Below are 56137 nucleotides of genomic sequence, written 5' to 3'. Positions count from 1 at the left end.
ATAATATTTATGGGTAACGGGGCTTGTTCAAAAGGTTCTAATACAAACTTTAATTTATTGTTTTGTAACTCATTAGCTACTTGATATGAAACGATACGGGTGATGCCAAATCCTGCAACTGCGGCGTTAATGGCAGCTTGATTCGTGGTTACCTTAAGTCGCGATTTAATGTGCTGATTAATTATCTTACCATTTTCAACAAACTTCCAATCTTGATTGAGATTGCCTACCTGTACCTCAATTAATGAATGAGTGTTTAATTCAGAATAATGTTGAGGGATGCCATACTTTTTTAAATACTCGGGTGAAGCCACTAATGCTAAGCGAACTGAGCCTACTTTTTTTGCACGCATTGAAGAGTCTGGTAATTCGCCAATGCGTACGCCAACATCGTACCCTTCTTCTAACATGTTAACGATACGGTCTAAAAATACAGTATTTACTTTGGTTTTAGGGTGAGTATTTAAATACTCTATTACGGAAGGTAAAACATATTGTTGGCCAAATAATACCGGCGCGGTCACACTGATAGTCCCTTGTGGCGTTGCATTTACTCCTTGTGCAGCTTCGTTGGCTAATGCAATGTCATCTAATATCCGCTTAACGTCATCTAAATAACGAATGCCGGCATCGGTAACTCTGACATGCCTTGTAGTTCGATTAAATAATTTAACCGATAAACGCTCTTCTAGTGTAGCAATGGCACGTGTAACGGTTGGTGGCGACATATTTAGCCGACGACTCGCTGCAGCAAACCCTTGCTCTTCAGCAACCGCGACAAATACCGACATTAATTGTATTTGATCTAACATGACTATTTTTCGATTGTTTCAATTTTTGAAATAATCAATTGTATATCTTGGTTATTCTTAAAGGAAGCGCTTTGTAGCACACTAGCTTCAACCCCGAATAAGGGAGTAAGACTTAACTTTAATAATGAATAAGAGGAATGGATCATGAGTAGAATTAATTTAGTGACTGCAGAGCAAGCTAACGAGCAACAATTAGCGCTATTTGCTGCGATTGAAAAGCAATTAGGTGTTGTGCCTAATTTCTTAAAAGTATTTGCTAACTCACCCGCCGCATTAACGGCATTTTTAGGTTTACATGGCATTGCTAATGATGGCGAGCTAGACGGTAAAACCAAAGAACGCATTGCATTAGGGTTAGCAGAGCAAAATGCTTGTCAATATTGTGTATCAGCGCATACCGCTATTGGTAAAAACGCAGGGCTGTCAGGTGATGAAATGCTGGCTAATCGTGCTGGCGGTAGTCAAGACGCTAAAGCGGCTGTCGCGGTGAAATTTTCACGTTCGTTAGCTGAACATAATGGTGATGTTACTACTGCTGAGTTATTAGAAATACGTAATGCCGGTTATTCTGATGCTGAAATTGTTGAAATAATTACCCATGTGGGGATGAATTTTTTAACTAATATATTAGGGAAAGCAAGCCGTGTAGAAATTGATTTTCCTAAAATTGATTTACAAAAAGCATCTTAAGTCACTGCATCAAAATATAAAGAGTCGGAAATGTCTCTTTATATTTTATTTACTTTATAGAGGGCAAGCCGATGGCACATCAATACGCAAAAATTGCTTTTACTGAATCAGTCAGACAAGTACAAGTAGAGCAAAATAGCCGCAGCGGTTACGCGAGTATGGACAGCGGAGAAGATTACAATCATCTTATTTCTCAAGAAGAAAGTGATTTTATTCAAAACCGTGACAGCTTTTATATGGCAAGTGTGGGTGAAACTGACTGCCCCTATGTACAACATCGCGGCGGCCCTAAAGGCTTTCTTAAAGTGATTGATGCACAAACTTTGGGCTTTGCAGATTATAAAGGTAATCGCCAATACATTAGCACGGGGAATTTTAGAAAAAATGATAAGGTTTCGCTAATTTTAATGGACTACGCTAATCGTCGTCGATTGAAAATTATTGGCACAATTTCATTAGTTGATGAAAGCGATTGGGAGAAATTAGCGTCATTAGAAGATGAACATTATAGAGCGCGTGTCGAACGGGGATTTATCATTAAGATCGCCGCTTTTGATTGGAACTGCCCGCAACATATCACCCCAAGGTACAGTGAGTTAGAACTTTCAGCCTTGATTGAGCCATTAGAAGCTGAAATTCAGCAGCTTAAAGCCGATGCAGCGAATAACCGTTTATCTCGTACTCATGCATTAAGCAAAGTCTTAGGTGATGGCGAATTACCTGTGGTGATCTCAGGCGTAAGGCAATTAACACCTGAGGTTCGTGCCTATGAATTACGAGGATTAACCGATGCCGCACTACCAAAAATTTCAGCCGGCGCTCACATTCAAGTACCTATTGAATTAGATAATGGAGAGATCGCATGGCGCAGCTATTCGATTAGTAGTAATCCTAATCGAACCGACTGTTATGAAATAGCGGTAAAGCGTGAAGACAAAGGTAAAGGAGGGTCTATCGCGGTTCATCAACAATATCAGTTAGGTCTGACCTTACATTGTAAAAAACCACATAATCATTTTCCTTTAGAAAATAACTTATCACATACGGTTTTAATTGCGGGCGGCATTGGTATTACCCCAATAAAATCAATGGCATTAGCACTACTTAAACAAAATGAATCATTTGAATTACATTATGCTGGCCGAACCGAAAAATTGATGCCTTATGCTGGCAGGTTAAAGCGTCAGCTAGCAGAAAAGCTGCATTTATATTCTTCGCAAGCGGGTGAAAAACTATCACTAAGAAAGCTCTTTGCAAATTTGTCAGTACAAAAAAAGCAAACAACACACTTTTATTTTTGTGGCCCGTCATCAATGTTGGCTGAGCTGAAAAGCATTGCTCAGGAGTTTGGAGTCGCTAAAGCAAGGCTGCATTACGAACAATTTAACGCTGAAATCGATAAATCAGCCACAGCGTGCTCACTTACCTTAACCAAATCAGCACAAGAAATTGACGTAGCAAGTGACCAATCGCTTTTAGATGCCGTGCTGGAGGCGGGCGTTTCAGTACCATTTAGCTGCCAAACAGGGGAGTGCAAAAGTTGCATTGTACAAGTAGATCCAATGGTCAGTATTGACCATCGAGATACTTGCTTAACCGATAACGAACGCGCTTCTGGAAAAATGTGTTTGTGCGTATCTAGACCGAACTCTGACCATTTAAAGATTAACGTTTAAGAGAAAAATAATGAATATAGATTTATCAATTGAAGAAGTAAGACATCCATTACCCAACTTCACTCATAAGCAAGCTATTGAAAAAGTGCGTAAGGCTGAAAATGCGTGGAACGCCCAGCAACCTGAATTAGTCGCTACAGCTTATAGTCTTAATTCACAGTGGCGTAACCGTGATTCATTTATTAGTGGTCGTACCGAAATAGTGGCCTTTTTAACGGCCAAATGGCAGCGAGAAAAACACTATAAATTGGTGAAAGAATTGTGGTCAGTTACTGGTAATAGAATTGCGGTAAGATTTGCTTATGAATGGCAAAATGATAAAGGGCAATGGTTTCGTTCACACGGCAATGAAAACTGGCAATTTAATGAAAAAGGCTTGATGGAGCAACGCTATGCAAGTATCAACGATGTAAAAATAGAGGAGGGTAACCGAAAATTTTTGTGGCGAGGGCTACAAAGGCCTGATGATTTTCCAGAGCTATCTGAACTTGGTTTATAAAGGGTAGACTTTAGGATTAACAATTATTTGGTCAGCACATTATTTGTCTAAAGGATTAAAATGAGTAGTGCTAACGATTATATGATTAAAAAATTATGGAACACGATCATTTTAGATGGCTCAATTCCGCAAGGTGAAATTGAGCGCATGATCGATAATTCTTATTTGTTGGTGGTTAGCAAGATGACTAAGAAAGATCAAGCATCTCTCTTGGTGTATTTATCAATTTAATAATAGCATTTCATAAAACGCTAACGCGGCACTTCCTGTTTTGCTTCCTTTAGGCAATGTAATATGTAAAGGTACTTGATATTTCTCATTTTGTTCAATTTTGATTACTTTTAATTTTTCGTTGTTTTGCTGTTGTAAAATATGTTCAGGTAAGCGACAAAACCCAAGTCCATGCTCAATCGCTCTTAAAGCATGATCAAAGTTATCTACGGTGATTCTTTGGTTTGCCTTTAGCCATCCTACATCTTTAGTATTGTTATTTGATTGATCTCCACCTAAATCTCGTATCACTATTTGACAATGATTAGCTAAATCTGAAATGCAAATTGATTCCAATTTGGCAAGAGGATGATTAGTAGATACTACTGGAATCATAGTGGTTAAAGAAAACACCTGCGCTGGATAGTTTGTTATTGGTAGCGTTATGATTGAAACATCAGCTTTCTTACTTGTGACCATGTTAGTGGTTTTAGATAGAGATGTTTCACGAACATGTATAGATGTGGTGGAGTTAATTTTTAAGAATTCTTTCATTGGACGATATAGTAAAGAAGGCTCGCAAAGGTGATCCATTGAAACAATAATTTCAGATTCCACACCTTTGGAGAGTTGGTGACTTATTTCTTCTAAGTCCCTAGCTTGCTCAATCATACTTGTAGCTCTTCTGAGTAAAGATTTAGCATGATTAGTTAATACGGAACGCCGCCCATGTATTTCAAGCAGTTTCACACCTAATTGTGTTTCCAATTTTTTAATTGAATAGATTAACGTAGTGTGACTTTTATTGAGTAACAAAGCTGCGGCTTGGATACTTCCTGCTTTATCAACTTCTTGTAATGTAACCCATTGTTCAAGAGTGCTCTTTAATCTCATATACAACCTGTCAGTTTTTTGAACATAAAATGGCAAAATTATGAACTTTAATGTGCATTAATTGTAGTTAATAATTTCAACAATAGAAAACAAAACGCACAAAGTGTCATTACTGGAGACTACACAATGAAACTATTACAAGTTGATTTTGATTATCAAGGAGCAATGGGTGAAGAAATGTCAAAAGCCCTTGTTGAACTGGCAAAGTCTATTAATAAAGAGGAAGGCTTAATTTGGAAAATTTGGACAGAAAATGCGTCTAGAAAGCTTGGTGGTGGAATTTATCTATTTCAAAATGAAAAAAACGCCCAAGATTATTTAGAAATGCATTCAAGTCGATTGAAGGAAATGGGCGTAAAAGAAGTCAGAGGAATAATTTTTGATGTAAATTTACCATTAACTAAAATTAACCAAGGTCCTGTATTTCACGAAGGTAACTAAAAGATGAGTAATCAAACATTTTTCACAGTTCATGGGACTATCTACTTAGTTTTTGCTTTAGCATTATTTTTTCTACCTACACAAATTTGGCCTATATATGGATTGGAAATCAATGATAAGTACGCAAATTTTTTATCACAACATACTAGTATATTTTTAGGTGGATTAGCTGCTGTTAGTTTATTTCTCAGGAAGATTAGTGATGAAGAGGCGGTTGAACAGCTTTTAAAAGCTCTGATAGTTACAAACTTACTTGGTGTAGTAATAACAGCCTATGCAGGAATAGTTGGTATTTTTGTTGGATTTGGCTGGAGTGACCCCGCTTTCTTCTTAATATTGACAATCGTAAGTTCTTGGCAGTTAAAAAGGCATAATATTTAAGAAAGCTAAATAGGGTGAATGTAAAAATCTCACCCTATAAATTTTCATTTGCACTGGGTAGGTTATTGCTTCTAGCTGAACCAATGCCACGAGCGAAATAAGTTATCGCCTCAACCTGAGGAAATTTTTCCCAACTGATGTAACTAGGGTGGCTCGTTTTAAGTTGGCTGGCTTGCAACCAATTTTGTTGTTCAAGCGTCATTCTCGCCGGCATTGCTGCAAGTGCATATGCCGCAGGAAATGTATTTTGTATTGGGTGATGTGATGCGATTTCACCTAGTGTTTCGTGTGCTTTTTGCGCTTCGCCCAACTGCAATAAGCCGTATATCTTGTAATCTAGCGCATGTACATAATGCATGGAGGTTGATGCTTTAGTGGGATATTTAAGCGCAGCGGCTGCCGAGCGAGCATTCCAATGAATCGTGTCTTGCCATTCTCCAAGCCTAACAAAAATATGCGTGGGCATATGTAAGGCATGGGGAACATCTGGCGCAATTTTATCGTAGGCTCGAGCGGGCGTTAATCCCAATGTTGCCAGCACTGGATTATCGTAGGCGTGAATACTGTAATGAATAGCGCTCGGATGTAATGGCTGTTTATCTAAAACTGTTGTCAGAATTTTTCCTACCTTTTTATTGGTAGAAAAGCTTTTGTCTGTTGCCGATGCGATCACAAGCTGAGATAACGCGTAAAAAGCCGTTGCATCTATATCGTTAGGGTAGTCTTGATAAAGTTTTTCATGCGCATTTGCCCATGATGCAATGCGCGCTTTTTCAGGAATGCTTTGCCAGTTATCGTAGTATTTGTTTGCGCTAGAAATATAGGCTTTTTCACGTGGTGACGGTTGAAGTTTCTGCGCTTTGGTTAGTGCTTGTTGACCATTAGCCAACGCTTCTTTGGTGATTTTATCCGGCCACAGTGGATGAAATAATGACATTGAATAGCCCCAATATAACATTGCACATTCTGGCTTTTGTGTTAGCCACTTTTGAAAAAGCTGCTCGGCTTGCGCGTACATCATATGGTGTAAAAGCCCTAAGCCAGTATTAAAGGCTTTTTGTGACTGTGCATCGCATGAAATATCAAAGTTAACTTCGCCCAAATTACCCAAATCATTTAATACAATATCTTCATTTTTATGACCATCATGGCTAATAGCAAGGTTGCTTATAAAGAACAAGAGGAAAATTGCCCTCGTCCAGTGGGCTTTGCTATGTTGCATTATATTTAGTCCTTTAAGCTATGTGTGCACTAAAACCTAGGTTAACAATGCATTTAAATCAAGATAGGTAAGCTCTTTTCACTGACTGATTTTGAAAAAAGTAGCGTTAATGTTTATATATTTAAAAAATTATGGAACACGATCATTTTAGATGGCTCAATTTCGCAAGGTGACTCTTTTCTTAAGAGAAGGAGCGCATGATTGATAATTCGTTTAAATTAGTCGTTAGTAAAATGACCAAGAAAGATCAGCAATCGATCTTGTTACACATGTAAACTACCAAGCAATTGTCTTTCCCTGCCAATCAACATAACTTACTTGACCGTCGTGCTCTGATTTTTTGACAATAACCAGTAGTTGCTGAGCGACAAATTCAGGGGTGAAGAGCTTTTTAGCGGGCACGTTTTTTTGAAAAGGTTTCGACAACGGGGTGTCGGTTGTGCCCGGATGAAAAGAGATTAATTTAATATGTTTAGCACGCCTTGCTAATTCTACCGCCGCTGTTTTTAACAGCATATTCATGGCTGCTTTTGATGTTCTGTAACTATACCAACCACCTAATTGGTTATCATTAATACTACCTACTCGCGCGGTGAACACCACTATAGTACACGGCTTTTTGTGCGTTAATTTCGGCACTAAGTGTTTTAACCACAGCATTGGTGTAATGGTATTTGCTTGAATTATTTCGCTAAAAGCATCCGCCGAAAAATCTTCTAAACGTTTCTCGGGTTGGCAGCGCTTGTTGTGCAATACGCCATGACAAATAAATATTTGAGAAATATTGATGCGTTTATCAAAGTCAATCGCTGCAATAGCATTGATGATCTCATGTTCACTGTAATTCTCCACCCAAATGAGTTGAGTGTCGTTAAATGGTTGCCGCTGATAGAAGTCAATGTGGCGGCTGATAATAACTAACGAAATATCATCACAGATGGCTTGCTTGGCTAGTGCTTTTGCAATACTGCTATTGGCGCCGATGATCAATGTTGTTGGTTTCTTTAGCGGACTTTTCATAACACACTCCTAGCTCACAGGTGTTGGTGCCAATGCCTAAACGTCGATAGATAAATTGAGATAGTGGGTGACGATACTTGGCGACTAATAAGTAAAAGCAGTGAGCCAGCTGTTTAACAATCGGCAACTGCAACGGTGCAACAAAGGCTCCTTTGCCCACTATGGTCCATGCTCGGTGAGTGACATTTAAACCGAGTAATAATTTTTTTTGGTACACGCCATGTAAAATAGTCATGGCTTTATTAAAATTAATGTCGGGATAAAGTGTATTAAAATTTGCTTGATGCAAGTTAACCAATTCGATTTGGTTGTTGGCGTCATGCTGTTTTAACTTTTGCATTTCTAAACTGCATAACGGGCAATTGCCATCATAAAAAATGACTAATTTATCGCATGTATATTTTCTCGTGGTCATTGTTAACCCTATTGAACCTAAGATTTAAAACCAAAGTAGCAGCGCAATACAATGCAAAGAAGTTACCAATACAGTTAATGTAAATCTCATCAAAAAATAAGACTTAGTGAATGTTTGGTCATTGCCGCGGTAAAGCACATATTCTGCCAACAGTAAGGTTAAGTAACCTAATGGCAGGATCAGTAATCCGTAAAAAATAGGAAGTAACAAGCAACCGAAGGCCAATAAACAAAAAACGTTGCTGACAATTTGTTTTGATGGCAATGCACAGCGATGCTGTTCTAATTGATTAAGTACTTGGTGCTCCGATTTTTTATTCTCCTTGCAAATCGTATGGTCCTTTTGCCATAAGGTACCTGCAATAAAACTCAAAATAATGGCGCTATAAAAAACAAAACCTTGCTGCGGATCAACGGCGACGTTGTCCAAAGGAAACGTTGTTAACCATAAACACGCGATAAAAGGAATTAGTCCCAAATAACCTAGCCATTGCCATGTTTTCATTGAATGATATGTCCTTAATGTAGAGTACATCGTTTAGCCAAGGTGTGGTGAGCCAACTAAATTGAGTTCAACTAAAGAAGTGTCAGGTTTTGCATAACTTAGGCGCGACAATCGATGAGTTGAATGATAACTGTCTAAACCAGAAACAGTGACCGCACCTAACGACTCAATATCAATATAGCCATCGGGCTGAATAGCTTGCTCCGTACAGATAATGTCTGTTATCTCGCCGATAACCAATAGCGTGTTATTAAGCGTTATTGGTAGTATTTCTTTCAGTGCCACGGCGTACTTCAATTGACTTTCTTTCACAAACGGAGCTGATATATTGTCGATAAATTGCATGCTTAAAGCGACTTCTTCAAACTCACTCTGGTGTCTTTCATAACGAGCTGAAGTTTGGTGAGCCCCTTGCCAAAAATCTGTGTTGACTTGATTAATGGTATATTGACCCGTTTGTTGAATATTTTCTAAGGTATGTCGTTCGACACTGCTTGGACGCATAATAAATGCAACGAGGGCAGGCGAAGCTCCCAGATGAATGACCGAGCTAAATATTGCTAAATTAGTTTGGTCTTTATCGTTTATTGAGCCAATAAGATTAACGCTTTTAAAACCAGACAAACTATTAATTAACTTTGCCCTGTAGCGTGAATCCATATTGAGCAGCGCTTCGCGGGTGATGTAGGTCATAACAGCATTCCTGATAATTATTAACAGCTAATAATAAGTTACGTGTGCTTTGCAATTTAAGATCATTAATGGCGCTGTATAGGCAACAAGTTTCGCTGTTTAACTATTTGATGATTGTTGAAGTTCGATTATCTGCTTTTTAATCTGTTCAGCTTCGTTTGTTATCATCGCATAAGATTTAATATCACCATTTCTCTGTGCCAACATGGCTTGTTCAAGCTTAATTTCGTAAGCGTTATCCAGTTTTTTAATCGGATCTTTTTTAAAGATTGAAAACATTGTTGAGAGCATAATAATGCCTGATGTGTTAGTGGTATTAACGTATACGGTGTGAAATAGAAATTGGTTTTCTTTTGGCAGATTTAAGTTTGAATAGGCTAAGGAAAAACGATGAGGCTGGTATTATTTTTAGTGAACAGTAAAAACAAAAAGAGTAGGCGGTAATTACTGTTCATCTTTTATTATTGATGGTTTAGACAATAGTGATATTAGTTGACGGGATAAATAATCATCTTACCTATGCCCAATTTTCGTGGCGTATCGCCGAGCGCTGTTAGTTTTTCATGCAAATGCTTAAGATCTGTTACTGACAGCACTAATGACATTTCATTAGCATGATAAGTGCTTTCAACTGGGTAATCGACGTTGGCTTTGGTCGACATTTCGATGTGTGCTCCGAGAACGGCTAAAACCTGATGCTCCTGAGAAAAGCTTACTAGCCGTTGAATACTGTTTTTGTACACTTGCCAGTTACGTACATATAAACGCCCTGGATAAACGGAGTCGCCAGTTAACAACCAGGCATTTTGCTGATCGTAAAAGCTTATCGCTTGTGCTTGGTGTCCGGGAGTGGGAATAATGGTGACCGGTCTGTCTCCAAGGTCAAACTTTACGTTTTCTAAAGGCCAATTCGACAATGAAAATGCATCAACCAGTGCTTTAGTATCATGCGTATTAATCACCTCAGCATGTTTTAGTGCGCTAAATTGGTGGTCGGCGGCGATGTGATCGCTATGGCTATGTGAATGGGCGACCAGCAAAGGTAAACTCGAACTTGCTAGTTTTAGTTGTTTTGCTCGCTTTGCCATTATTAATTTTACTTGCTCGGCTAACGGGAATTTGTCTGGGTCAGCGGTCGCGCCAGTATCAATAAGTAAGGCACGTTCTTTACCAAATAAGAGATAAATAAAAGGGGCTTCATAATGCAAGCACTTATTTTGACGCAAGATATAACTGTCTAAATTATATTGATAAACCTCAATAGCAGGCTGTTGCGTTAAATGGCAGTTTTCTGCGCCGCTAAACCACGATTTATGTTTGAGCTTTTTGATATCTGAAAGTGCAGGATCTGCATGAGCGGAATAGCTGATGCTAGACATTGCTAATAACACTGCCAAGCATAGTATTTTGAAGTTCTTCATTAGTTAAAGTCCTGTGTTTCGATGTAATCAAAGCTAGCATCTAAACATTGAGCAAAGTGCTTTTTAATGATATTAGCCTCGCGTGCTATTGGCTGGTCGCAGCTCAGTGGCGTCGAATTTTCTTTTTGGGTGATATTAATAAAGCCAATGGCATCAAATGATGGTGCACTTTGAATTTTATGGGCAACAACTGCGGTGTTATCGCTAATGGCAATACGATAGAAAAGTGCGTTATTCGCGCTAAAGCTAGGCTCAACTTGTTCGCTAAGTATTTGTAGCTCAAAGTGTAATTGGGCTGAAAAAATAGCTTTACCACCACGTTCAAAATGACCTTCAAAAAAGGTGGTACTTAGTGAGAAACGCTCGCCGTTAATTAATCTGGCTAAATCAAAATTTTCCGGCAATACAGTTACTAGACCTTTTTCAAATAAAGGCGTTAATCGCTGCGGATTATCAAGTGTTACTTTATAGATAATTTGATAATTATGCGGATGAGCATACAAGGGTAAATGGCTGGCAAATAACCCCTCGTTGGCATTAAATAATAAAACCATGCCGTGTGATCCCATTAAGTTATGATGTTGATGAGGCTTGGGCTGATTGAATGCTGCGCTACTAGATGAAAAAAATACACTACAGATTAGGCTGAAGCACAATAAGATTGAGGTAATAACGTTAATAGGCATAGACGACATCGTTTGTTTGGTGAATCAAATAATGCGCTATAGTAGAATATTGATTGTTTATATATAATCGAATAATAAGTAGTTTTTGTTTCCATATGGGAAATGGTTATGCAGATTGAAGAGTTGCAACGTATTGTTCATTTGGCGCATTCACAAAATATTCAAGTAAGCGCTAATGCGTTAAATATTACAGCTGGTGCCCTGTCGAAAACGTTAAAAAAAATTGAACATAAGCTACATACAAAGCTGTTTGACCGTATTGGTCGCACGATAAAGCTCAATAGTCATGGCAAAAAATTTATTGGCTATGCCTTAAATCTCATCCATGAATACGAGCAAATGTGTAGTGAATTTACCGATAATCATGTTAAGTATCAATTGCACTTGTCGGGACCGACGGTGTTGTTAGAGGCAAGCTTACAACGCATTATTCCACACATACCTCAAGATAAAATAGCCATGACTGTCGATCCCATTTATGAAGGAGATGCGTTAGATAAACTCGAAAACGGTCAAGCTCATATCGCCATTGTCACCGATGCTGCGATCGCTGGCGAGAGCAAACCTGAATTAACGACCATTTCGCTAGGCAGTACTTGCAGTAAGCTTATTGCTTCACCTGAACATGCTATTTTTAACGCTTTTCCTGAAGGAAAGGTAACGATGAATGCGCTATTAACTCATGGTTTTGTCTGTCCTAACACTTCGCCATTTTGTGGCATAGCACGCGGGGTAGGTTCTGATGGCTGGCCCGATCATCAATTTTCGAGAAAAATTCCGTTTCGAACTGATGATATTAGTTCCTTATTGTCTGTGGTCAAGCAAGGCGCCGCGCTTGCTTATGTACCAGACGTGATAATCGATGAAGCTCAATTTCGCATTATTGAGCTTACCGATGTTGCCATTAACAATGTTGAAGCTTATTCATTAGTCTACCGCACAAGCACTGCCGATGGCTGGCTGAATCAACTGGTGACCGCGATTAAAAAACATTAACCGCGTTGAGCGCCTCAACTGAAAAACCTTGATCGTAAAAATAGACAATTTCACCTGCTTTGTTCAGTAGTATGACTCTGGCATTGTTTGGGTTTACATTGCCGGTAAAGGCTTGAACTTTATCACCATCTTTATACACAGAAACAACGCCTTGCCATAATGACTTTGGAATGCCAGCGCGCATACCGTTATCGATCATGGTGCTAAACATGCGTGGAAACATGCCTTGAATTGTCGGCACTTCATAAACAGGTAATTGGGTTTGTATCATATCTAAACCAATTAACCAGCGGTCAATATCAAACTGTGCATCTTGTTTGTAGCCGACTAATAGCAGCGTGAGTTCTTGGTCAAAATCGTTAGGAATATTAACGGTTTCTTTTGCTAGGCTTTGACCTGAAATCGCAGGAAAAATTTTTCCTTGCACGTTTTGGTTTTGATAGGTGGTACTGCAGCCGGTGATAACTAACAAGATAATACTAAGTAAGAAAAAACGCATAAATAGCGACTCGCTTTTTTTGATTGTGTTTAGATGATATTGATAAAGGTATTACGTTGCGAGTTAGTGTTTGGTTCACCAAAGATTATAATTTCTCGTAAAAATGAACTTTTATTGCTGCTTAACCGTACAGTTTGTATCAATAGCTCGCTAAACACCCTGAAAGAGCTTTTACAAATAATGATTATTTAAGGTGTAAAATGAATCAAGTTAACCCGAAAGCGTTATTGCATAGTAAGTGGACTAAGGTTGATGTGCGTAATAAAGAAAAACATTTTGCCGTGATTGACGTTACTTTTGACGAAAATCAACGGGTAACTGAGTGCATTATTGAAGCGGTTATTTCAGGTAATGAGTACTCAATAAATTGGCGCGATTTAAAAAGCCCGTCAAATTGGAAGATTGGCTGGCAGTAATAGCAACAGTGTGGAAATTGGCGCAATAACAACGAGTAAGTAAACCAGCTTACTCATTGTTAGCGGGTGGATAATTTTTTAATTGTACTGCTGAACTGAAACTGCTTAACTGCGCCAGTCTAGCCGCGAATAATTTTACTGCTTTAGGTAGGTATATCCGTCTAAACAGTCTTCATAAAAATCAATTAAATTAACACCTTCTCTTGGTTTTATTTTACCGCGCGCTATTTGCACGTCGATATCTTTTTTGATCACCTGAGCCATAATAGCTGGCGTATATTGCATGGTTGAAAGCACGTTATCAACTGAAGAACCTTTAACAACTTCTTCGATATAAAAGTCTTTAGGGTCATCGTCATAACTGACAATGTGCACTTCATTTAAACGCCCAAAGAGGTTGTGCATATCGCCCATCACATCTTGGTATGCGCCGGTTAAAAATAAGCCAATAAAGTAGTCCTCATCTGCTTTTAGCGCATGCATTGGAATGTTATCGGCGATAGATTCTTGGCCGATAAACTTGTCAATTTTACCGTCACTATCGCAAGTAATATCAACAATGCTGCATAGTTTGCTTGGTTTTTCATTAAGGCGAGAAATTGGAATAATAGGTAGCACTTGATCTATTGCCCACGAATCTGCGGCTGATTGGAAGACAGAGAAATTGGCTAAATACTGCGACGATAGCATTTGTGAGATATCGTTGAGATCTTCAGGGATAAAGTCGACTTCTTGCATTTGTTGCTGGATTAAATTAAGAATGCGCCAATACATGGTTTCCACTTTTGCCAATTCATCTAAAGTGAAAATGCCGAGTTTGAAAGCCTGCATGGCTTGCGATTTTAATTGCACAACATCGTTATAAATTTCTTGGTGATTATCGTTTTGTTCGCTATCGAGCAAATCTTGCTCTAACTCTCGAATATTACTGACGATAATATGTTCACCCGTGGATTTACGTGTTGAATATTGCGTGCCACTTGGGTGAATTTCGCCAATAACGTTAGTGATAACACATGAATGATGCGCGGTTATTGCTCGTCCACTTTCACTCACTAAATGCGGGTGTGGTACAGACTCTAAGTCGCAGTTTTGCTTAAATCCGTAAACAATATCGGAAACGTATTCACTTAAACTGTAATTACACGATGAATCGTTAGTTGATTGTGAGCCGTCATAATCAATGGCTAAGCCACCGCCAACGTCGACGTATTCAATTGGCACGCCTTGTTTTACTAACTTACTGTAGATCAGTGACGCTTCTTGTACTGCTTCTTTAATTGCCCGAATATCGGTAAGTTGGCTGCCAATGTGAAAGTGCAAAAGTTTAATGCATTCCGTTAAACCTTCCGCTTCTAGATAGGCAACGGCATTAAGGATTTCAGCGATACTTAAGCCAAATTTAGCGCGTTCACCGCTAGAATGCTCCCACTTGCCACGACCTTTGACCATCATTTTTACCCGTAAACCAATCACAGGCTTTACGTTTAATTTTTTGGATAGCTCGATAAGTTTAATCAGCTCGCTGTATTTCTCGATAACAATAATCATATTGCGATCGATTTTTAATCCTAATAAAGCCAAGCGTAAATATTCTTCGTCTTTATAACCATTTAATACGGTTAACGAATTTTTATTGGTATTGTAGGCAAGTGCTGCGATAAGTTCTGGCTTTGAACCGGCTTCCAAACCATAGTTATATCGACTGCCAGCATCAACAATTTCTTCAATAACTTCACGCATTTGGTTAACTTTTACTGGAAACACACCAAAATACTGACCTTCATAATTAGCGGCTCTTATGGTGTCTCGAAACGTTTCATTTAATAGCTCTACTTGCGAGCGTAAAATGTCATGAAAACGCACCACAACAGGTAGCTGAATACCTGAAGTATTAATTTCTTCGACAACTTCTCTAAGGTTTATTTTTAAGTCTGGCTGGTCATATCGAGGAATAACATGAATATCGCCAGAGGCGCCTATTTCAAAGTATCCGTTACCCCAACGTTTTACATGATAGGTGTTTTCAGCGTCATCAATTGACCAAGGTGTTAATGGAGTGTTCAATGTGCATTCTCTACTGATGATTTAAACAAATAATTAATTCGCGTACGACCTTGGCGGCAAAAACATCACTATTGCCAGTCGCGTCAATTTCGGGTGACAGTTCAACTACGTCACAACCGACAAGGTTTTTATTTTTTAATAGCTTGCAAAGACTAACAAAAGAGTGAAAATCTTCGCCGCCTGGTTCTGGTGTTCCCGTACCTGGAAAAAAGCTCGGGTCGAAATAATCTAAATCGAGGGTGAGGTAGATAGGGCGATCATCGGCTATTTCAGCAACCGACTGTAAAAATTCTGCGCGACTATTTTTAAGGGTGTTATTGGTGCGCATCCATTGGTATTCCTCTTTAGTGCCCGAGCGAATACCGTATTGAATAAGTTGATGCTGCGCCGAAAAATTATCATGCACACGTTTTATAATGGCGGCATGTGAATAGTGAAACCCTAAATATCCGTCGCGCAAGTCTGCATGCGCATCCAAGTGCAATACCACTAAGTTTTCATAGGCCTTTAAATATTGTGTAATTGGCGCATAAGAAATAGAGTGTTCGCCGCCTAAGGTTAGCGTTTTTATTTTATGCTTAGCTAAAGTTTCAGCGTTAAATTGCGTGCAGTAATCATTGCTCGCCACTTGCCACTGCTGCTCAATATCTTGGTGTGAGTCGCCACAAGGAATAATCTTAGTTGATAAGTTTCCTAAGTCATAAAAGCAAATATCGGCAATGTCGGCGTCTAGGTATGGAGAATATGACTCAATACCGTCAGAGACATTTCTTAATGCATTTGGTCCGGCTTTGGTGCCTTTGCGAAAGCAGGCGGTACCGTCGAACTCAAAACCTAAAATATATAGGCCATTTTCATGCAAGCAATCTGTAGGTTGTGCGAAGTCAAAACGCGTTTCAGGTTGAGAAAGCGTGATGCTTAGCTCACAAATTTTGTGGTTAGTATTCATTGTAAAAACTCAAATAATATACCAGCAGAAATAAATGTCGCATTATGCTTAAAAACGCCATAAAGTATAGCTTTTTATGCGTATAAAATTCACTCAATTATTAAGCGATTATCTATTGAAATCTACCTTTTTTTTTGTAAAATACCGCCTCTTTTTTGTGCCTAATAGTGACTTTATATTAGGGTTTTGCTTGAAATGTTTGGTTGGTAATGGTGCCGCTGAAAAGTAACGTTAGGAAAGTCTGTGTTTTTTGAAGGTTCAGAAAAAAAAGTTGAAGTACTCGTTCATAACGATAATTTTTCACTACTTACTGATATTAATGATGAATTTTGGGCTGAATTGGTAAATTGCTGCCATGCTAAAATATTGTCGAGTATTTCAAACGAGCAGTGCAAAGCGTTCTTATTGTCAGAATCTAGCTTGTTTGTTTGGCACAGTAGTTTTCTCATTTTAACGTGCGGTGAAACTAACTTAGTTAACTCAGTCGAATATTTCATTCAACAACTGGGTGTCGACAAGATAAAACACTTAACCTATCAACGTAAAAATGAATATTTTTCTCACGCCCAGCCCAGTTGTTTTGGCGACGACATTAAACAGTTAAGCCAATATATTGATGGCACGGCAATGCGCTTTGGTGCGATGGACAGCCATCATAATTTTGTTTTTCACCAAAACAATGGCTTTCAAGCGTCAGCGGAAGATAAAACCTATGAGATATTTGCTTATCAAATTAGCGAGCAAGCGTCTAAGCACTTAACCCGAGAGGGAGTAAATTCAGCCGATATTCGTCAGTTTTTACGACTGGAAGAGTTAGTGCCGGGGTTTCAAATAGATGATTTTACCTTTGAACCTTATGGTTATTCAGTTAATGCGATTTTAGCGGGTAAGTATTTAACCATTCATGTAACGCCGCAAGCCGACAGTAGTTATGTCAGCTTTGCGTCTAATTTAAATTTAATCGAATTATTGCCGATAATATTGGCGGTACTAAAGCCGGCATCACTTGATGTATTAAGCAATAATGAGCTCGAATTTGAAGCGCTAACTAAAGCGAATATTCCTTCAAACTACATTAGCCAATCTCTTGTACAGCAATCATTGACAACCGGTAGCGTGATTAATTTTGCTAACTATATATTACCTAAACAGCATTTTTCCCAAGCAGTAATACTCGATGTTAATGCTAATAATCATGCACTATAACAGTTATTATTTTGGCTGCTTGAACGTGATTGATTTTAAAATTTCTTTACCTTGCTCTTCCGCTAACGCTTCTTTGTAGATGATCAGCATCGAGAATCGTACTGTGCCGTTAACTTCTGGGATAGCTAGGCCGATACGTTTATCTTGAACAAATAACGTTCCAGATAAATCGTCTATGGTAACTGATTCTGTTTTTGCTTGTCGCAAATCATCTAATTGACTGGCGTATATGCTTAGGTCAAATAACACCACCATGTTGTCATCTTCTAGTTTTCCAGCCGTCGAATCTATTATCTGAATTTCGGCAGATTTTAGGCTTTCAGGGTGGATAAAACAAAACTCATTATTCGGGCAGCTTTTGGTCCAGCCAGCTTTTACTACTTGAGTTTGCTCGTCACTGCATGCGGTAACGCAAAAAAATAAAGTGAAACATAGCACTAATTGAACGGTTTTATTAATAGACATTTGCTTTCCCAACCTTGAACACTGATAAACAGTCTAGAGCGTGTTGATCTTTGATGTATGTTTTTGCAGCAGTATATTGCGTATTTATACAAGGCAGTGCCTATGCAGTGTGGTTGTTCCACATAAATAGGCGATAACGTAGTAAAAATAGGCAACAAAGGCTGTCACTAAGATTCGATTAAACGTGATTTACTCTCGTTATAGCGCATTTATATAGAATAACGATACTTCAATCGCTACGCATTTTTATCCTTTGCATAAAATCAGAATCACGTTTAATGAGAACAAAATTTATACCGCAAAGGTCAACACGCTCTAATGAGTATAACACTAAGTTTATACAAAGATTATTACGACGCTGGATCTTTTATCCAGCTTTTTGCTAAAAATTGTTGCAATACGGATGGGGTGAACAAGAAAGGAAATCAGTACTATTATACGCTTTGAAAAATTGAAAAGCATATAAAAGTACTGAGTATAATCGCAAACTATCTATCTTAAATTTTAATTAATATCGATTATTTTGCGCGTTTTTTACCCATTGAAAATAACAGGCCGCCAGACAGTAAAAACAATACTAAGGTGCTAGGTTCTGGTACCGATTGAATCGCTTCACGAACGATAAGCACAGGGTTAATGTCGACCCAAAAAAATTGACCGTCTGTTTGTACCAACGGGCTGTTACGAATAATGTTGACTTCGTTGTCGGTGATTAAGGTTTGGCCATTAAGCGCAGGGTCCATTAAAAATGCACCGTTAATGTGAGGTAGCCCTAAATTATGCCCTAATTCATGGGCGAGTAGTTCACCACCAAACCCACTTGCAGCAAAGCTAGACTCTACAACAAAGTCGTTACCTGGAAACTCACCACAACCAACTATGGCTGGGTTGATACCGCCACAGGCGCTGATGGTGTCAACAAAATAGAAGTTTACCACGGTTGCTAAACCAACATGTTGTGCGAATAAAGTGGCAATTTCCGCGTTAGTGTCAATATCTAACAAGTCTGGAAAAACCAGTTCGGTTGCAGCGCCGATACGAATATCAATCGGCATATTGCCAAAGCTTGCTTGTGAAAAAATAGCATCTAAGCTGGCTTCATTGGTGGTAATAAATGCGGCTTGGCTAGTGGCAGTAATCAACAATGATACTGACAGTACAAGTGTTTTGAAAAATTTCATCGGCATTCCTTTGGTGAGCATAATAAAAGGGTTAATCGTTAGAAGCATAAAGTAGACCATAAGTTTTATGTGACATAAATCATATAGTTACATTGTGCGTTATGCTAAGTTACTGATAGTTTGTAAAAATAGCTGACATTTCTTTAGGCAATAAAAAAGCACTAGATCAAGGTCAAGTGCTTTTAGAGATTACTATTTATTTAATGCTATTTTGAAAACTTACGAGAGGCAAAACCTAGAATTGCTAAAGCAAAAATAGCTAACGTTGAAGGCTCTGGTACTTGTGCTGAATGCGTCGAAAATTGTAACGCCCAGCTATTCACAAAACCTGAATCTGCACTCAAAGTATCTGTAACCGTTAATGCCCAGTCGCCTTGAGCAGATAAACCGTTAAACGCTGATAAGCTTTGCGAGGGTAAAAAACCATAGTTTGTTGAAGTGTCAGCAACTTGCGGCCAAGTTGGCGCAGTTGCGTACAGATCAGAGAACCAATCGTTTACCGCATCTTGTGGGCCGCCTTGGTTGTCTAAAATCAACACGTTAACACCGTTATGGCTCAGCATGACTTCAAAATCACCAATCCAGCTTGAAGTTGCATCAAAATATACCCAAACATTATCAATAATATCAGTGCTTGTTTCAGTATAAGTATCAGTTACGGTCGCACGGTCTGGAATAGATTGGTTAATTGCAATATCACCCGTTGAAATTATGCCGGCATTCGCAACACTGCTAAGTGTAATGACTAAGCTCGCTGCAATTGCTTTTAGTATGTTTAAACGCATTTCGTTTCCCTTAAAATTGTTTCAGTTATTGTTTTTTACTTTAATAACTTATTATTAGCACTTAACGTGCCATTATTAAAAACTGTTTTATTTCAAGGTGTTGTCGGAAGTTCGTTGTGCGCTGTAAACTAAGTGTAAAAATATTAGACAATGTTAAGTGAAAGCTTAACATTGTCATCATAGCCTATGATTTTTTATTTGAAATCCAAACCGTTTGATAAGGCGCTAAGAGAATTTCTTCCGTTAACTCCGTGATCTCTTGATGACTTATCAGCTCAATCCAAGACTCAGTAATAATCAAGTTAAGTTCACTTAGCGGTAACGCCAGTGGTTGATCAGAGATATTGCTGACACAAAAAATACTTTGTTTTCGATCTAGGCTTTGTCGCCAAAAGCCAAACAACTGTAAACCTAAATGTAGGGTAAATTGCGTGGCATTGGGGTGAAATGCCGGCTGTTTTATGCGAATATCTAACAACGCCTTTAAATGCGATAACACTTTTGCATGGTGTTTATTGTCATCATTTAACGCAGCTTCTAATAATGGCTGTTGCCAGCGATGGCGGTTAATCGCGCGATTATGTCCTGTTTGCGCGAGTTTTTGTTCATCGTTTTGTGTGCCCAACATGCTGTGTATATAAATACCAGGTATGCCTTCAAGGGCAAACATGATCGCGTGTGCGCAAATAAAACGATCAAAATTCCATTCGTCTTTACCTGCAACAGTACCTTGCATTGCGTCATACAATGCAATATTCATTTCATAAGCTTTTTGCTCACCATTATCAGATGTGCGCCACGATATTTTACCGCCAAAGTTTTCAATGGTGGTGATCAAGCTTGTCAGTTCTTCATCGTTTAATAAGCCTTCAGCTGGGCGCAACCCTATGCCGTCGTGCGAGGCAATAAAGTTAAAGTAGGTAGTACCATTTTGTGCTGGTGGCATGCTCATTAACCAGCGCTTTAAATATAAGCAATTGCCGGTTAATAGGGTATTTAATAATAACGGAGGTAGTGAAAAGTTGTAGATGGCATGTGCTTCGTTGGCATTACCAAAGTAGGTTAAGTTTTGCGTATTAGGAATATTAGTTTCGGTAATAATAATCGCGTTTGGCTGTGCCCATTCAATTAAAGTTCGTAGCAATCTTACAATTTCATGAGTTTCGGGTAAGTTAATCGATTTAGTGCCAACCACCTTCCAAATAAAGGCAATGGCGTCAAAACGAAATATTTTCACACCGGCATCAAGATATTGTCGAATAATGGTGACAAAAGCTTTTAGTACCGCGGGATTGCGAAAGTCAAAATCGACTTGATCATGACTAAAAGTACACCAAACATGTTGTTGTCCATTTTCAGTTTCGGTAGCTCTTAATAACGGTGAGGTTCTAGGGCGAACAACGTCTGAAATATCATCACTTTCTTTGGCGGTGAAAAAGAAATCGTGCCCTTCGCCTTGCCCTTGAACAAAGTGTTGAAACCAAAGGTTTTCGCTCGAGCAGTGGTTAATCACCAGATCAGACATTAAATTGCGACTTTCGGCAATCGCGCTTATATCTTGCCAAGTGCCTAGTGTTGGGTTGACGGCGGCGTAGTCAATTACCGCAAAACCGTCGTCTGAGCTGTAGGGAAAAAACGGCAAAATATGCACACCGTTAATGCTATCGCCAATATGATTATCTAAAAATGTTTGCAAGGTTTTTAATGGCGAGGTATCGGCTGAAATAACACTGTCGCCATAAGTAATTAAGATGGCGTCTTGCTCTGACCAATGGTTTGCGTACGGTACTGGCGCTTGACTATCATCAGACAAGCGCATTAAGTTTGCCAGCTCTAATGCGAGTTCAGCTATGGGTTGTTCAATGGCAACTTCCCGATAAATGAATGAAAGTTGCTGATTAAGTTTATGTATCAGTTGTTCGAAAACTTTTTCCATCGTTGCCCTCGCTTATAACTGGTTTGCAAATTCTTGATGATCTAATTCTACCGCTTCTTTTAACTGTGTTAATACGTCTGGCATTGCACTTACAACACGGTTCCATGATGGAATAAACGGTGTTTCCATCGGTTGTTCTAAAAAGGTATTGCCGGCAGCAAGTATATTTTCGGCGAACATTTCAACCGCTTTTTCTTCGTTATGAATATCAAGCGATAAGCCATTCATGATCGCGTCATTGCGATAAGTTTCCACGTAATCGAGCGCAATACGGTAATAAGTCGCTTTTAGTGTTCTGAATTTTTCGGCAGTGAAGGTTTCACCTTGAGTCGCAAGTTTACGGATAAATGCTTTACTAATATCAATCGACATTTTTGATAAGCCACCGGCAGTGCTGTCTAATGACAAGTCTTGATGCTTATGATCATACACATCAGCAATATCGACTTGGCAAATACGGTTCGAAGAATAGTTACGGTACATTTCCGACAATACACCAATCTCTAGACCCCAATCACTTGGAATGCGAATATCACTTAATACGTCACGTCTAAATGAAAATTCACCGGCGAGCGGGTACAAAAAGCTGTCCATGTATTCCAAATAATCACAATGACCGACGGTTTTTTTCAATGCTTTAATTAATGGCGTAACCAGTAAACGAGACACGCGACCATTAATTTTTCCGTCGGCAACGCGGGCATAAAAACCTTTCGAAAATTCATAGTTAAATAAAGGGTTGGCAACCGGGTAAAGTAAACGAGCAAGCAAGTCGCGCTCGTAGGTTAAAATATCACAATCGTGCAGGGCGACTGATTCCGCCTTACCTGATGCTAAGATATAACCCATGCAATACCAAACATTACGACCTTTACCAAGCTCTTTAGGAGCTAAGCCTAATTTTTGCAATTTAGCGTCAAGTGCTTGCAACCTTGGCCCATCGTTCCAAAGTACGCGGTGGTGCTGTGGTAACTGACCAAAAAACTTTAATGCATGTTTGTATTGATCTAAATTGGCGCGATCTAAGCCAATGACGATTTGTGATAGATATTCAACATCTTTAATTTTATTGATGATATCTGGCAGTGCCTTGCCTTCTAATTCAGAAAATAATGACGGTAAAATAAGCCCTAGTGGTCGGGTTTTTGAAAATGTTAGCAGTTCAGCTTCCATATCAGCTGGATCGCGCTGAGCTAAATTGTGCAAGGTGGTAACAACACCGTTTTGATAAAAGTCGGCCATAATAATTTACCTCAAAGTTATGCGATTAATTTAAATTGTTGTGATAAGAGTTGCTCGAGTGCTTGCGCCCAGCCTACGGGTCCAAAGCCTTGAGTTTGAATAACCTGCTCTTGGCGATTAAGCTCAGGAAATTGATGAACAGGAGAGCGTATTTGCACTGCGACTGTGGCGGCTTCTAGCATGGTGCTGTCATTTTCACCATCACCTAAGGCGATTGTGGAAATTGTGCTCTTGGTATTGGCTTGTTGGTATTGCTGAGCTAGCCAAGTGAGTGCTTGTCCTTTGTCGCTATGACCACATAAATGCATGAAACGTCCGCCATGTACTATGCTTGCGCCATGTTGTTCAAGTAGCTTGATAAACGCTTTTTTGCTTTTTTCATCGCCGAGCCATTTTATTGGTTCGCCGTATTGGCGCTGCTTGGCAAGGGTTGCATTTTCTGCGCTTAAGTTGGTTAGTGTAGAGACTTCATCAACTGTCATGGTAGAAAAGCTGGTGAACATCTCACTAAAAGGTGCAGAGTGCTTATCGAGCAGGTTTAACCAATGCGTTCTGTCTAAAGCAAATTCTTTACGCCAATAGCCATCAACTAAGTTTGTATCAGTTGGCTGTACAGCAAATGCGCCTTCTGGGATATAAACCGCGGCGCCATTTTCAACGATAAATGGGCAGTTAAGTTGTAATTGCTTAGCAATAACTTCGACTTCGGCTTTGGTTTTACTGGTGTTTAAAATCACCGGTATATTGGCAAGCTTTAGCTTGGCTAATGTCGCTTGTGCGGCACTCGACTCGTAGGTGAAGTGATCGAGTAAAGTGCCGTCTAGATCACTGAAAATTATAAATTTATCAGTGCTCATCTAAGCTTCCTTGGTGGTCATTTTGGCAATCTTTCTGTCGTAATCTAAATAAAAAATTGTATCGGCCGACTGGGAAACACTGTTACTGGCTTGCACACTTAAGCGCTGAAAATATTGGGTGAAATTCAATATTTGCGCTGGCGTCATGATTTTTGAATTTTCAAGATCTGGGTTTCTTGCTTGCAGCTTTTCTTCTTGTTCTAAACGCCACTTATAAACACAGTCAAATGACGGCGCTTGCAAGGCAATCCAATAATCCATTGCTTGATATAAGGGTTGGTAGAACGCTTTAAGTTGCTCATTTACATAACTGCGCCACTGACCATTGCTGTCGTGTTGCATTTCCAGCTCATTCATTGGCGTTTGCAGTTGTTCGTCGGTTTGCGCATTCACGCCCCAGCACCAACCCTCTAATAAAATAATATCGATTGGCTTGGTAATTTGTTGCCATTTTTCTTGTTCAAAAGGCTCATCTGTTGCTTTGTTAAATTTGGGAATGGTAAAGCCGGTTTCTTGATTCTTGAGTTTAGCAATGGTTTCACTCAGTGCGCTAACATCATGAGTACCGGGTACGCCACGTGTTGCTAATAGCGGATGTACTGATTCAGCCAGTGCTTTGCGTTGCTGTGATGGTAAATAAAAGTCATCTAACGACATCACCACAATGTTAAGTTGATATTGGCTGCTGAGGTGTTGCGCGAGAAAATCAGTAAAGGTTGACTTTCCACTGCCTTGGCAGCCATTAATACCAACAAATAATGGCGACTGTCCTTGCTTAAATTTGCCATAAATTTGTTCGGCGACGGGTAAATAATGCGCTTTCACTGTTGTGGTAAAATCGCTTGGTAACTGGTGTTCTTCAATAAAACTGGCTAGCAAAATAATATACCTCAAATGAATCCTTTGTTAATAAGGTATCAAATCTTATGCCATGTTTATTTTTTTATTAAAAACTTCATGCAGGGCTAACTATTGCTGAAATTTACGGCAATTGTTGAGATTTCCCTGTGGGTGATGATCATCAGTAAAGGTGGCATTGGCACGGTTTTTTTGCACTATAGTGGTGCAGAAAAAGGTAAGTGAATAATAATGCACTAACGGGGCTGTATTGATTAACTTGCTTTGATCACATTAGTCTTCGGTGATCGGGCATATTTCTTTGAATTTCTCAGGTGAAATACGTTTGAAGTTTACCGATCCTGTAGTATTTGTTAAAAAGCCGCAATAACGACCAAATAAATTACTAATTGGCATTTCTGGGTTAGATCTATTCCATTCTAATTCGACTATGCCATTAAAGTTCCAATCTTTGCCACCAATAAAATTAGAGTATTTATAAACTAATGAGCCGGTATTTTTATAAAAATCACTATGAAGAATTTCTTTGGCTTCGAAATAACGTTCAGGCGCTTTAACTTTATTACAAATCCAACCTCGAATTCGCAATTTGTTATCTTCGAGAATATCTATTTTAACAGCACGCGGTAGTGCATAGTCGATATCTGTGCTTGCATTCGCTTTATTTACTACATCGAGATAAACCCAATGGCCAGCAATAAGATTTAGAGACTGTCTAGCTCTAAGTTTATTGAGAAAAGAGATCAATCCGATAGATAAACCTGCGGAAAATAATAAGGCTTGTTCCGCAGTCATTTCAAAACTTTTGGGCAAAAATAAATTATTTAACATCTGAATTTGAAATGTTGCCAATACAATGGCTGATACTGCGACTTTAACAACATTAGAAAAGAAACTGTCGTTAAATAACCAGATACGCAATTTTTTCGTTATGTCTGCAAACTTTGATGATTTTACCTGCTTACGTTCTACTAAAATAAATTCTGTTGAATTATCTTCCCTGTCTTGTACGCTTTGACCCACTAGATGTAAACCTAATGCTAACCCAGCCGCTTTTGAGCAAATTATGGCAGTATTTTCGCTTAACTTTCCATTAGCTAATGCCTCAGCTGAAAGTGCCGTGTCAGCCATTTCTTTTAGTTCAATGTTACCTATGTGTTCACGGATATAATTTTTACACTGCTTTAATGCTTGAATATGCGAGGCGACGGTTGAGATTTGTTCAAGGTTGATACTATTATTTTTAACAAATAAGCAATGCTCTATTTTTAAAATATATCGATGCTTTACGTCCCAATCTTCAGAGAAAAATGCTTCGTATGTTTCTTTAACAATACCGCCGATAGTATTTTGTATGGCGACTACCCCTAAATTAATGTCACCGCTTGTGAGATGGCGAGCTACGTCTTCTGATGAAATTAAAGGGCACAACTGGTAATCATCAATACCATATTGTTCTAATAACCGACTGGCGGCTAATTCACTATAACTATTTGTTAGTCCTTGAAAACCTACTTTCATCGAATGATTTTTCTCCAGTAAAAAGTACAACTAGTCTGCGTTATGTTGTTGATGCAAGCAACTATTTTTTAGTGGGTTAGTTCAGCGTTCTAAACACTATTTAGAAATGCTTTAATCGACCTTTCAATATATTTTACCCGCTGGCTCGCTTGGCCATTGCGGTTTTTACAGAGGTAAACGGGTTCTGAAATTGAATGTGTTAGTGAATGAATATTAATTTTTTGTTGTGACGAGAAAGCATTTGCGGCGTGTGCAGGCAGCACGGTAAAACCTAAACCTCGACTAACTGGTTCTAAAATAGCACCGATTTGATTTGAAAAACCGTGCTTGGTAATTTGGCTAATATGTTCAAACTCTGGGTAGTTTTTACTTAATAATAATTGCGCATGGTGCGCCCCGTCGGGGTGACCAATAAAGCCAAGCTCATTGAGTACTGGCCAAGAGACATGTTCAACATTAGCGGCGGTAACTAATACCAAAGCTTCATTAGCGATTTGATGACGGGTAATTTTTTCTTGTCGTGACTGTTCAGTCATTAGCCCTAAATCACAGTCATGGCTTAACAGCGAATTTTCAATATCGGCATTGGGCGCAATAGTGTAATGCATGGTGAGTTTTGGATGCTTGGCTTGAATGTCGAGTAAATAGGGATAAAGCTTTAGGCCAATACTGCCGGGAGATTTAATTCGTATTTCGCCACAAAACTGGTCGTCATTTTTAATCGACTGCTCTAGCGCTTGCATTGATTGCAATAATACTTTGCCTTGCTGATACAGCTGCTTTCCTGCATGGGTTAAGGTGAAAGACTTGCCTTCTCTGATCAGTAGTTCAGTTGCTAAATGTTGTTCAAGCTTTTTAACGTGTTGACTAACGCCAGACTGGGTCATAAAGAGTTTATCTGCTGTTTGAGTAAAGTGCCCAACTTCAGTAAGTGTGCAAAATGTATGTAGCCAAGTCTGATTTATCATAACGATATGTACTTAATTAATGGGTAAATGATAATTTTGGTACATTAACATGCGTTAAAAATTTTAGCTATTTAACCGCAATTTTAGAGGGGCAATGGAGAACGATAGGGTGATTGGGCTAAGTTAGTTGTGGTTTGTTAGGTGTGCGCTTATATAAATAAGCACTTAATATCGCCGCAACTAAAAATAGCGAAATGCTGATCAAGAGTTGCTGCTTGTCTGCGAGTTTTACGCCATTGCCCATCATAGAAAAAATAAACATTTGTGGTAAAAATCCGATGCCAGAGCCCAATAAATAGGGTGTTAACGGCACTTTAGCAACACCGGCTAAAATATTTGTCAGTAAGTTACTTCCTGCTGGTAAGAAGCGAATAATTAAGGTTTTGGTAAAGGTGTCGTGACTAAAAAACTGTGCCAAAGACGTTAGTGCTTTAGGGTACTTTTTAGTGACAATGCCGGTTAACAATGCGCGCGAGGTTAATAGCGTAAGTAAGCAACCACTTAATGCCGCTGCTGTTGCTAGTAAGGCACCTGTAGTAATTTCAAGCACAAAACCGCAAGCAAAAGCGGCCACCTGTCGTGGTAAGCCGACGCTGGTTGCAAACGCTAATATAATAAAAAGCGTCGCGATGCCTAAGCCACCTGAAGGCAGTAATGCTAAGGCGTCTTGATAAAAACTAGAGTGGTTAAGGGAGTTGTAACTTAACCATAAGCTTAATCCGATCAAGATGCCAAATAGGGTTGTGATCAGCGCTAATTTTTTTGTTGTTGAAATTTTCACTATGGGTAAAAGATTAATTTTCTACTAAATCTTGCAGTAATTTTGCTTTTGCTAACTCAAATTCACGCTCGTTGATAAAGCCTTGTTGTTTGAGATTTACCAGCTTATCTAATGCGTCGACAATAGCAGTATCGGTACCTGAATTACTGTGTATTTGCTGACTATTTTTGTCAGTGTTTGTAGGTGCCCCGACATTTTTTTTGATTGGTGCAGGTTTTGGAGCCGGCTTTGACGTGGCTTTAGTGGTTACTTTTTTCTGTACTTTTTTCACCGTTGCTTTTGCCACAATGCGTTTTGCGGTATTTTCAGTGTTTAGATGCTCTGCAATAAACCAGCACCAATCAATGCACTGCTCGAGTGCTTTTTCATATTTTATTTTTGTTAGGCGTTGGTTGCCTTTACGGTAATAGAGGCAAATCGAAAATGTTTTATTATTCACATCGGTAATACTGATATCAAAATGACGAATTTTTCCGTCAATCATTTTATCGCGATACTCTTTAGCAAAAGCATTGCGTATCTCTGTTTCTATGGTTTCGTTAAAACCATTTTCAGCATCAGCATTGATTAAATTAATGCTGCTTTCGTTTAACAGTACTTCACTGGCGCTAATATCGTTAACAGCTAAAGTGGTTTTTACGGTATCACTATGGCGATCATAAAAAGCTAGCGTTTGTTGTTCATTGTCTAATTCAAAACGTGCAAAGGTCTTATATAAATGCCCATGATCTTTTTTGTTATTAGGACGAAATTTGAACCAATATACGCCTACACCTGCAAGTACCAGCAATAGTAAAATAAGCATGTTGTTAGCATTACTATTGGCGCTTTCATTTTGTTTTTCATTGCGTGTTTGAACAGAACCGGCTTGCTTACTTTGTGTCGACGACAATTCAATAATGTTGTGATTGTCTTGATCGTGAATCGCCAGTCGGTCTTCACCGTTCAAAAAAAGCGCGACCTTTGACGAAGATGTTAAATGCGCCAATGGCACATCTGCAACTAGGTTGCCTGCTTGCTGGTTTTGCTGCAATTGCGTTAACGGTATTGAAGACAACTGCCACGCTAAATTAGTATTTTCGCGCACTAAAAACAGCAGCTGATCACGTAATTCAGGTATTGCTCTGCCTGAATATAATATAGGTAAGCCAAGCTGTTGTTGCTCGCTCGCTTGCCACAATACGTGAGTGTTGCTATTGGTTTTGGTTAAAAAATTATCACCGATATTGACCAATGAAAGCTGATCAAGCCCTGCTTGATTATGATGAATAATAAACTGATTGGTGTTGCGCTTTTGCCATAAAAACTTGTTTAGTTTATTCAAACCTAAGGTAATAATTTCATTGTTAATCGTGGCATTGCTATTAAATGGGTTTGACGCAGGAATGGTGTAGCTTTTAAGGCCAAATTTTTCCGGGTTGATGCGCAAAATTGCGCCCGAATATAACGGTGCTTGCTGAGCAGCATCTTCACTGGTAATGGCAATATGCAATAAGCCGTAGTTGTCGTCCCACGACTGAACATAAGGATTAAAACCTAACTGGTTAATCGTTATTTGCTCTGAAGGTACATTTAGGCGCAACACTTCACGTTTGCTATTAATATCAATACTTTCTTTATTCGCTGGGTTTAGTTGCCATTGCAATACCACAAGATCAAAGGCATGTTTTTCTTCATTAGCCGTTAAGCGTATGGCTTTTAGCGCCGCATTATAGTGCTCAATATGTGCGGTATAAATTACGGCAGTGCCATTTTGTTCGCGTAAAGCGAAGCTTGGGTGCATTGCCATCGCGGTAAGTTTTATAAACTTGCTGTTATTGGCAAGCTTGTTCATTTCTAAAATGACATTGGCTTCAGGATAAGCGCTGGAAAAAAAGCTTAACTGGCCATGAGAATTACCCAGCAATACTTTTTCACTGTAACTAGGCACGGCAATGGGCGTTAACCATTGAGCCTGGCTGTTAAATGATTTTAGCGTGGCAACTTCGTTTACCTGAAAAGGCTGTGCATAGACTTGAGTCACCAGTAACTGAGTACTTAGTAAAAGATAAGCTGAAAAAATAGAGCTAATGCGCTTTAACAGGTTCTTTACAGTGACTGGGCTGGTAGTACTCATTTTATAAACTTATGTCCTTGGGTGCTCTTGATCCGTTTGATAGACAAGCCGCAATGGGAGATTGTTGGTTGGCTAAATACGATTGAGCAAACTGTAGCTTATTTTTAGCTACTTTTTCAACAAATCGACTTGTTTTGCTTCAATAAATTGAGATTTGTTGGCATCTTTTAGATAGTTTAGTTTGCCATCAACAACAACACTGTCGTTTTCTTGCGCATTATTTTTAATGTAACTGGCTTGTTTTCCCCATAAATGCACCGGTCTTTTGATTAAAAAACTACGTAACTTTTGGGTAATTGGCGAATAAACTTGATGGTTGATCTCAATGAAAAATTCGGCCAACTCGATGTTTTTCTCAGTGGTGACTAATTTCACCGCTGAAACAATACGGCCACAGCACTGCACTTGGTTTAATGATTGCGCGTAGCCTTTGTTATAACTTTGCGCAAAGGTTGCGTGGATAATTTCTCGGTCTGATTTTTTACTGTTAAGTAAATAACCTTGAATCAGCAGTACATCGCCTTTGTCGGCATGAATTAGCGCTTGTTCAACGGCATCGCCAATGACTTTAATCGTATGGAAGCTAGTCCATTCTTTAAATTTTTGACTGCTTTTGTCATACCAACGGCTGTGCGTTGCTAACGTTAACTCGGCAATAGCAACCACAGGGTTGGCTTGGTATCGAATTTCTGGTTTAGCAACTAAGTTACCAAGTAAAGTGACCGTACATAAATCGACGCTGTTAAAGGAGTTGTTCATTCAAACGCTACTATTATTTTCATTAACGCCTAATTTACGAGATGTCGGTTAGGCAAGCAATAGCAAACGTGAAACTTTATAACGTATCAGCCATAACCTTAGTAACGGCTTATCTTTAATTACTTATCAGCGTCTAATGACACTTTCGCCAATTTTGACTAAAATAGCGGCAACTTCACTTTCAAATAGCCTAGTTTATTTTGACAATAGCAATCTTAAATTATAAAAAAAATGGTGCTGTGCTACTGACCTGTTTAACCTTCTCATGGTCAACTTGGGCAGCGTCTGATGATGAAAAAGCGTGCTTGTTAGCGGCATTAGAAAATGCAGCCGATCAGGTAACTGTTGGTGAATTAAAAGCGGGTTGTCAAACTAAAAGCATTGAAGTTAGTGCCAATAAAACGCCAATAGCTGAAAAAGAGCAAGTGCCGGAAATTCCTTTTATTCATAGCCGCCTTGAAGCCGAGCGCCAAGTGTCGTTCAACCCTTATGTGATCACGCCACATAAAATGAATTATATTTTGCCAGCGACTTATACCAGTGATATGCACCATCAAGCTTATAGCGAGGTAAGCGAGTGGGGCGATCAACTGCAAGAATTAGAAGCTAAATTTCAGCTCAGCATTAAAGTTCCGCTTTATGAAAATATGCTAGTAGCCGGAGACCAACTGGCCTTTGGTTTCACTTTGCAGTCTTGGTGGCAGGTTTATAATCAAGAGCTATCACGCCCATTTCGTGAAACCAATTATCAACCCGAAATCTTTTATTTTATGCCGCTGCCATATCATCCACTTGGTGGTGATTCCGGTATAATGTTTGGGCTTGAGCACCAGTCAAATGGCCGCTCTCAACTTTTATCACGTAGTTGGAATCGTGTTTACGCCAATTACTTTTTTACCAAGCGTAATTTTATTTTATCGTTTCGACCCTGGTGGCGCATTCCTGAAGGTGACGTAAAAACAACGCCAGAAGAGTCGGGTGATGATAATCCTGATATACTTGATTATATGGGCCATTTTGAATTGATCATGGCTTATCATTGGGACGAATATGAGTTTTCGTTTACCACACGTGAAAATTTTAGTACCCACAATGGCGGTTTAGAGCTTGGTTTTACTTTTCCACTGTCAGGTCGTATGAAAGGCTATGTTCAATATACCCAAGGTTATGGTGAGAGCTTAATTGACTACAACCATTCCCAGCAACGTTTAGGTATTGGCATTGCCATTACCGATATTTTTTAATGGTTTTTATTAAGGATGTACATGTTTTTGTTTGCTTATTCAAACAATAGATTAGTTATCACTTTGTGTGCTTTATTGGCAGTACAAGCAAATGCTTGGGCTTTTTCGAATCAAAATAATACGGCAGATGAAAAGAATGAGCAGTGGTTAAAAGAACGCTTTTATGAACAACATCAAAAGCTTATTCCTGTTGTGGCGGTAGCGGATATGTTTTATGCCTGCAATTTAGAGCGAAAGGTTGATGATAACAATCACCCGATTAGCTATCTGGTCAATAAAATGGATAAGCAGTTATTAGCTGAGCAGTTACAAAAGTGCTTAGCGGGTGATGATTTAAAGTCAGACGTCGCCATCAACTTTGGCTTAAAGGGCTGTTTTCATGAACAATTAGCTGAATTGCCAGAAGCTGAACGTCAACAAAAATTTAAACTAGTGAAACAAGCGATTGGCTCTTTATCTAAAGAACAGCGCCAACAAAGCTTAACGCAATGCGTAACTGATCAAGCGATTAGTTACCTTAAATAAGCTGAGCTCAGGTTAAATCAACTAAGTTATTTTTTGTCGTTATTAAATGAACTCGGTAAGATCTCAACGCCGACCATGCGGCCGAGTTTTATTACAAGCGGAATAGTGATCGGGGCAAAAGGTAATACCGCAAATACGCCTAAACCTAAGCCTTTTAGTAAGTCGACAAACTGCTTATTTGCTGCCTGCATTTCTTCTGCGCTTGCCTGCCTTTGAGTATATTTTTTATAGGTGGCAAGCATTTCTTTGGTTTCTTGCTTTTCTTGCGCTAAGGCAGATTTTATTTGCACCATGGCGCGTTTTAAACGTGTAGCACTGCGCCTTCGTGAAATACGAACAACTCTAATAGGCGCTTTAGCAAAATATATCCACACTCTCATACGACAATTTTCGCACATAGTTTCTCATATGTATGTAGTTGTCTGGATAATAATGCAACAACAGTTTGCTACTGAGTTGATTAGTATAAATAATGAGATAAATGATAAGCTGCTATTCACTGTTCATAGTTTGTAACAAATGCGTTGTTTTAAACTAGCGGTTATTTTTTAATTCTGCCTTATTATTCTTTATAGTGTATGCAAGGTAATAATGAGAGAAACATCATGGGACATGAAACACCAAAAATTTTAGTTATTGACGATGACATGCGACTAAGAGCTTTGTTAGAACGCTATTTAGTTGAGCAAGGTTTTGTGGTGCGAAGCGCAGCGAATTCTGAACAAATGGACAGGTTACTCGAGCGTGAAAACTTTCACTTATTAGTGCTCGATTTAATGCTGCCGGGTGAAGACGGCTTATCTATCTGCCGACGCTTACGTCAAGACGGTAACGACATTCCAATTGTGATGTTGACCGCTAAAGGTGATGAGGTTGACCGCATTATTGGTTTGGAAATTGGTGCCGACGATTACATGCCTAAGCCCTTTAACCCACGTGAGTTATTGGCACGTATTAAGGCGGTTTTGCGTCGTCGAGTACAAGAGGCTCCAGGCGCGCCATCACAAGAAGAAAACATTATTACCTTTGGTGAATATCAATTAAACCTAGCGACACGTGAAATGTTAAAAGGTGATGTTAGTATGCCATTAACCAGTGGCGAGTTTGCCGTGTTAAAGGCACTTATTACCCATCCGCGCGAGCCTTTATCGCGTGATAAATTAATGAATTTAGCCCGTGGTAGAGACTATTCAGCACTTGAGCGCAGTATAGATGTACAAGTATCGCGTTTACGTCGCATGCTTGAAGTTGACCCCGCTAAACCGCGCTATATTCAAACGGTTTGGGGCTTAGGTTATGTCTTTGTGCCAGAAGGTAAAGCCGTTGCCTAGTTGCGTTTAAGGTAGTTATGAAAATAGTCCCCCGAAGTGCCTTTGGTCAAACTGTACTGCTAATTGGTGTGTTACTGTTAGTCAACCAAGTGGTGTCGTATGTATCAATTGCACTTTATATTATTCAGCCTAGCTCTCATCAAATTAATCAGCTTTTAGCTAAGCAAATACGCGTGGTATTTATTGATCTAAAAGATGCTGAAATGAGCCCGAGAATGGCAGAAGCTTTCCACCGCGAAACAGATATAGGGGTTTATCGTGAACGTGATGCGATGGCACTTGGCTTACAAGATGCGATTTACTTTCCGTTTCGCTCGGCAGAAATGTCGCAGCTACTCGATGGCCCTGCTGAAGTACGTATCTCCCCAGGTGATGAATATCTTTTTTGGATCCGAGCTCCGCAAGCACCGCACTTGTGGGTCAAAATTCCATTGTCTGGTTTAGAAGAAGCAAATTTTTCTCCCTTACTTATTGTCTTAGTTATCTTAGGTGTACTTAGCGTTATGGGTGGCTGGGTTTTTGTACGGCAACTTAACCGGCCGCTTAAAGCCTTACAAGTCGCCGCAGAAGAAGTGGCAATTGGACATTTTCCCAAACCGTTAAAAGAGCAAGGCACCACTGAAATTGTTTCGGTAACACAAGCATTTAACCATATGTCTAAGGGCATTAAGCAACTAGAAGCAGACCGAAACTTATTGATGGCGGGTATTTCGCATGATTTGCGTACGCCGTTAACACGCATTCGACTGTCGACAGAAATGATGTCACAAGAAGATGAATTTCTTAAAGAAGGTATCGATAACGATATCGATGATATGAACAATATTATTGATCAATTTATCGATTACATTCGCCATGATAATAACGACAGTACCGAATTAATGAATATTAACGATTTACTGCATGATGTTGTACAAGCTGAATCGATTAATGACAGAGAAATTATTTTTAACCCCGGACCATGCCCCAACGTGCCAATACGCTACGTTGCTTTAAAACGTGCCGTGGTGAATTTAATGCAAAATGCTTTTCGTTATTCAGCCGATGCTATCGAAGTGAGCTCAGGATTAAGTGACGATAAACAACAGGTTTTCTTTATTGTGGCAGACCGAGGGCCTGGTATTCCTGAAGATGAAATTGAACACTTATTTGAACCTTTTTCTCAAGGCGATAAAGCACGCGGTGGTGTTGGCAGCGGTTTAGGGCTGGCGATAATTAAACGTATTGTCGATTTGCACGGTGGCGAGGTTATCTTGTCAAATCGCACTGAAGGTGGCTTACAAGCGAAAGTGTATTTACCGATTCTAAGCTAACGCTTTGAATGTTTTCACGCGTGTAAACATGTTCATCGATACCAAATAACAAACATAAAAAAACCAGCGACTCGCTGGTTTTTTAATGCTGGTATTTTTTATGTTGTTAAATACTTATCGCTTATCGCTTATCGCTTATCGCTTATCGCTTATCGCTTATCGCTTATGCGCTTTTAGCTTGGTCTAATACAATTGGACCTGCTGCAACTAACGACTTACCGTTGTCAGTATCGGTGAACTTCTCAAAGTTATTGATAAAGCGACCTGCTAAGTTTTCCGCTTTTTCTTGCCATTGTGAAGCTTGCGGGTAGGTTTGACGCGGATCTAAAATACCGTCTTCTACACCTTCAACATGGGTTGGGATCGCTAAGTTAAACATAGGTAAAATTTCAGTGTCGGCATGGTCAATTGAACCATCTAAAATCGCATCGATAATCGCGCGAGTTGCTTTAATTGAAATACGTTTACCTGTGCCGTTCCAACCTGTGTTAACTAAGTAGGCTTCAGCACCAACAGCTTGCATACGTTGACGCAAAACTTCAGCATATTGTGTTGGATGCAAACTTAAGAATGCTGCGCCAAAACAACTTGAAAACGTAGGTGTTGGCTCGGTAATACCACGTTCAGTACCGGCAAGCTTCGCGGTGAAGCCTGATAAGAAATAGTATTCAGTTTGCTCTGGCGTTAATTTCGCAACCGGTGGTAATACCCCAAAAGCATCAGCCGTTAAAAAGATAACCTTTTTAGCGTGACCGGCACGAGATACCGGTTTTACGATATTGTCGATATGGTGAATTGGGTACGAAACACGGGTATTTTCTGTTTTTGAATTATCATCAAAATCAATCGTGCCATCGCTAGCCACGGTAACATTTTCTAATAATGCATCGCGGCGGATCGCTTCATAAATGTCAGGCTCGTTTTCTTTGCTTAGGTTAATGGTTTTAGCGTAACAACCACCTTCAAAGTTAAATACACCATTGTCATCCCAACCGTGCTCGTCATCACCAATTAATTGGCGTTTAGGATCGGTTGAAAGTGTTGTTTTACCTGTGCCTGATAAACCAAAAAATACTGCAACTTCGCCATCTTTACAGACGTTCGCACTACAGTGCATTGACGCGATGCCTTTTAAAGGTAATAGGTAGTTCATCATTGAGAACATACCTTTTTTCATTTCGCCGCCGTACCAAGTACCGCCAATTAACTGCATTTTTTCAGTTAAGTTAAAGGCAACAAAATTCTCTGAATTCAAACCTTGTTCTTGCCATTGTGGATTAGTGGTTTTGGCACCATTCATCACAACGAAATCAGGTTCGTAATCTTTTAACTCTTCATCCGAAGGGCGAATGAACATGTTTTTAACAAAATGTGCTTGCCATGCAACTTCGGTGATAAAGCGCACTTTCAAACGAGTATCGTCATTTGCGCCACAGTAGGTATCAACGACAAATAAACGTTTACCTGACAACTGAGTCGTTACTAAACCTTTAAGATGGTCCCAAGTTTCTGGTTCCATTGGTTTGTTATCGTTTTTACCTTGATCTGACCACCAAACCGTATCGCGGGTAATATCGTCGCGAACGATGTATTTATCTTTTGGTGAACGACCGGTAAAAATACCAGTATCGACTGATACCGCGCCGAGTTCAGTTACGACACCTTTGTCATAACCTGTTAAACCTGCTTTAGTTTCTTCTTCAAAAAGTAACTCATAAGAAGGGTTATACACAACCTCTTCTACGTCGTTGATCCCGTATACAGATAAATCGATCGAGTTTTCCAAAGCGGTCATAGCGTCTATTCTCCAAAGTTATGACAATATTCATGTAAAGTTAAGTGTTGATGCTTCCTGTTAAGGCGCCAATTCTAGGCGATCAGCGTTTAAAACAAAAGCAAAATATAACGATATATGAAAGTTTTCATTATAACTTACATGAATATCTTATTTTTAATGATAGTGTAAAAATAATTATAACGAAATTTCAGTTAATGAGAATTGGGTTATATATGTAAATAGAACGCTAATCTATATGTTAACTGTTTGATTTAACGTGGGATTGCTTGGGTGTTGATTGGATGGTTTTTGAATGTCTGAAAGATAAGATGTAAATAACCAAGAACACATTTATTCTTGGTTATTATTTTCGGCAAACTAACTCATCGAATTAGGTGCGGGTTTAGTGCTTTAATTCGTTAGTAAAAACTGCGAGTTCTTGCTCGCCAAAAGCGTAGGTCGTTAAGCAATAATCGCAGGTCATGCTGACTGAGCCTTGCTCAGCAAGAATGCTCTTAATTTCGCTTGGCTCTATTTGAGAGATAGCTTGTAAACATTTTTCTGTTGAACAGCTGCACTGATAAGTAACGTTTTGCGGATCAAAAATTCGTACTTCTTCTTGATTATACAAACGATAAAGCAGGGTTTGCGCATCTAAGGTAAAAATTTCTTCTGCTTTTATGGTGTCTGTTAGTTGGCATAAGTGTTCAAAGTCGTTTAGTTGCTGCTCTTTGTCTTCACTATCTGGCAATAACTGAATCAATGCACCGGCAACAAGTTGTTGCTCTGTATCATTAAATAACCAAATCTTTGTTGGGATTTGCTCTGACACTTCAAAGTAGTGGGCCAAGCATCCAGCGAGCGTGTCTTTTTCTAACGCCACAATACCTTGGTAAGGTTCGCCTTTAGTTGGGCGTATGGTGATCACCATATTACCTTTGCCGATTAGATTTTGTAGACCGGCTTCAGTGGTTTCTTGGCTAAGACGAGCAATACCACGCATCACTTGTTGGTCGTTGCCATTAACCGACATATAACTTACTGGACCATCACCTTGCAATTGCACGGTAATTTCACCTTCAAATTTTATTGTTGCGGTTAACAAACAGGTTGCGGCTAATAACTCACCTAACAGTGATTGCACACCTGCTGGGTAGTTATGTTTTGCGATAATAGCTTGGTAGCTATCTTGTAATTGCACTAATTCGCCACGGGCATGTAGATTGTCGAATAAGTATCGATTTAATACGTCGGTTTGAGCGTTCACTTGCTAAATCCTTTCTTTAAATTCCCGTAATTTACGGCGTTGTTTTTTGTCTGGTTTACTGTCGCTTGCCGGGCTGAGTAAAATACCTTGTTTGCGAGCTATGGCATTTTTTTCTCGGCTAGCGATGCTATCTTTTGTTTCTTCATACAAGGTTTGCGCAAAAGTTGCGTCTCTGCGCTTGTCCGCTAAGGCAATTACCTTAACTTCTTTTTCTTCATAACCTTGGCGTATCTTTATCGTATCGCCAATGGCAACATTTTTACCTGATTTAGTACGTTGGCCGTTATAAAACACTTTGCCGCCGTCAATCATTTGTTTGGCAATGGCGCGAGTTTTATAAAACCGTGCCGCCCAAAGCCATTTATCAAGACGAGTTGAACTATTTTCAGTCATCTATATCTTATGTCCTAAGTTTGTAACTTTTGCCTGATATTATTTTGCGCGCAAATTACCATACAGCTGCTATTTTCGCCACTCCAACAGCGAAAAAAGGAAATTTTTAATAAAAAACAGTTAGGAGCTTGTTGGTAAGCCCATGGTCAAGTATTATCGATGAAGACTTTCTATGATGTATGATAAATATTAGTAATATAAATATGCAATTGCCAGTTAATGCCGTGTCATTTTCAGACACTATCGCCAAACTACCGCAGCAAAAAATCGCCAAAGCTATCACCGTATTGTTGATGGCTTATATTGCTTATTTATTAGCGCAAATTACTTGGCTAGCTTTATCGCCAACGCAAGTGCCTTCTAATATTGTAACGAATGTCAGCAATAACAAGGGTGAATCTAGTTTTCAAAGTGAAAAATTAAGTATCCAAAAGTTGCAGTCGTTACATTTATTTGGCAAGTACAATGAAAAGCCAGTTGAGCAAACAGTAGAAGAAGTTAAAGATGCGCCAGAAACAAAATTAAATTTAACGCTCTCGGCAACGGTAGCCAGTGACGACAGTGCTACTTCGGCAGCTGTTATTGAAAATGGTGGCAAACAAGAAACTTACGGCATTGGTGATAAAATTAGCAATACGCGAGCAACGCTTGAACAAGTATTAACGGATCGCGTTATTATCAAGCAGTCAGGTCGTTTAGAAACCTTAATGCTTGACGGTTTTGAATATGGCGCACAAGCGGCGAGTTCTAAACCCAAAGTCACCGCGCCCAAAGTTAGCGCACCGAGAAAAATAAGTGCTCAGCATTTATCGTCGCCAAACGTTGTAGACCAACGTCAAAATAAGCAGATAAGTGCTCAAGCGAGTAGCTTGAAAAAAGATTTATTAAACAACCCAGGTAAGATAACCGATTACTTAAAAATTTCACCAAAACGTAAAGACGGTAAAATTTTTGGTTATCAATTACGACCCGGAAAATCACCTGACTTTTTTAATGCCGCAGGGTTAAAACTTGGTGATGTTGCTATTCAAATGAATGGTTTTGACTTAAGTGAACCAAGCGAAGCTGCACAAGCACTGCAAGCTTTAAGAAAAGAAAAAGAAGTATCATTACAAGTTTCTCGTAATGATGAAATCACTGAAATACTTTTTAGTATCGATAATTAGAAGAACGCAATACTTATGAAAATATTCTCCTTAGTGAAACCAACGGCTATTAAAAATACGTTACTAGCTTTAGTGGCTGCGTTAACGATAAATAGCATGGCAATTACTGCTGTTCAAGCAGCAAACTATTCTCCTAATTTCAAAAATACTGAAATCACTGAATTTGTAAATATTGTCGGTAAAAACCTGCAAAAAACCATGATTGTTGACCCGAACGTGCGCGGTAAAATTAACGTTCGTAGTTACGATTTATTAACTGAAGCGCAGTATTATCAATTTTTCTTAAACGTACTTGAAGTGTACGGTTTTGCAGCGGTTGAAATGGATAATAATATTATCAAAATTATCCGTAACAAAGATGCTAAAACCTCGTCTATTCCAGTTGTTGGTAACGAAAACCCAGGCATTGGTGATGAAATGGTCACCCGAGTGGTTGAAGTTAAAAATGTTACTGTGCGTGAATTAGTGCCATTACTGCGTCAATTATCAGACCAAGCGGGTTCTGGCAACGTGGTGAACTACGATCCAGCTAACGTTATTATGCTTACCGGTACGGCCTCGGTGGTAAATCGTTTAATTAAAATTATAGAACGGGTTGACCGCGCAGGTGACCAAGCGGTGCAAATTATTCCATTAAAGTATGCCTCTGCAGCTGAAATGGTACGTATTATTGAAGCCATGAATAAAACCAGTGGTGGAAAAACAGCGGGTACCCCGACATTTTTAATTCCTAAAATTGTTGCAGATGAGCGTACCAATAGCGTTATTGTTAGTGGTGAAGTCCAAGCAAGGGAACGTGTTGCGGCCTTAGTTGCCCGTTTAGACAGCGAACTAGAAACCAATGGTAATACCCGTGTTTATTATTTGAAATATTCTAAAGCAGAAGATTTAGTTAAAGTATTGCAAGGGGTCAGTGAGTCAATTGCCGCAGAAACCGAATCAACAAAATCTACCAGTTCAAAAAGTCAAAAGCGTAAAATTAGTATAGAAGCGCACGCAGATACCAATACTATTGTGATCACCGCGCAGCCAGATATGTTGCGTTCTTTAGAGGCGGTGATCCGCCAACTTGATATTCGCCGTGCGCAAGTATTAGTGGAAGCCATTATTGTTGAAGTATTTGAGTCAGACGGCATGAGTTTAGGTGTACAGTGGTACAGCGAGCAAGGTGGTTTTACTCAGTTTACTAATGGTCCCGCATCAATCGGTAGTGTTGCAGCAGGTGTTGAAGCGGCATTGCCAACACCAGGTGAGCCAGGTTCAACAATTATCGATGAAAATGGTAATACTACGATTAACCCAGATGGCAACGATATTCAAGGTGACTATTCGCTGCTTGCGCAAGTATTGGGTAATGTTAGCGGCATGATGTTTGGTATTATGAAAGACGATTGGGGCGCAATTGTGCAAGCGGTTAACGCTGATACCAATTCAAATATTCTTTCAACACCAAGTGTAACTACGTTAGATAACGAAGAAGCCTATTTTATTGTGGGTCAAGAAATTCCAATTTTAACTGGCTCTACGGCAAGTGGTAACAACAATAACCCATTCCAAACGGTAGAACGTCAAGAAGTTGGTGTTAAGCTACGCGTTACGCCACAAGTGAACGAAGGTAGTGGCGTACAATTAACTATTGAACAAGAAGTTTCGTCAGTCAGTGGTGCAACGGGTGTTGATATTTCGATTAACAAACGTGAAATTAAAACCACTGTGCTTGCCGACAGCGGCGCGACTGTGATTTTAGGTGGTTTAGTTGATGAAGACGTACAAGAAAGTGAACAAAAAGTACCGCTTTTAGGCGATATTCCAATTATCGGTCACTTATTTAAGTCAACCACTAACTCAGTGCGTAAACGTAATTTAATGGTATTTTTACGTCCAACCATTATTCGTGATGGCGCCTTAATGAGTGAAATGACGAAGTCTAAGTACAACTATATTCGTGCCAAAGAGCTGTTAAAACGCGAGCAAGGTTTAGAGTTGTTAGACGATGAAAAATTACCATTATTACCATCATGGAATGACGACCTTAAATTACCACCATCGTTCGAGAAGTACATGGACGATAAAGATTTAAATGTTGAAACACCTGCTGATAGTGCCGCTGGTGAGCAAGAAGAACGCTAATCATGAGTGATATTGAGCATAGTTTGGCGATTGAAAGTTCAGCCATTGAAGACAGTGAGCAAGCCCAAGTAACACCACAGTTAATGTTGCCATTTGGTTTTGCTAAACGCCACAGTGTATTCATTAGTCAGCAAGCATCTGGCTATGTGTTACATTGCCGTGCTGACGTATCGCCAGAAATTATTTCCGAAGTGCGCCGCATGGTTCGTCAGCCGTTCACTTTTGATATTTTAAGCCCAGAAGCGTTTGAACAAACCTTAACGATTGGTTATCAGCAAGATTCTTCAGAAGCTAAACAAATGATGGAAAACATCGGTAATGAAGTGGACTTATATTCCCTTGCCGATGAAATGACAGAAACCGAAGACTTGCTTGAAAATGAAGATGATGCGCCGATCATTAAGCTGATCAATGCAATGTTAAGCGAAGCGATTAAAGACCAAGCGTCAGATATTCATATCGAAACGTTTGAACAAGCCTTGCAAATACGTTTTCGCGTTGATGGTGTTTTACGTGAAGTACTTAAACCTAACCGTAAGTTGGCATCGCTGCTGGTATCGCGTATTAAGGTTATGGCAAAACTTGATATTGCTGAAAAACGTATTCCGCAAGATGGCCGTATTTCATTAAAAATTGCCGGTCGTGCGGTTGATGTTCGTGTTTCAACTATGCCTACCGGACATGGCGAACGTGTGGTATTGCGTTTGCTTGATAAAAACTCAGCACGCTTAGATTTACAAGATTTAGGTATGACGGAAAACAATCGTCATATTTTTTCAGATCTTATCGAAAAGCCACACGGCATTATTTTGGTGACCGGACCAACAGGTTCAGGTAAAAGTACCACACTTTATGCGGGCCTTTCTCAAATTGACTCCAGAGAGCGCAACGTATTAACCGTAGAAGATCCAATCGAGTATGCAATAGAAGGCATAGGCCAAACCCAAGTAAATACCAAAGTTGACATGACCTTTGCTCGTGGTTTACGCGCAATTTTACGACAAGATCCCGATGTGGTCATGGTGGGTGAAATTCGAGATTTAGAAACGGCGCAAATTTCAGTGCAAGCGAGTTTAACCGGTCACTTAGTATTATCGACCCTACATACTAATACGGCTTCTGGTGCCATTACTCGTATGGAAGATATGGGCGTTGAACCGTTTTTACTTTCGTCAAGCTTACTCGGTGTACTCGCACAACGATTAGTGCGTACCTTATGTCCGCATTGTCGTGAAGAGCATTTGCCTGACGAAGAAGAAATGCATTTATTAGCCTTGCCTGCCAATAATAAAGCACCGATTTATCGCGCTATTGGCTGTAGCGAGTGTAATTTTAAAGGTTACAAGGGACGAACCGGTATTCATGAATTATTAGTGGTTGACGACAAAGTACGTGAGCTTATTCATAACGGTAAAGGTGAGCAAGCAATTGAAAAGCTTGTGCGTAAAACCACACCAAGCATTCGTCGCGATGGTTTTGATAAAGTCATGTTAGGCATTACCACTTTGGAAGAAGTGCTACGTGTTACCCGTGAAGATTAACGGGGCAGACTAATGGCAGCATTTGATTATCAAGCGGTAGATAACCGCGGCAAAACCAAAAAAGGCGTCATCGAGGGTGATACGCCACGCCATGTTCGCAGCTTACTGCGCGAACAAGGCTTAATGCCGATTGAAGTAACCGAAAGCTTAAAAAAGCATAAACAATCAAAAGGTACCTCAGCATTTGGCACACGTAAAAAAGTATCTGCTGCAGAGCTTGCTTTATTAACGCGTCAATTAGCCACCTTGGTTGAGTCGGGACTACCACTTGAAGAGTCGTTATTAGCGGTTGCCGAGCAGTGTGATAAAAACTCATTAACAAGTATGGTCATGGCGGTTCGAACAAAAGTGACCGAAGGCTATGGTTTAGCTGAAAGCATGGCAGAATATCCACAAATTTTTAGCCACTTATATCGCTCTATGGTGGCGGCAGGTGAAAAATCTGGTCATCTTGAGAAAGTGCTGAACCGTTTGGCAGATTACACCGAGCAGCGCCAACAAATGCGTTCACAATTGATACAAGCCTTGGTTTATCCAATCATCATGACGGTAGTTGCCGTTGGTGTTATCGCAATTTTATTAACTGCGGTAGTGCCTAAAATTGTCGGTCAGTTTGAACATATGGGGCAAAACCTGCCTGGTACGACTCAGTTTTTAATTGCCAGTAGCGACTTTTTGCGCGCTTACGGCTTGGTTATTTTATTGCTGATAATCGCCTGTGGTTTTATTTTTGGTCAGTTAATGAAAAAGCCCAGTTTTAAATTAAAGTTTCATCAACGGCTATTACACTTACCCGGTATTGGTAAAGTCGCTCGTGGTATTAATACTGCGCGGTTTGCCCGAACGTTGAGTATTTTAACCGCCAGTGCTGTGCCTTTATTAGAAAGCATGCGCATTTCCGGTGAAGTATTAGAAAATTTATACATTAAAAAAAGAGTCGCAGAAGCTGGTGATAAAGTGCGTGAAGGTTCAAGTTTGCGTTTATCGCTAGAGCAAACCAAGCTCTTTCCACCTATGATGCTGCATATGATCGCCAGTGGTGAAAAATCAGGGCAATTAGAGCATATGTTAGGACGTGCAGCCGACAACCAAGATCGTGAATTTGAAGCCTTGGTGGCGATATCACTTAAAGCATTTGAACCTGCACTTATGGTGTCGATGGCATGTGTGGTACTCTTTATCGTTATGGCAATATTACAACCAATATTGCAACTTAATACCCTAGTGGGTGGTTAAGCATTTAAGTTTATCTTCTGATAAAAATTTTACGTAGTAGGAACGCAAATATGAAAAAATTAACAGTTAAATCGCAACAAGGTTTCACCTTATTAGAAGTTATGGTTGTTATCGTAATTTTAGGTATTTTAGCCAGCATGGTGGTACCAAACTTAATGGGTAGCCAAGAGAAAGCCAATATGCAAAAAGCGGTACAAGATATTACTGCATTGGAAAATTCAGTGAGCATGTACAAGCTTGATAACTACAATTACCCAACAACAGAGCAAGGGTTAGAAGCTTTAGTTGAAGAAACAGACATTGAGCCGTTACCACGTCGCTTCCAAGAAGGTGGTTACGTAAAACGTTTACCTAACGATCCGTGGGGCAACGAGTATCAGTTATTAAACCCAGGCGAAAACGGTAAATATGACTTGTTTTCAATGGGTCCTGATGGCGAGCCGGGCACTGATGACGACATCGGTAACTGGAACTTAGGTGACTACCAATAAGCCTATTAGGTGATTTGGTTAATGTGTTATGAAATCAGCCCAGCAAACTTCTGCGATCAAAAATGGTTTAGTTAAGCGAAATTTATCGGGATTTACGCTGATTGAAGTCATGCTGGTGATTGTGTTAATTGGTTTAATGGCAAGTGCTATTCAATTTAACCTTAATACTAATGAACCAGATAAAGTGTTAGAAAAAACCAGTGCCCGCTTTGCGGGCATTTTTGACATTGCGGCAGAATATTCCATGCTCAACAATGTTGAAATTGGCGTTGTGGTTGATAAAAACAGTTATCGATTTTTAGGTTACGATGGCACTGGCTGGAGCGAAATTCCTGAGCAGCCGATTCTTACCGAAGTTACCTTGCCTGAAGGCGTAATTGCTGAAGTTGAATTGGAAGACTTACCCATTGACGAGCCGTTATTATTTGATGCCAAAACCTTCAATTCAGAAGATGATGAAGAGTTTTTATCTTATGACAATGATGAAGATGACGACGACAATAACGAAGACAAAAATAGCGAAGATAAGAAGAAAAAGAAAATTGTCCCGCAGGTATACATTCTTTCCGGCGGCGATATTACCCCGTTTAGCATTACTTTTAGTTTTGAAGATGACAGCTTAATTGAGCAAGACTTGGCTTATCGTGTTACGGGTGTCTATTCAACACCATTAATCATAGAAGGACCGACCTTAGATGATTAGGTTTTTCGCAGCAAGAGCAAAAACTAAAGGCTTTACCTTGTTAGAAGTGCTGCTGGCGATGGCGGTATTTTCAATTGCAGGCATAGCACTGTTAAGCGCAGCACAAAATAATTTTACCAGTTTGAATCATTTAGAAAATCGCATGCTTGCTAATTGGGTTGCTTCTAACCAATTAGTGGAAGTGACGCTTGATAGTACTTGGCCACCAAAAAACAATAAAAAAGGTAAAGTAGAATTAGCTGGGCGAGACTGGTACTGGCAACAAAAAGTATTAAAAACTACCGATAAAACTATGCGCTCGGTTGAAATTGAAGTGCGTTTAGATGAAAAAGCCGAAAAACCGATTTCGTCGTTAACCACCTATATTGCACAGGCCACACCTTAGTCATGGCTTTTAAATCGTACCAAAGCCGCCAGCAAGGTTTTACTTTTATTGAAGTCTTACTTGCGATTGCTATTTTTTCTGTGGTGAGTCTGGCAGGGATCACCATTTTAGACTCAGTGATCAAAGGTGATGAAAAATCAAAAATGAAAACCGAGCGACTCAATGAGTTGCAACGTGCATTTTTAATTATTGAACGAGATTTTATTCAAATCGCCCGTCGCCGAATTCGTTTAAATGGTGAAGAAGCGCTAGACGGTTTTATTCATACCGACGACGACAGTTTTTCAACTAGCACGCAAGCAATAGGCTTTGTTCGCAGTGGTTGGTCAAACCCCGGTTTAATGCTGCCGCGCAGTGATATGCAGTCGGTTGGTTATCAAATTAACGACAATGTCTTAGAGCGGGTGCACTTTAACTTTGTTGATGCAGTTGTTGGCGAGGAGCCAAAAGTTAGACCGTTAATTACCTTGGTCGATAATATTAGCTTTGAATTTCATGATGGTGAAGACTGGCGTGATAAATTAGCAGGCAATACCCTACCATTTGCGATTGCGATGGAAATTGAAACCCAAGATTTTGGCATTATTCGCCGCCAATTTTTAGTGGCGGGTGATCCTGCAAAAGGGTCTAATTAATGCGCCCTTTGTATAAAAAACCGCAACAAGGTGTTGCCCTAATTACGGTGTTACTGATTGTGGCATTAGCGTCGATATTAGCGACACAAATGACCTCACGTTTGCAATTGCAAATGCAGCGCACTGCCAATATCGATTTTAACCAGCAAGCCTATTGGTATGCGATGAGCGCCGAAGCCTTTACCAAAAGGGTGTTGCTGCAAACCTTTAAAGATGATCCTGATGTTAATCATTTAGGGCAAATTTGGGCGCAAGGCGAAACCAGTTTTCCGGTTGCTTTTGGACAAATAACCGGTGAAATTACTGACGCACAATCGTGTTTTAATTTAAATGCGCTGCGTGCCAATGGCGCAGGTTCAGGAAACGGATCTGGCATAGGAAATGGGGTAAATTCAGACAATGGCACCGATTCAGAGAATGACACAAGCTCAGGAAGTGGCAATAGTTCTGGCGCGGGCAATGGCACAGGGGCGGGCGCCAAAGTATCTGCCAAACCTGAAGATGTCTTAGAGCGTTTAATTGTTTTACTTGAAGTTGAAGGTGTCAGCTCATTTGAAGCAGAAAGCATGGTTGATGCTTTAATAGACTGGTTAGATCAAGATAGCAGTATTAATAGTGTTGGCGGCGCGGAAGATAACGATTACGCTGCAAAAGAATTTCCATATTTAGCTGCTAATAACATGCTTGCTAGTGTCAATGAATTACGTGTGATTGAACATTTCACCGTACCAGTGATTAATGCATTAAAGGATTATGTCTGTGTTTTGCCTGACAACAGTCTAAATAAAATTAATATCAATACCATAGATTCAGAAAATGCGTTGTTACTTGCCGCAATTTTAGATAAGAATCAAGATGATGCTGAGCAAATTTTGTCAGCAAGGCCTGAGGAAGGTTATGAAAATATTAACGATTTTTTCGCAAGCTCAGAGATGAAAGACTTAGCGTCGAATCAAAATATACAAGCCTTATTTACTGTTGCCAGTGAGTATTTCTCACTAAAAGCAACAACCAGTTTTAATAATAGCTTTTTTACGTTAAATTCGTTGATGCAAGTCTCGGATAAAGGTAAAAAAATTACCGTAATTAGTCGTAGCGTAGGACGTTTTTAATGAGTGAAACTTTATTTATTCGCTTAGGAAGTAAAGCCGAAGATAAAATTCATTGGCTGATTTGGTCGGCTGCTGCAAAAGAAATTATCGCCAGTGGTGAATTAGCCAGTGCTGATGAATTAAGTGAGTTGACCGAAAAATCACAATCGCGCACCACCACGGTATTTGTGCCAGGATGCGATGTTGCCTTAAAGTCGCTGACCGTGCCGGGCAATTCAAGTCGCGCGATTCGCTTAGCCGCACCTTACATGCTTGAAGACGATTTAGCGCAAGATGTCGATGAATTGTTTTTTGCCTATCACAACTTAGCGAAAAACGACGCCGGTGAAAATTGCTTTGTCGCTGGTGTTGCTTATCATCAGTTAGAGCAATGGCAAGCGTGGCTTGCACAAGCGAATATATTTTGTCGCACTATGTTGCCTGACGTTTTGGCAATGCCAGTAGCAGCAGAAGGCTACAATGCGATTGGTTTAGGTGAGCAAGTTATTGTTCGACAAGGGCAGTGGCAAGGACAAACAATCGACAACAATGCTTGGTCGATTATTGCCACACAATGGCAGCGTGATCATGACGATTTAACCATTAACAATTATTCACCTTTGCCGGAAGTTGAAGATGGAATACTTGCGTTAAATGAACAAGCGCCAGAGTTACCTATGGCGCTATTAGCAAAACATGCCAGTGAGCAGAGTTTTAACTTACTTCAGGGTGAATTTCAGGTTAAAAAAGCACATTCGGCAACGTTATCTACCTGGCTATGGGTGGCAGGCATTGCGGTGTTTGCACTGTGTTTGCAAGTGGCGATCAAAGGCGGTCAGTTGTGGCAACTTAATAATCAACAAGCTGCAGTTGAACAGCAAATTATCGAAACCTATAAAAAAGCTTTTCCTACGACTAAACGGGTACGGGTGAATACTATTAAGCCTATCGTCAGGCAAAAGCTAGGCGATATTATGCAAAGTTCAGGTGGTGATAACTTTGTTTCCTTACTGTTAAAAGTAGAGCCTGCCTTTGCCAAAGTACCAGAGCTTCGTCCACAAACATTAAAGTTTGACAGCAAACGTAATGAAATTCGTATTCAAGCGCTAGGGCAAGATTACCAAAGTTTTGAACGTTTTAAAGTCGAACTAGAAAATGCCAAACTAGATGTTAGCCAAGGTTCACAAAGTAACCAAGGTGATAAAGTTTCTGGTTCATTCAGTATTAAGGGTTAATTGTGAAAGAAAAATGGCAACAACTTAATAAACGAGAGCAAACACTTACCGCTGCAATGGCTGTTTTTGTCTTGATTTTTCTTGCCTATAACTTAGTGTGGCAGCCGATTAATAGTGGTATTGAAAAAACCAGCAAAAAACTGGCAAGCCAACAAGAGTTATTGGGTTGGGTTAAGGAAAAAACGGCGCTTATTGCAGCTAACAGTAATAACCAAACTGCGACTAAAAGCAGCGGCAGTTTATCAAGCATTATTAATCGAACAGCACGTCGTCATAACATTTTAATTACCCGTATCCAGCCGCAAGGTGACGATATTCAAGTATGGATTGATCAGGTTGTGTTTAGTCGTTTTTTAAATTGGTTAGATCAGCTTGCGATAGCAGAAGGTTTGTCGGTTAAATCTATTGATTTAAGTAACACCGATGAAGCGGGTATTGTTAAAGTTCGTCGTTTACAACTAGGAAAGAATTAATGAAAAAGTGGTTTGCTTACGGAGCAATTTTTCTTTTATTTTACACCGTATTTGTACTGGCAACTATGCCTGCAAGTTTTGTGCTGTCAAAAGTGACCTTACCTAAAGATGTTACCGTTCAAGGTGTTTCTGGCACTATTTGGCAAATATACGCTGAGCAAGTCACCTATCAACAAACACAGCTACAAAAGGTCAATATTACACCCAGCTTTTGGTCGTTATTGAGTCTAAATCCTAAACTTTCGATTACGTTTGGCGATGCGATGTTACCGGGTCCAGAAGGGCAGCTAACGGTCAGTAATTTATTGGCTGATATTCATGCCACCGATATTGATATTACCGTAGCCGCCAATATGATTGCCGAACAATTACCACAAATGGTGCCACTTACCGCGCATAATTATGTGCAATTACAAATGAGTGAATACCAGATGGGGAAACCTGTTTGCCAAGCAGCACAGGGCAAAGTGACTTGGCAAAAGGCGAGCGTAACAGCACTTGAAGAAACGGTGAAACTGGGTGCGTTATCAGCGAAGTTGAGTTGTGACAATGGCGCGTTAGTGGCTGATGTTGAGCCTAACAATAATTTAGGTTTGTCGTTTTCAGCATATGTACGCGGGCCAAATAAGGTGTCTGGCAATGGCTATTTAACGCCGGGTGATAAGTTTCCAGAGCAAGTTAAGCCGTTATTAACTTTTATTGGCAAGGCCGACAATCAAGGGCGTTATCGCTTAAATTTTTAACGATGTAAATTACCCTGATAAGTAGCTTATTGGTTGAGATAAGCTACTTGATTTTCTCTTCTTTTGTTGCCTTTTATTCCTAGCTGTCACTTTCTACTGTTAAACAGCTTAAATCCCACTTAAATTTTAGCCTAAAAAATTCTGGAAGTCGGCTAATTAAGCGCTTTAATGATCTCTCGATAGTCGGTTACCGCTTTATAGCCCTTGAGCTTTGAAGCGCACAGTTGCGCTTGTTGTGAATCTGGGTTCGCCACCGCCAATAGGTGTTCAATGCCGAATTTTTTTGCGCTATCCAAAATATTAATGCTGTCATCAACAAACAGTGTCTTATCGTTATCAAAATTAAGATCCGCTTGTAATTGTTGCCATAACGATTGCGACTCTTTGGTGACGCCGTACTTATGGGTAGAGATCAGTAGGTCGATATGCTGGTCTAACGCGGTTTTTTCAACTTTTAATGACAAACTGTCAGGATGAGCATTTGTCACCAGCACCACTTCTTTTCCGGCAGCTTTAAGCGCGTCAAGAAAAGGCAAGGTATCAGGGCGCAGTGAGATTTTTTCCTCAATTTCTCTTTTTAAAGCGACAATGGGCAAATTTAATTGTTCGGTCCAATAATCTAGACAGTACCAGTCAATGGTGCCGGCAACTTTCTCATAGTGGCCTAGCAGCTCTTTTTTCGCCTCTGCAATGCTAATATTTGCTAATTCACTATAGCGTTGTGGTAAATGACATAGCCAAAAATAGTTGTCAAAATGCAAATCAAGTAATGTTCCGTCCATATCTAGCAAAACAGTTGAAATTTTTGACCAATCAAACATAGTGAATTCCGGCATTTAGATTTATGATAAGAGTATGTAAAATAAAATTTTACCCGTAGCTGAAATTATAGCGCTTAACTATTGCAAGCAACATTGCTTAAAGAGAAGTATAGAAAAATATGTCACGTAATAAAGAGCTTCCCATAATTAATCATCGCGAAAAAGTTGCGCAAAGCCGTTTATTTTCAATTGAGCAGCTCGATCTCACCTTTAGCAATGGTCAACAGCGCCAGTATGAGCGCATTCCAGGGGCAGGTCGAGGTGCGGTATTAATCGTGCCAATGCTTGATAATGACACCATGTTGTTGGTGCGTGAATACTGTGCTGGCACCCATAGCTACGAATTAGGTTTTCCCAAGGGCTTAATTGATCCGGGCGAAAGTCCAGAGCAGGCGGCCAACCGTGAATTAAAAGAAGAAATTGGTTATGGTAGTTCGGCACTGACTTTTATACATCAAGTAGCGATGGCGCCAGCTTTTTTCTCGGCAAGCATGGAAATCTTTTTAGCCGAATCACTTTATGAACAGCAACTTGAAGGTGACGAACCTGAAGAGCTTGAAGTTGTACCTTGGAAACTCTCCGAATATAAAAAACTATTAGCTCAACCTGACTTTAATGAAGCCCGCAGCATTGCGGCATTAATGTTAATACGCGAGCATTTAAGAGAAGTATTATGACAGATGAAAAGCTACTAGCGGTTGCCATAGAAAGCGCAAAAAAAGCGGGCGATGAAGTTATGCGTTTTTATAAAAACGGTAACTTCACCAAAGAAATGAAGGAAGATGACAGCCCAGTGACTAGCGCAGATATTGCCGCCAATGACTTGCTCATGGATAGGTTGCAAACCTTAACGCCAGATATCCCTATTATTTCGGAAGAGGTGGGCGCACAAGCTTTAGCGAACAGAAAAAACTGGCAACGATATTGGTTACTCGATCCGATTGACGGCACAGGTGAATTTATTCTTGGTAGTGGTGACTTTGCGGTGAATATCGCGCTAGTTGAAAATGGTTGGCCAAGTATTGGTGTTATCCATGCGCCGGATCATCGCCTAACGTATTATGCCCAAAATAATCTAGGTTCATTTAAAGAAAATGACCAAAGCAGTATTAAAATTCAAGTGGCCGACTACAACCACGATCGCCCGGTAAAAGTTGCCATTAGCCGCCGGCAAAAATTGGCACTAATGGGGCAATATCTAAACAACGAGTTTGATTATGAATACGTCGCACTTGGCAGTTGTTCACTGAAAAATTGCTTAATCGCTGAAGGCGGTGCTGATTGTTATTTACGCATTGGTCCAACAGGTGAATGGGATACTGGCGCAAGCCATTGCATTATTGAACAAGCTGGCGGCAGCATTATCGATAGCGAGTTTAATCCGTTAAGCTACAATCAAAGAGAAAGCTTAATGAACCCAGATTTTATGACCTTAGGTTCAGCAAAATTTCCGTGGCAAAACATTATTAAACCTCACGTCGCTCGCCGATAATATCAGCCGCTTTAATGTGGCTCTGAGTGATGTGGCGACAAGGTATTATTCCTGCTGATATTGATCCGCAGGAATAATATTAACCGTTTCGTAAAGCTCAGAATAAACTAATATTGCGCTGCCTTGTTTTAACTGCGCTTTAACATCGGCAATTTTTTCTATCATCTCGATATCTTCACAGCCATAATCGGTACCTTCCCTTAATACAAACTCTTTAATAATTGCTTCAAGCACCTCGCTTGTTAGGCTTTCAACGGGAATGATCATACTACTGCTCGCTTAATAATTTGCTAAAAAAATCGGGTACCCGCTGCTCTAACCAATAAATGGGTTTAAACGGATTATTGCCGGCAATAAAGCCGACATGGCCACCATGGTGGCTTACTTCAAATTGCACATATTGAGAAAGCTTGATGTTAGCGACAACTTGCTCGTGGTTAAGAAATGGATCATCGGCAGCATGCACAATTAAGCAAGGTTGGGCAATGTTAGCTAATACCTTTTTACCGCTTGCTTGTTGATAATAATCTTCAGCACTGGCAAAGCCGTTTATCGGTGCAGTGACTAAATGATCAAATTCCCAAATGGTGTTAATGCTTGCCAGTTGATGCGGGCAAATGTCGGTAATGAGTTTGGCGTTGATTTTTTGTTTGGCGTTATTGCGTAGCATGTCGACCAAATACTTTTGATAAACTCGAGAAAAGCCTCGATTAATGCGCCGACTGCAACTCGCTAAATCAAGAGGGGCACAGATTATTGCCGCGCCAAAATATGGATTTTTTGGATGTTTAGCTAAGTATTGGCTTAATACATTACCGCCTAATGAAAAACCGATAATCATCAGTGGCGCTTTGGGATATTTAGCCGCCAATTGTTGGCTAAAATAGGCAATATCGCGGGTGTCGCCACTATGGTAGGACTGAGCTTTTTTATTAGGCTGTTCACCGCAGCCGCGAAAATGCATTAATACGCCAATCCAGCCTCTTGCTTTAATGGCGGTTAACATGCCTTTAGCGTAATGGCTGTCTTTTGAACCTTCCAAACCATGTAAGATGACCACAATCGGACGCTGATTGTCAGCATTAGGTATTTCCGTCCAGGCAAGTTCAAGAAAATCATCGTCGGGCAGATTTAATAGGCGATGTTGGGTATCGCACCTAAAGTGTCGACGAAAAAATTTGGCTGAAATAGTTTGCAGGTGCTTATTTCTAAGCCACCAAGCAACTTTAAACTGACTCGGTTGGATCATGCCTGTAGGGTTAAATAAACTTCGGCTTGCCAGTTTATCTTAATCCTGAGCAAAAGCCTACGTACAAAATCACGCAGGCATAATTTACTAATGAAGTAATGATTAACGCGGTAGACTATTTATTTTGGTCGATGTTTCGTAAAAAATACCAAACATAAAAAGCACAAATACCAAGAACAATAGCCAAACCTGTAAATGAAATCAGCACGACTGGATCGTTAAGAAAAAGTTCTAATAAGTTCATAATTAATACCTCCAATGTTCATTTACTTAGAGTAAATTATATTGGTGGTAGAAATGCTGATTTGGATCAAATTAACCTTTTATTTATTGTGGGTATTTTGCTTTTTCATTGGCTAGTCTTGCTTTTAGCTCGGCACGTTCAATTATTTTATTGTGCAACTGTTCAGCTTCAAGACGGCCAACTTCAATGTCGCGAATATCGAGTTGATGTTCATCCATATCGCGACTTTTAACCGCGTCAGCATAGCCATTGTTGGCGGCGATAATATTCCAGATGTACGACATTTTTGTGCTTTTCTCGACACCTTCACCGTTGAAATACATTAGTGCTAAATTAAATTGTGCCAAGGCATAATTTTGTTCAGCAGCTTTTCTATACCAACGAGAGGCCAGTAAATTATTCTTTTTTGTACCTTCTCCGTTGTAATACATCACCCCTAAATTAAATTGCGCGCGAGCTAGCTCTTTTTCAGCGGCTTTTTCCATTAAGGCAAACGCCGTTTTTAAATCTTTTTTGGTCACCTCACCTTCGCTATACATATTCGCTAAGGCAAACAAAGCATCAGGGTAATTTTGCGTTGCTGATAATGAAAATAGTTCAAAGGCTTTTTGAGGCGATTTTTTTACGCCCCAACCATTTAGGTACATTAAGCCAACTTGAAATTGTGCCGGTGAATAACCTTCTTCAACTAACGGTTGAAATTGCGCCATGGCATCTTTAAATTCACCGCGGTTGAGTTCATAAATACCAAGTTCAAGATCTGCTGCGCTAACGATACTGGTAAAGCTAGATAAAAATAGGCCAGTTAATAGGTAACATTTTAACATTCGTTTTCTCAATTACAAAGAGCAAGTTATAGTGTTAAGTGTAGCATGTACAAACTAAATATTACCCTTGCTAGGGTAATTTTTTATCAGCAAAAACGTAACAAATCCTGAAAGAACAGTTGAGAAAATGATGGCATAAACCATTTGTGTTAGTTAAATTGGTTAACACGTTTATTCGATTGAAAAAATACGGTTTTACGGTGAGCGACTGATCATGAAACTGATACTAGGTAAGATGATAGGTGATAAGTGAAAGGACTTTTAACCCGGGTAGGGGTAATTCTGGCCTCTGCAATTAGCTGTTTTTCATTTGCAGACCAAGCACAACAAGCAAAGATGGCTAATACTGCATCGACGGTGACTTTTGCGGTTATTGGCGATATGCCGTATTCAAAGGATGAAGAAAAACTATTAACTGCGCCTAATGGCAAAATTTATCAGCAGCTTAACTATTTACAGCCTAGCGTGCTAATTCACCTTGGTGACATAAAGTCGGGTGGCAAGTCGTGCACTGATAAGCGTTTATTTGAACGACTTGCTTTATTGCTAAGCTTGTATCCTAACCAGTTAGTTTATACCCCAGGCGATAATGAGTGGACAGATTGCGATCGCGGCTACTTGTCGACGCGCTTTGATGAGCTAGAGCGCTTAGCGTTTCT

The 56137-nt window shown here is 39.7% G+C and carries 62 protein-coding genes (2 of these 62 only partly in view); 28 read left to right on the top strand and 34 right to left on the bottom strand.

All coding sequences use genetic code 11. From position 1 onward, the window contains the following. Positions 1–812, bottom strand: partial view of a LysR family transcriptional regulator gene (locus tag ACRRSQ_RS18215; RefSeq protein WP_440877212.1) — the 5' portion only. The gene continues 91 nt to the left of window position 1, outside the view; the window shows 812 of its 903 coding nt (coding positions 1–812); the start codon lies at positions 810–812; the stop codon falls past the left edge of the window. A 144-nt stretch (positions 813–956) separates the two neighbouring features. On the opposite strand from ACRRSQ_RS18215, the gene ACRRSQ_RS18210 reads away from it, so the two are divergent. The 4 genes from ACRRSQ_RS18210 to ACRRSQ_RS18195 all read left to right on the top strand — a co-directional run bounded on the left by ACRRSQ_RS18210 (position 957) and on the right by ACRRSQ_RS18195 (position 3908). Beyond that, positions 957–1502: a carboxymuconolactone decarboxylase family protein gene (locus ACRRSQ_RS18210; RefSeq protein ID WP_440877211.1), complete on the top strand. Its 546-nt coding sequence runs from the start codon at positions 957–959 to the stop codon at positions 1500–1502. 71 nt (positions 1503–1573) lie between these two features. Next, a complete protein-coding gene (locus tag ACRRSQ_RS18205) occupies positions 1574–3178 on the top strand; it encodes a 2Fe-2S iron-sulfur cluster-binding protein (RefSeq protein ID WP_440877210.1) in 1605 nt (534 codons plus the stop codon). 10 nt (positions 3179–3188) lie between these two features. Beyond that, positions 3189–3677 carry a nuclear transport factor 2 family protein gene (locus ACRRSQ_RS18200; RefSeq protein WP_440877209.1) on the top strand — a complete coding sequence of 163 codons (489 nt, stop codon included), beginning with the start codon at positions 3189–3191 and terminating at the stop codon, positions 3675–3677. A 60-nt stretch (positions 3678–3737) separates the two neighbouring features. After that, entirely contained in the window at positions 3738–3908 is a 171-nt protein-coding gene (locus ACRRSQ_RS18195; RefSeq protein ID WP_440877208.1) for an MmcQ/YjbR family DNA-binding protein, read from the top strand. Here ACRRSQ_RS18195 and ACRRSQ_RS18190 read toward each other — a convergent pair. Beyond that, positions 3900–4781 carry a LysR family transcriptional regulator gene (locus ACRRSQ_RS18190; protein WP_440877207.1) on the bottom strand — a complete coding sequence of 294 codons (882 nt, stop codon included), beginning with the start codon at positions 4779–4781 and terminating at the stop codon, positions 3900–3902. The genes ACRRSQ_RS18195 and ACRRSQ_RS18190 overlap by 9 nt on opposite strands. Before the next feature lie 126 nt (positions 4782–4907). Here ACRRSQ_RS18190 and ACRRSQ_RS18185 point away from each other — a divergent pair, with 126 nt between their 5' ends. Both ACRRSQ_RS18185 and ACRRSQ_RS18180 read left to right on the top strand, forming a co-directional pair. Then, the gene (locus ACRRSQ_RS18185) at positions 4908–5222 is read left to right on the top strand and encodes a monooxygenase (RefSeq protein WP_440877206.1); all 315 of its coding nucleotides are present in this window, start codon (positions 4908–4910) and stop codon (positions 5220–5222) included. A 3-nt stretch (positions 5223–5225) separates the two neighbouring features. Next, complete coding sequence (locus ACRRSQ_RS18180) at positions 5226–5603, top strand: hypothetical protein (RefSeq protein ID WP_440877205.1); 378 nt, start codon at positions 5226–5228, stop codon at positions 5601–5603. Positions 5604–5637: 34 nt separating this feature from the next. On the opposite strand, the gene ACRRSQ_RS18175 is transcribed toward ACRRSQ_RS18180, so the two are convergent. The 8 genes from ACRRSQ_RS18175 to ACRRSQ_RS18140 all read right to left on the bottom strand — a co-directional run bounded on the left by ACRRSQ_RS18175 (position 5638) and on the right by ACRRSQ_RS18140 (position 11432). After that, positions 5638–6783 carry a hypothetical protein gene (locus tag ACRRSQ_RS18175; RefSeq protein ID WP_440877204.1) on the bottom strand — a complete coding sequence of 382 codons (1146 nt, stop codon included), beginning with the start codon at positions 6781–6783 and terminating at the stop codon, positions 5638–5640. Between the two features lie 318 nt (positions 6784–7101). Beyond that, positions 7102–7845, bottom strand: coding sequence for an SDR family NAD(P)-dependent oxidoreductase (locus tag ACRRSQ_RS18170; RefSeq protein ID WP_440877203.1), 744 nt, complete (start codon positions 7843–7845; stop codon positions 7102–7104). Then, a complete protein-coding gene (locus ACRRSQ_RS18165) occupies positions 7796–8260 on the bottom strand; it encodes a thiol-disulfide oxidoreductase DCC family protein (protein WP_440877202.1) in 465 nt (154 codons plus the stop codon). Before ACRRSQ_RS18165 ends, ACRRSQ_RS18170 begins: the two co-directional genes overlap by 50 nt. A 24-nt stretch (positions 8261–8284) precedes the next feature. Continuing rightward, the gene (locus ACRRSQ_RS18160) at positions 8285–8764 is read right to left on the bottom strand and encodes a DUF3429 domain-containing protein (protein WP_440877201.1); all 480 of its coding nucleotides are present in this window, start codon (positions 8762–8764) and stop codon (positions 8285–8287) included. 33 nt (positions 8765–8797) lie between these two features. Then, complete coding sequence (locus tag ACRRSQ_RS18155) at positions 8798–9457, bottom strand: flavin reductase family protein (protein ID WP_440877200.1); 660 nt, start codon at positions 9455–9457, stop codon at positions 8798–8800. A 99-nt stretch (positions 9458–9556) separates the two neighbouring features. Then, positions 9557–9736, bottom strand: coding sequence for a DUF6435 family protein (locus tag ACRRSQ_RS18150; protein ID WP_440877235.1), 180 nt, complete (start codon positions 9734–9736; stop codon positions 9557–9559). A 209-nt stretch (positions 9737–9945) separates the two neighbouring features. Further along, positions 9946–10836 carry an MBL fold metallo-hydrolase gene (locus ACRRSQ_RS18145; RefSeq protein WP_440877199.1) on the bottom strand — a complete coding sequence of 297 codons (891 nt, stop codon included), beginning with the start codon at positions 10834–10836 and terminating at the stop codon, positions 9946–9948. A 41-nt stretch (positions 10837–10877) separates the two neighbouring features. Next, positions 10878–11432, bottom strand: coding sequence for a hypothetical protein (locus ACRRSQ_RS18140; RefSeq protein ID WP_440877198.1), 555 nt, complete (start codon positions 11430–11432; stop codon positions 10878–10880). 240 nt (positions 11433–11672) lie between these two features. Between ACRRSQ_RS18140 and ACRRSQ_RS18135 the strand changes: the two genes are divergently transcribed. After that, a complete protein-coding gene (locus ACRRSQ_RS18135; RefSeq protein ID WP_440877197.1) occupies positions 11673–12560 on the top strand; it encodes a LysR family transcriptional regulator in 888 nt (295 codons plus the stop codon). Here ACRRSQ_RS18135 and ACRRSQ_RS18130 read toward each other — a convergent pair. Continuing rightward, on the bottom strand, positions 12547–13059 hold the full coding sequence (locus tag ACRRSQ_RS18130) for a hypothetical protein (protein ID WP_440877196.1): 513 nt from the start codon (positions 13057–13059) through the stop codon (positions 12547–12549). The two genes, ACRRSQ_RS18135 and ACRRSQ_RS18130, sit on opposite strands and share 14 nt — an antisense overlap. 200 nt (positions 13060–13259) lie before the next feature. Between ACRRSQ_RS18130 and ACRRSQ_RS18125 the strand changes: the two genes are divergently transcribed. Continuing rightward, positions 13260–13475 carry a TIGR02450 family Trp-rich protein gene (locus ACRRSQ_RS18125; protein ID WP_440877195.1) on the top strand — a complete coding sequence of 72 codons (216 nt, stop codon included), beginning with the start codon at positions 13260–13262 and terminating at the stop codon, positions 13473–13475. Positions 13476–13610: 135 nt separating this feature from the next. Here the strand turns inward: ACRRSQ_RS18125 and speA are convergent, their stop codons facing one another. Both speA and speB read right to left on the bottom strand, forming a co-directional pair. Then, a complete protein-coding gene (gene speA, locus ACRRSQ_RS18120; protein ID WP_440877194.1) occupies positions 13611–15542 on the bottom strand; it encodes a biosynthetic arginine decarboxylase in 1932 nt (643 codons plus the stop codon). A gap of 10 nt (positions 15543–15552) precedes the next feature. Further along, positions 15553–16491 carry an agmatinase gene (gene speB, locus ACRRSQ_RS18115; protein ID WP_440877193.1) on the bottom strand — a complete coding sequence of 313 codons (939 nt, stop codon included), beginning with the start codon at positions 16489–16491 and terminating at the stop codon, positions 15553–15555. Between the two features lie 243 nt (positions 16492–16734). Between speB and ACRRSQ_RS18110 the strand changes: the two genes are divergently transcribed. Beyond that, a complete protein-coding gene (locus tag ACRRSQ_RS18110) occupies positions 16735–17697 on the top strand; it encodes an adenosylmethionine decarboxylase (protein WP_440877192.1) in 963 nt (320 codons plus the stop codon). 6 nt (positions 17698–17703) lie between these two features. Here the strand turns inward: ACRRSQ_RS18110 and ACRRSQ_RS18105 are convergent, their stop codons facing one another. From ACRRSQ_RS18105 to ACRRSQ_RS18050, 12 genes are all read right to left on the bottom strand, one after another. Then, positions 17704–18162, bottom strand: a complete 459-nt coding sequence (locus ACRRSQ_RS18105) for a hypothetical protein (RefSeq protein WP_440877191.1) — start codon at positions 18160–18162, stop codon at positions 17704–17706. Positions 18163–18680: 518 nt separating this feature from the next. Beyond that, positions 18681–19343, bottom strand: coding sequence for a PEP-CTERM sorting domain-containing protein (locus ACRRSQ_RS18100; protein WP_440877190.1), 663 nt, complete (start codon positions 19341–19343; stop codon positions 18681–18683). 206 nt (positions 19344–19549) lie between these two features. Continuing rightward, complete coding sequence (locus tag ACRRSQ_RS18095; RefSeq protein WP_440877189.1) at positions 19550–20128, bottom strand: proprotein convertase P-domain-containing protein; 579 nt, start codon at positions 20126–20128, stop codon at positions 19550–19552. A 184-nt stretch (positions 20129–20312) separates the two neighbouring features. After that, positions 20313–22064, bottom strand: a complete 1752-nt coding sequence (locus ACRRSQ_RS18090; protein ID WP_440877188.1) for an alpha-amylase family glycosyl hydrolase — start codon at positions 22062–22064, stop codon at positions 20313–20315. A 12-nt stretch (positions 22065–22076) separates the two neighbouring features. Then, positions 22077–23306, bottom strand: a complete 1230-nt coding sequence (locus ACRRSQ_RS18085) for a glycosyl transferase (protein WP_440877187.1) — start codon at positions 23304–23306, stop codon at positions 22077–22079. Positions 23307–23323: 17 nt separating this feature from the next. Continuing rightward, positions 23324–24163: an HAD-IIB family hydrolase gene (locus tag ACRRSQ_RS18080; protein ID WP_440877186.1), complete on the bottom strand. Its 840-nt coding sequence runs from the start codon at positions 24161–24163 to the stop codon at positions 23324–23326. Continuing rightward, positions 24164–25057: a kinase gene (locus ACRRSQ_RS18075; RefSeq protein ID WP_440877185.1), complete on the bottom strand. Its 894-nt coding sequence runs from the start codon at positions 25055–25057 to the stop codon at positions 24164–24166. 237 nt (positions 25058–25294) lie between these two features. After that, positions 25295–26542 carry a prephenate dehydratase gene (locus ACRRSQ_RS18070; protein ID WP_440877184.1) on the bottom strand — a complete coding sequence of 416 codons (1248 nt, stop codon included), beginning with the start codon at positions 26540–26542 and terminating at the stop codon, positions 25295–25297. Positions 26543–26631: 89 nt separating this feature from the next. Beyond that, positions 26632–27510 carry a LysR family transcriptional regulator gene (locus ACRRSQ_RS18065; RefSeq protein ID WP_440877183.1) on the bottom strand — a complete coding sequence of 293 codons (879 nt, stop codon included), beginning with the start codon at positions 27508–27510 and terminating at the stop codon, positions 26632–26634. 118 nt (positions 27511–27628) lie between these two features. After that, complete coding sequence (locus tag ACRRSQ_RS18060) at positions 27629–28291, bottom strand: TVP38/TMEM64 family protein (RefSeq protein WP_440877182.1); 663 nt, start codon at positions 28289–28291, stop codon at positions 27629–27631. A gap of 13 nt (positions 28292–28304) precedes the next feature. Next, entirely contained in the window at positions 28305–30407 is a 2103-nt protein-coding gene (locus tag ACRRSQ_RS18055) for a hypothetical protein (protein ID WP_440877181.1), read from the bottom strand. A 108-nt stretch (positions 30408–30515) separates the two neighbouring features. Further along, positions 30516–31166, bottom strand: a complete 651-nt coding sequence (locus ACRRSQ_RS18050) for a single-stranded DNA-binding protein (protein WP_440877180.1) — start codon at positions 31164–31166, stop codon at positions 30516–30518. A 200-nt stretch (positions 31167–31366) separates the two neighbouring features. Here ACRRSQ_RS18050 and ACRRSQ_RS18045 point away from each other — a divergent pair, with 200 nt between their 5' ends. Both ACRRSQ_RS18045 and ACRRSQ_RS18040 read left to right on the top strand, forming a co-directional pair. After that, the gene (locus tag ACRRSQ_RS18045; protein ID WP_440877179.1) at positions 31367–32410 is read left to right on the top strand and encodes a phospholipase A; all 1044 of its coding nucleotides are present in this window, start codon (positions 31367–31369) and stop codon (positions 32408–32410) included. 21 nt (positions 32411–32431) lie between these two features. After that, on the top strand, positions 32432–32935 hold the full coding sequence (locus tag ACRRSQ_RS18040; RefSeq protein WP_440877178.1) for a hypothetical protein: 504 nt from the start codon (positions 32432–32434) through the stop codon (positions 32933–32935). A 26-nt stretch (positions 32936–32961) separates the two neighbouring features. On the opposite strand, the gene ACRRSQ_RS18035 is transcribed toward ACRRSQ_RS18040, so the two are convergent. Beyond that, entirely contained in the window at positions 32962–33333 is a 372-nt protein-coding gene (locus tag ACRRSQ_RS18035; protein ID WP_440877177.1) for a hypothetical protein, read from the bottom strand. 207 nt (positions 33334–33540) lie between these two features. Between ACRRSQ_RS18035 and ompR the strand changes: the two genes are divergently transcribed. Beyond that, positions 33541–34266, top strand: coding sequence for an osmolarity response regulator transcription factor OmpR (gene ompR / locus ACRRSQ_RS18030; RefSeq protein WP_440877176.1), 726 nt, complete (start codon positions 33541–33543; stop codon positions 34264–34266). A 17-nt stretch (positions 34267–34283) separates the two neighbouring features. Continuing rightward, positions 34284–35579 (top strand): two-component system sensor histidine kinase EnvZ, encoded by a 1296-nt coding sequence (gene envZ, locus ACRRSQ_RS18025; RefSeq protein ID WP_440877175.1) that lies wholly within the window; start codon positions 34284–34286, stop codon positions 35577–35579. 163 nt (positions 35580–35742) lie between these two features. Here the strand turns inward: envZ and pckA are convergent, their stop codons facing one another. The 3 genes from pckA to hslR form a co-directional block, all read right to left on the bottom strand. Next, positions 35743–37374 (bottom strand): phosphoenolpyruvate carboxykinase (ATP), encoded by a 1632-nt coding sequence (gene pckA, locus ACRRSQ_RS18020; protein ID WP_440877174.1) that lies wholly within the window; start codon positions 37372–37374, stop codon positions 35743–35745. Between the two features lie 385 nt (positions 37375–37759). Then, a complete protein-coding gene (gene hslO / locus ACRRSQ_RS18015) occupies positions 37760–38623 on the bottom strand; it encodes an Hsp33 family molecular chaperone HslO (protein ID WP_440877173.1) in 864 nt (287 codons plus the stop codon). Positions 38624–38626: 3 nt separating this feature from the next. Then, a complete protein-coding gene (gene hslR / locus ACRRSQ_RS18010) occupies positions 38627–39016 on the bottom strand; it encodes a ribosome-associated heat shock protein Hsp15 (protein WP_440877172.1) in 390 nt (129 codons plus the stop codon). A 203-nt stretch (positions 39017–39219) separates the two neighbouring features. Between hslR and gspC the strand changes: the two genes are divergently transcribed. Genes gspC through ACRRSQ_RS17950 form a run of 12 tightly spaced genes read left to right on the top strand, consistent with a single transcriptional unit; the run spans position 39220 to position 50845 of the window. Continuing rightward, positions 39220–40182, top strand: coding sequence for a type II secretion system protein GspC (gene gspC / locus ACRRSQ_RS18005; RefSeq protein ID WP_440877171.1), 963 nt, complete (start codon positions 39220–39222; stop codon positions 40180–40182). A gap of 15 nt (positions 40183–40197) precedes the next feature. Next, positions 40198–42312 (top strand): type II secretion system secretin GspD, encoded by a 2115-nt coding sequence (gene gspD, locus ACRRSQ_RS18000; RefSeq protein WP_440877170.1) that lies wholly within the window; start codon positions 40198–40200, stop codon positions 42310–42312. Positions 42313–42314: 2 nt separating this feature from the next. After that, positions 42315–43853 carry a type II secretion system ATPase GspE gene (gene gspE, locus ACRRSQ_RS17995; protein WP_440877169.1) on the top strand — a complete coding sequence of 513 codons (1539 nt, stop codon included), beginning with the start codon at positions 42315–42317 and terminating at the stop codon, positions 43851–43853. A gap of 12 nt (positions 43854–43865) precedes the next feature. Further along, complete coding sequence (gene gspF / locus ACRRSQ_RS17990) at positions 43866–45089, top strand: type II secretion system inner membrane protein GspF (protein WP_440877168.1); 1224 nt, start codon at positions 43866–43868, stop codon at positions 45087–45089. Positions 45090–45139: 50 nt separating this feature from the next. Continuing rightward, positions 45140–45580, top strand: a complete 441-nt coding sequence (gene gspG, locus ACRRSQ_RS17985) for a type II secretion system major pseudopilin GspG (protein WP_440877167.1) — start codon at positions 45140–45142, stop codon at positions 45578–45580. 28 nt (positions 45581–45608) lie between these two features. Then, positions 45609–46283 carry a type II secretion system minor pseudopilin GspH gene (gene gspH / locus ACRRSQ_RS17980; protein WP_440877166.1) on the top strand — a complete coding sequence of 225 codons (675 nt, stop codon included), beginning with the start codon at positions 45609–45611 and terminating at the stop codon, positions 46281–46283. Then, the gene (gspI, locus tag ACRRSQ_RS17975; protein ID WP_440877165.1) at positions 46276–46668 is read left to right on the top strand and encodes a type II secretion system minor pseudopilin GspI; all 393 of its coding nucleotides are present in this window, start codon (positions 46276–46278) and stop codon (positions 46666–46668) included. Before gspH ends, gspI begins: the two co-directional genes overlap by 8 nt. Before the next feature lie 2 nt (positions 46669–46670). Then, entirely contained in the window at positions 46671–47303 is a 633-nt protein-coding gene (gspJ, locus tag ACRRSQ_RS17970; protein ID WP_440877164.1) for a type II secretion system minor pseudopilin GspJ, read from the top strand. Further along, positions 47303–48415 carry a type II secretion system minor pseudopilin GspK gene (gene gspK, locus ACRRSQ_RS17965; protein ID WP_440877163.1) on the top strand — a complete coding sequence of 371 codons (1113 nt, stop codon included), beginning with the start codon at positions 47303–47305 and terminating at the stop codon, positions 48413–48415. The genes gspJ and gspK overlap by 1 nt, the downstream gene beginning before the upstream one ends. Beyond that, on the top strand, positions 48415–49629 hold the full coding sequence (gene gspL, locus ACRRSQ_RS17960) for a type II secretion system protein GspL (protein ID WP_440877162.1): 1215 nt from the start codon (positions 48415–48417) through the stop codon (positions 49627–49629). The genes gspK and gspL overlap by 1 nt, the downstream gene beginning before the upstream one ends. 2 nt (positions 49630–49631) lie before the next feature. Continuing rightward, the gene (gene gspM / locus ACRRSQ_RS17955) at positions 49632–50102 is read left to right on the top strand and encodes a type II secretion system protein GspM (protein ID WP_440877161.1); all 471 of its coding nucleotides are present in this window, start codon (positions 49632–49634) and stop codon (positions 50100–50102) included. Next, positions 50102–50845, top strand: a complete 744-nt coding sequence (locus tag ACRRSQ_RS17950; protein WP_440877160.1) for a type II secretion system protein N — start codon at positions 50102–50104, stop codon at positions 50843–50845. The genes gspM and ACRRSQ_RS17950 overlap by 1 nt, the downstream gene beginning before the upstream one ends. Before the next feature lie 152 nt (positions 50846–50997). Here ACRRSQ_RS17950 and yrfG read toward each other — a convergent pair whose 3' ends face one another. Further along, positions 50998–51666 carry a GMP/IMP nucleotidase gene (yrfG, locus tag ACRRSQ_RS17945; RefSeq protein ID WP_440877159.1) on the bottom strand — a complete coding sequence of 223 codons (669 nt, stop codon included), beginning with the start codon at positions 51664–51666 and terminating at the stop codon, positions 50998–51000. 119 nt (positions 51667–51785) lie between these two features. Between yrfG and nudE the strand changes: the two genes are divergently transcribed. Further along, a complete protein-coding gene (gene nudE / locus ACRRSQ_RS17940) occupies positions 51786–52343 on the top strand; it encodes an ADP compounds hydrolase NudE (RefSeq protein WP_440877158.1) in 558 nt (185 codons plus the stop codon). Beyond that, positions 52340–53158, top strand: coding sequence for a 3'(2'),5'-bisphosphate nucleotidase CysQ (cysQ, locus tag ACRRSQ_RS17935; RefSeq protein ID WP_440877157.1), 819 nt, complete (start codon positions 52340–52342; stop codon positions 53156–53158). The genes nudE and cysQ overlap by 4 nt, the downstream gene beginning before the upstream one ends. A 45-nt stretch (positions 53159–53203) precedes the next feature. Here cysQ and ACRRSQ_RS17930 read toward each other — a convergent pair whose 3' ends face one another. The 4 genes from ACRRSQ_RS17930 to ACRRSQ_RS17915 all read right to left on the bottom strand — a co-directional run bounded on the left by ACRRSQ_RS17930 (position 53204) and on the right by ACRRSQ_RS17915 (position 55478). Further along, a complete protein-coding gene (locus tag ACRRSQ_RS17930) occupies positions 53204–53425 on the bottom strand; it encodes a YheU family protein (RefSeq protein ID WP_440877156.1) in 222 nt (73 codons plus the stop codon). A gap of 1 nt (position 53426) precedes the next feature. Next, entirely contained in the window at positions 53427–54407 is a 981-nt protein-coding gene (locus tag ACRRSQ_RS17925; protein ID WP_440877155.1) for a hydrolase, read from the bottom strand. A 115-nt stretch (positions 54408–54522) separates the two neighbouring features. Continuing rightward, a complete protein-coding gene (locus ACRRSQ_RS17920; RefSeq protein WP_440877154.1) occupies positions 54523–54651 on the bottom strand; it encodes a DUF3149 domain-containing protein in 129 nt (42 codons plus the stop codon). An 83-nt stretch (positions 54652–54734) separates the two neighbouring features. Then, complete coding sequence (locus ACRRSQ_RS17915; RefSeq protein WP_440877153.1) at positions 54735–55478, bottom strand: tetratricopeptide repeat protein; 744 nt, start codon at positions 55476–55478, stop codon at positions 54735–54737. A 249-nt stretch (positions 55479–55727) separates the two neighbouring features. On the opposite strand from ACRRSQ_RS17915, the gene ACRRSQ_RS17910 reads away from it, so the two are divergent. Continuing rightward, positions 55728–56137: the start of a hypothetical protein gene (locus ACRRSQ_RS17910; protein WP_440877152.1), read on the top strand. The gene runs 616 nt beyond the window's last position; 410 of the gene's 1026 nt are visible here — the first part of the coding sequence; it begins with the start codon at positions 55728–55730; the stop codon falls past the right edge of the window.

This window comes from Thalassotalea sp. PLHSN55, assembly GCF_052030545.1.
Taxonomy (GTDB): Bacteria; Pseudomonadota; Gammaproteobacteria; order Enterobacterales; family Alteromonadaceae; genus CANMXU01.
Note: the sequence above shows the minus strand (reverse complement) of the source record. Positions and strands in the feature narration are given on the sequence as shown.

What these genes read in the sequence shown, in the direction of transcription:
- gspF (WP_440877168.1), top strand. Translation starts at nt 43,866, where the DNA reads ATGGCAGCATTTGATTATCAAGCGGTAGATAACCGCGGCAAAACCAAA.
- nudE (WP_440877158.1), top strand. Translation starts at nt 51,786, where the DNA reads ATGTCACGTAATAAAGAGCTTCCCATAATTAATCATCGCGAAAAAGTT.
- ACRRSQ_RS18070 (WP_440877184.1), bottom strand. Translation starts at nt 26,542, where the DNA reads ATGAAAGTAGGTTTTCAAGGACTAACAAATAGTTATAGTGAATTAGCC.
- speB (WP_440877193.1), bottom strand. Translation starts at nt 16,491, where the DNA reads ATGAATACTAACCACAAAATTTGTGAGCTAAGCATCACGCTTTCTCAA.
- envZ (WP_440877175.1), top strand. Translation starts at nt 34,284, where the DNA reads ATGAAAATAGTCCCCCGAAGTGCCTTTGGTCAAACTGTACTGCTAATT.
- ACRRSQ_RS18100 (WP_440877190.1), bottom strand. Translation starts at nt 19,343, where the DNA reads ATGAAATTTTTCAAAACACTTGTACTGTCAGTATCATTGTTGATTACT.
- ACRRSQ_RS18180 (WP_440877205.1), top strand. Translation starts at nt 5,226, where the DNA reads ATGAGTAATCAAACATTTTTCACAGTTCATGGGACTATCTACTTAGTT.
- ACRRSQ_RS18055 (WP_440877181.1), bottom strand. Translation starts at nt 30,407, where the DNA reads ATGAGTACTACCAGCCCAGTCACTGTAAAGAACCTGTTAAAGCGCATT.
- ACRRSQ_RS18185 (WP_440877206.1), top strand. Translation starts at nt 4,908, where the DNA reads ATGAAACTATTACAAGTTGATTTTGATTATCAAGGAGCAATGGGTGAA.
- gspL (WP_440877162.1), top strand. Translation starts at nt 48,415, where the DNA reads ATGAGTGAAACTTTATTTATTCGCTTAGGAAGTAAAGCCGAAGATAAA.
- ACRRSQ_RS17915 (WP_440877153.1), bottom strand. Translation starts at nt 55,478, where the DNA reads ATGTTAAAATGTTACCTATTAACTGGCCTATTTTTATCTAGCTTTACC.
- gspI (WP_440877165.1), top strand. Translation starts at nt 46,276, where the DNA reads ATGATTAGGTTTTTCGCAGCAAGAGCAAAAACTAAAGGCTTTACCTTG.
- ACRRSQ_RS18150 (WP_440877235.1), bottom strand. Translation starts at nt 9,736, where the DNA reads ATGTTTTCAATCTTTAAAAAAGATCCGATTAAAAAACTGGATAACGCT.
- ACRRSQ_RS18145 (WP_440877199.1), bottom strand. Translation starts at nt 10,836, where the DNA reads ATGTCTAGCATCAGCTATTCCGCTCATGCAGATCCTGCACTTTCAGAT.
- gspC (WP_440877171.1), top strand. Translation starts at nt 39,220, where the DNA reads ATGCAATTGCCAGTTAATGCCGTGTCATTTTCAGACACTATCGCCAAA.
- ACRRSQ_RS18105 (WP_440877191.1), bottom strand. Translation starts at nt 18,162, where the DNA reads ATGTCTATTAATAAAACCGTTCAATTAGTGCTATGTTTCACTTTATTT.
- ACRRSQ_RS18040 (WP_440877178.1), top strand. Translation starts at nt 32,432, where the DNA reads ATGTTTTTGTTTGCTTATTCAAACAATAGATTAGTTATCACTTTGTGT.
- gspK (WP_440877163.1), top strand. Translation starts at nt 47,303, where the DNA reads ATGCGCCCTTTGTATAAAAAACCGCAACAAGGTGTTGCCCTAATTACG.
- gspH (WP_440877166.1), top strand. Translation starts at nt 45,609, where the DNA reads ATGAAATCAGCCCAGCAAACTTCTGCGATCAAAAATGGTTTAGTTAAG.
- ACRRSQ_RS18190 (WP_440877207.1), bottom strand. Translation starts at nt 4,781, where the DNA reads ATGAGATTAAAGAGCACTCTTGAACAATGGGTTACATTACAAGAAGTT.
- yrfG (WP_440877159.1), bottom strand. Translation starts at nt 51,666, where the DNA reads ATGTTTGATTGGTCAAAAATTTCAACTGTTTTGCTAGATATGGACGGA.
- ACRRSQ_RS18080 (WP_440877186.1), bottom strand. Translation starts at nt 24,163, where the DNA reads ATGAGCACTGATAAATTTATAATTTTCAGTGATCTAGACGGCACTTTA.
- ACRRSQ_RS18085 (WP_440877187.1), bottom strand. Translation starts at nt 23,306, where the DNA reads ATGGCCGACTTTTATCAAAACGGTGTTGTTACCACCTTGCACAATTTA.
- ACRRSQ_RS18155 (WP_440877200.1), bottom strand. Translation starts at nt 9,457, where the DNA reads ATGACCTACATCACCCGCGAAGCGCTGCTCAATATGGATTCACGCTAC.
- ACRRSQ_RS18160 (WP_440877201.1), bottom strand. Translation starts at nt 8,764, where the DNA reads ATGAAAACATGGCAATGGCTAGGTTATTTGGGACTAATTCCTTTTATC.
- pckA (WP_440877174.1), bottom strand. Translation starts at nt 37,374, where the DNA reads ATGACCGCTTTGGAAAACTCGATCGATTTATCTGTATACGGGATCAAC.
- ACRRSQ_RS17925 (WP_440877155.1), bottom strand. Translation starts at nt 54,407, where the DNA reads ATGATCCAACCGAGTCAGTTTAAAGTTGCTTGGTGGCTTAGAAATAAG.
- gspG (WP_440877167.1), top strand. Translation starts at nt 45,140, where the DNA reads ATGAAAAAATTAACAGTTAAATCGCAACAAGGTTTCACCTTATTAGAA.
- gspE (WP_440877169.1), top strand. Translation starts at nt 42,315, where the DNA reads ATGAGTGATATTGAGCATAGTTTGGCGATTGAAAGTTCAGCCATTGAA.
- ACRRSQ_RS18165 (WP_440877202.1), bottom strand. Translation starts at nt 8,260, where the DNA reads ATGACCACGAGAAAATATACATGCGATAAATTAGTCATTTTTTATGAT.
- ACRRSQ_RS18095 (WP_440877189.1), bottom strand. Translation starts at nt 20,128, where the DNA reads ATGCGTTTAAACATACTAAAAGCAATTGCAGCGAGCTTAGTCATTACA.
- ACRRSQ_RS18170 (WP_440877203.1), bottom strand. Translation starts at nt 7,845, where the DNA reads ATGAAAAGTCCGCTAAAGAAACCAACAACATTGATCATCGGCGCCAAT.
- ACRRSQ_RS18125 (WP_440877195.1), top strand. Translation starts at nt 13,260, where the DNA reads ATGAATCAAGTTAACCCGAAAGCGTTATTGCATAGTAAGTGGACTAAG.
- ACRRSQ_RS17950 (WP_440877160.1), top strand. Translation starts at nt 50,102, where the DNA reads ATGAAAAAGTGGTTTGCTTACGGAGCAATTTTTCTTTTATTTTACACC.
- ACRRSQ_RS18195 (WP_440877208.1), top strand. Translation starts at nt 3,738, where the DNA reads ATGAGTAGTGCTAACGATTATATGATTAAAAAATTATGGAACACGATC.
- gspD (WP_440877170.1), top strand. Translation starts at nt 40,198, where the DNA reads ATGAAAATATTCTCCTTAGTGAAACCAACGGCTATTAAAAATACGTTA.
- ACRRSQ_RS18090 (WP_440877188.1), bottom strand. Translation starts at nt 22,064, where the DNA reads ATGGAAAAAGTTTTCGAACAACTGATACATAAACTTAATCAGCAACTT.
- ACRRSQ_RS18200 (WP_440877209.1), top strand. Translation starts at nt 3,189, where the DNA reads ATGAATATAGATTTATCAATTGAAGAAGTAAGACATCCATTACCCAAC.
- gspJ (WP_440877164.1), top strand. Translation starts at nt 46,671, where the DNA reads ATGGCTTTTAAATCGTACCAAAGCCGCCAGCAAGGTTTTACTTTTATT.
- hslR (WP_440877172.1), bottom strand. Translation starts at nt 39,016, where the DNA reads ATGACTGAAAATAGTTCAACTCGTCTTGATAAATGGCTTTGGGCGGCA.
- ACRRSQ_RS18130 (WP_440877196.1), bottom strand. Translation starts at nt 13,059, where the DNA reads ATGCGTTTTTTCTTACTTAGTATTATCTTGTTAGTTATCACCGGCTGC.
- ACRRSQ_RS17920 (WP_440877154.1), bottom strand. Translation starts at nt 54,651, where the DNA reads ATGAACTTATTAGAACTTTTTCTTAACGATCCAGTCGTGCTGATTTCA.
- ACRRSQ_RS18050 (WP_440877180.1), bottom strand. Translation starts at nt 31,166, where the DNA reads ATGAACAACTCCTTTAACAGCGTCGATTTATGTACGGTCACTTTACTT.
- cysQ (WP_440877157.1), top strand. Translation starts at nt 52,340, where the DNA reads ATGACAGATGAAAAGCTACTAGCGGTTGCCATAGAAAGCGCAAAAAAA.
- ACRRSQ_RS17930 (WP_440877156.1), bottom strand. Translation starts at nt 53,425, where the DNA reads ATGATCATTCCCGTTGAAAGCCTAACAAGCGAGGTGCTTGAAGCAATT.
- ACRRSQ_RS18035 (WP_440877177.1), bottom strand. Translation starts at nt 33,333, where the DNA reads ATGTGCGAAAATTGTCGTATGAGAGTGTGGATATATTTTGCTAAAGCG.
- ACRRSQ_RS18140 (WP_440877198.1), bottom strand. Translation starts at nt 11,432, where the DNA reads ATGGTTTTATTATTTAATGCCAACGAGGGGTTATTTGCCAGCCATTTA.
- ACRRSQ_RS18210 (WP_440877211.1), top strand. Translation starts at nt 957, where the DNA reads ATGAGTAGAATTAATTTAGTGACTGCAGAGCAAGCTAACGAGCAACAA.
- ACRRSQ_RS18135 (WP_440877197.1), top strand. Translation starts at nt 11,673, where the DNA reads ATGCAGATTGAAGAGTTGCAACGTATTGTTCATTTGGCGCATTCACAA.
- ACRRSQ_RS18065 (WP_440877183.1), bottom strand. Translation starts at nt 27,510, where the DNA reads ATGATAAATCAGACTTGGCTACATACATTTTGCACACTTACTGAAGTT.
- ACRRSQ_RS18205 (WP_440877210.1), top strand. Translation starts at nt 1,574, where the DNA reads ATGGCACATCAATACGCAAAAATTGCTTTTACTGAATCAGTCAGACAA.
- ompR (WP_440877176.1), top strand. Translation starts at nt 33,541, where the DNA reads ATGGGACATGAAACACCAAAAATTTTAGTTATTGACGATGACATGCGA.